Annotated in this window: 44 protein-coding genes and 1 tRNA gene; 20 read left to right on the top strand and 25 right to left on the bottom strand. The window is 67.0% G+C overall.

Annotation, left to right across the window (positions count from 1 at the left end):
* Positions 1–7: 7 nt before the first annotated feature.
* Positions 8–883 carry a dienelactone hydrolase family protein gene (locus G3N62_RS07480; protein ID WP_034185735.1) on the top strand — a complete coding sequence of 292 codons (876 nt, stop codon included), beginning with the start codon at positions 8–10 and terminating at the stop codon, positions 881–883.
* Positions 884–937: 54 nt separating this feature from the next.
* Here G3N62_RS07480 and G3N62_RS07475 read toward each other — a convergent pair whose 3' ends face one another.
* Both G3N62_RS07475 and G3N62_RS07470 read right to left on the bottom strand, forming a co-directional pair.
* Positions 938–1,807: a sulfurtransferase gene (locus tag G3N62_RS07475; protein ID WP_124668823.1), complete on the bottom strand. Its 870-nt coding sequence runs from the start codon at positions 1,805–1,807 to the stop codon at positions 938–940.
* A 117-nt stretch (positions 1,808–1,924) separates the two neighbouring features.
* Positions 1,925–3,031 (bottom strand): aromatic ring-hydroxylating dioxygenase subunit alpha, encoded by a 1,107-nt coding sequence (locus tag G3N62_RS07470; RefSeq protein ID WP_034185737.1) that lies wholly within the window; start codon positions 3,029–3,031, stop codon positions 1,925–1,927.
* Between the two features lie 270 nt (positions 3,032–3,301).
* On the opposite strand from G3N62_RS07470, the gene G3N62_RS07465 reads away from it, so the two are divergent.
* From G3N62_RS07465 to folE2, 4 genes are all read left to right on the top strand, one after another.
* Positions 3,302–3,595: an exodeoxyribonuclease VII small subunit gene (locus G3N62_RS07465; RefSeq protein ID WP_034185738.1), complete on the top strand. Its 294-nt coding sequence runs from the start codon at positions 3,302–3,304 to the stop codon at positions 3,593–3,595.
* Positions 3,592–4,476 carry a polyprenyl synthetase family protein gene (locus tag G3N62_RS07460; protein WP_034185739.1) on the top strand — a complete coding sequence of 295 codons (885 nt, stop codon included), beginning with the start codon at positions 3,592–3,594 and terminating at the stop codon, positions 4,474–4,476. Before G3N62_RS07465 ends, G3N62_RS07460 begins: the two co-directional genes overlap by 4 nt.
* Positions 4,477–4,557: 81 nt before the next feature.
* Entirely contained in the window at positions 4,558–6,462 is a 1,905-nt protein-coding gene (gene dxs, locus G3N62_RS07455; RefSeq protein WP_034185740.1) for a 1-deoxy-D-xylulose-5-phosphate synthase, read from the top strand.
* Between the two features lie 154 nt (positions 6,463–6,616).
* Positions 6,617–7,426 carry a GTP cyclohydrolase FolE2 gene (folE2, locus tag G3N62_RS07450; protein ID WP_011355803.1) on the top strand — a complete coding sequence of 270 codons (810 nt, stop codon included), beginning with the start codon at positions 6,617–6,619 and terminating at the stop codon, positions 7,424–7,426.
* Positions 7,427–7,514: 88 nt separating this feature from the next.
* On the opposite strand, the gene tsaD is transcribed toward folE2, so the two are convergent.
* Positions 7,515–8,555, bottom strand: coding sequence for a tRNA (adenosine(37)-N6)-threonylcarbamoyltransferase complex transferase subunit TsaD (gene tsaD, locus G3N62_RS07445; RefSeq protein ID WP_034185741.1), 1,041 nt, complete (start codon positions 8,553–8,555; stop codon positions 7,515–7,517).
* A 130-nt stretch (positions 8,556–8,685) separates the two neighbouring features.
* Between tsaD and G3N62_RS07440 the strand changes: the two genes are divergently transcribed.
* The 6 genes from G3N62_RS07440 (at position 8,686) to G3N62_RS07415 (ending at position 15,521) form a co-directional block, all read left to right on the top strand.
* Positions 8,686–9,906 (top strand): NAD(P)/FAD-dependent oxidoreductase, encoded by a 1,221-nt coding sequence (locus tag G3N62_RS07440; RefSeq protein ID WP_059558409.1) that lies wholly within the window; start codon positions 8,686–8,688, stop codon positions 9,904–9,906.
* Positions 9,907–10,011: 105 nt separating this feature from the next.
* Positions 10,012–10,224 carry a 30S ribosomal protein S21 gene (rpsU, locus tag G3N62_RS07435; protein WP_006479415.1) on the top strand — a complete coding sequence of 71 codons (213 nt, stop codon included), beginning with the start codon at positions 10,012–10,014 and terminating at the stop codon, positions 10,222–10,224.
* A 194-nt stretch (positions 10,225–10,418) separates the two neighbouring features.
* Positions 10,419–10,865 carry a GatB/YqeY domain-containing protein gene (locus G3N62_RS07430; RefSeq protein ID WP_124668824.1) on the top strand — a complete coding sequence of 149 codons (447 nt, stop codon included), beginning with the start codon at positions 10,419–10,421 and terminating at the stop codon, positions 10,863–10,865.
* Positions 10,866–10,935: 70 nt separating this feature from the next.
* A complete protein-coding gene (dnaG, locus tag G3N62_RS07425; protein WP_034185743.1) occupies positions 10,936–12,807 on the top strand; it encodes a DNA primase in 1,872 nt (623 codons plus the stop codon).
* An 88-nt stretch (positions 12,808–12,895) separates the two neighbouring features.
* Positions 12,896–15,316 (top strand): RNA polymerase sigma factor RpoD, encoded by a 2,421-nt coding sequence (gene rpoD / locus G3N62_RS07420; RefSeq protein ID WP_080287699.1) that lies wholly within the window; start codon positions 12,896–12,898, stop codon positions 15,314–15,316.
* A gap of 129 nt (positions 15,317–15,445) precedes the next feature.
* A tRNA-Ile gene (locus G3N62_RS07415) sits at positions 15,446–15,521 on the top strand.
* A 274-nt stretch (positions 15,522–15,795) separates the two neighbouring features.
* On the opposite strand, the gene G3N62_RS07410 is transcribed toward G3N62_RS07415, so the two are convergent.
* The 5 genes from G3N62_RS07410 to G3N62_RS07390 all read right to left on the bottom strand — a co-directional run bounded on the left by G3N62_RS07410 (position 15,796) and on the right by G3N62_RS07390 (position 23,638).
* The gene (locus G3N62_RS07410; protein ID WP_124668825.1) at positions 15,796–17,970 is read right to left on the bottom strand and encodes a TonB-dependent siderophore receptor; all 2,175 of its coding nucleotides are present in this window, start codon (positions 17,968–17,970) and stop codon (positions 15,796–15,798) included.
* Positions 17,971–18,152: 182 nt separating this feature from the next.
* Positions 18,153–20,177, bottom strand: a complete 2,025-nt coding sequence (gene fhuB / locus G3N62_RS07405; RefSeq protein ID WP_241013003.1) for a Fe(3+)-hydroxamate ABC transporter permease FhuB — start codon at positions 20,175–20,177, stop codon at positions 18,153–18,155.
* Complete coding sequence (locus G3N62_RS07400) at positions 20,170–21,144, bottom strand: ABC transporter substrate-binding protein (RefSeq protein ID WP_124668826.1); 975 nt, start codon at positions 21,142–21,144, stop codon at positions 20,170–20,172. The genes fhuB and G3N62_RS07400 overlap by 8 nt, the downstream gene beginning before the upstream one ends.
* Positions 21,141–21,971: an ATP-binding cassette domain-containing protein gene (locus G3N62_RS07395; protein WP_034185747.1), complete on the bottom strand. Its 831-nt coding sequence runs from the start codon at positions 21,969–21,971 to the stop codon at positions 21,141–21,143. Before G3N62_RS07395 ends, G3N62_RS07400 begins: the two co-directional genes overlap by 4 nt.
* The gene (locus G3N62_RS07390; protein WP_346778202.1) at positions 21,968–23,638 is read right to left on the bottom strand and encodes a cyclic peptide export ABC transporter; all 1,671 of its coding nucleotides are present in this window, start codon (positions 23,636–23,638) and stop codon (positions 21,968–21,970) included. The genes G3N62_RS07395 and G3N62_RS07390 overlap by 4 nt, the downstream gene beginning before the upstream one ends.
* Positions 23,639–23,876: 238 nt before the next feature.
* Here G3N62_RS07390 and G3N62_RS07385 point away from each other — a divergent pair, with 238 nt between their 5' ends.
* The gene (locus G3N62_RS07385) at positions 23,877–24,662 is read left to right on the top strand and encodes a helix-turn-helix transcriptional regulator (RefSeq protein ID WP_034185749.1); all 786 of its coding nucleotides are present in this window, start codon (positions 23,877–23,879) and stop codon (positions 24,660–24,662) included.
* Positions 24,663–24,864: 202 nt separating this feature from the next.
* Positions 24,865–26,415, top strand: coding sequence for a phospholipase D family protein (locus tag G3N62_RS07380; RefSeq protein ID WP_124668828.1), 1,551 nt, complete (start codon positions 24,865–24,867; stop codon positions 26,413–26,415).
* A gap of 7 nt (positions 26,416–26,422) precedes the next feature.
* On the opposite strand, the gene G3N62_RS07375 is transcribed toward G3N62_RS07380, so the two are convergent.
* A complete protein-coding gene (locus G3N62_RS07375; RefSeq protein ID WP_034185751.1) occupies positions 26,423–26,794 on the bottom strand; it encodes a hypothetical protein in 372 nt (123 codons plus the stop codon).
* A gap of 42 nt (positions 26,795–26,836) precedes the next feature.
* Between G3N62_RS07375 and G3N62_RS07370 the strand changes: the two genes are divergently transcribed.
* Positions 26,837–26,992: a hypothetical protein gene (locus G3N62_RS07370; RefSeq protein ID WP_241013001.1), complete on the top strand. Its 156-nt coding sequence runs from the start codon at positions 26,837–26,839 to the stop codon at positions 26,990–26,992.
* A 51-nt stretch (positions 26,993–27,043) separates the two neighbouring features.
* Here the strand turns inward: G3N62_RS07370 and G3N62_RS07365 are convergent, their stop codons facing one another.
* The 13 genes from G3N62_RS07365 to G3N62_RS07305 all read right to left on the bottom strand — a co-directional run bounded on the left by G3N62_RS07365 (position 27,044) and on the right by G3N62_RS07305 (position 47,037).
* On the bottom strand, positions 27,044–28,738 hold the full coding sequence (locus G3N62_RS07365) for a DUF3300 domain-containing protein (RefSeq protein WP_124668829.1): 1,695 nt from the start codon (positions 28,736–28,738) through the stop codon (positions 27,044–27,046).
* A 451-nt stretch (positions 28,739–29,189) separates the two neighbouring features.
* The gene (locus G3N62_RS07360; protein ID WP_034185753.1) at positions 29,190–31,022 is read right to left on the bottom strand and encodes a S53 family peptidase; all 1,833 of its coding nucleotides are present in this window, start codon (positions 31,020–31,022) and stop codon (positions 29,190–29,192) included.
* Between the two features lie 630 nt (positions 31,023–31,652).
* Entirely contained in the window at positions 31,653–32,615 is a 963-nt protein-coding gene (locus G3N62_RS35900) for a hypothetical protein (RefSeq protein WP_241012999.1), read from the bottom strand.
* Complete coding sequence (locus tag G3N62_RS07350) at positions 32,612–33,304, bottom strand: response regulator (protein WP_124668830.1); 693 nt, start codon at positions 33,302–33,304, stop codon at positions 32,612–32,614. The genes G3N62_RS35900 and G3N62_RS07350 overlap by 4 nt, the downstream gene beginning before the upstream one ends.
* Before the next feature lie 101 nt (positions 33,305–33,405).
* Positions 33,406–34,836 (bottom strand): efflux transporter outer membrane subunit, encoded by a 1,431-nt coding sequence (locus G3N62_RS07345; RefSeq protein ID WP_124668831.1) that lies wholly within the window; start codon positions 34,834–34,836, stop codon positions 33,406–33,408.
* A gap of 4 nt (positions 34,837–34,840) precedes the next feature.
* Complete coding sequence (locus G3N62_RS07340) at positions 34,841–37,984, bottom strand: efflux RND transporter permease subunit (RefSeq protein WP_124668832.1); 3,144 nt, start codon at positions 37,982–37,984, stop codon at positions 34,841–34,843.
* 20 nt (positions 37,985–38,004) lie between these two features.
* Positions 38,005–39,162 (bottom strand): efflux RND transporter periplasmic adaptor subunit, encoded by a 1,158-nt coding sequence (locus G3N62_RS07335; protein WP_124668833.1) that lies wholly within the window; start codon positions 39,160–39,162, stop codon positions 38,005–38,007.
* A gap of 656 nt (positions 39,163–39,818) precedes the next feature.
* The gene (locus G3N62_RS07330; protein ID WP_049034301.1) at positions 39,819–40,289 is read right to left on the bottom strand and encodes a VirK family protein; all 471 of its coding nucleotides are present in this window, start codon (positions 40,287–40,289) and stop codon (positions 39,819–39,821) included.
* An 80-nt stretch (positions 40,290–40,369) separates the two neighbouring features.
* Positions 40,370–40,981: an ankyrin repeat domain-containing protein gene (locus G3N62_RS07325; protein ID WP_124668834.1), complete on the bottom strand. Its 612-nt coding sequence runs from the start codon at positions 40,979–40,981 to the stop codon at positions 40,370–40,372.
* 78 nt (positions 40,982–41,059) lie between these two features.
* On the bottom strand, positions 41,060–42,595 hold the full coding sequence (locus tag G3N62_RS07320; protein ID WP_059558385.1) for a catalase: 1,536 nt from the start codon (positions 42,593–42,595) through the stop codon (positions 41,060–41,062).
* A gap of 225 nt (positions 42,596–42,820) precedes the next feature.
* The gene (locus tag G3N62_RS07315; RefSeq protein WP_034185761.1) at positions 42,821–44,308 is read right to left on the bottom strand and encodes an efflux transporter outer membrane subunit; all 1,488 of its coding nucleotides are present in this window, start codon (positions 44,306–44,308) and stop codon (positions 42,821–42,823) included.
* 13 nt (positions 44,309–44,321) lie between these two features.
* Positions 44,322–45,908 carry an MDR family MFS transporter gene (locus tag G3N62_RS07310; RefSeq protein ID WP_034185762.1) on the bottom strand — a complete coding sequence of 529 codons (1,587 nt, stop codon included), beginning with the start codon at positions 45,906–45,908 and terminating at the stop codon, positions 44,322–44,324.
* Complete coding sequence (locus G3N62_RS07305; RefSeq protein WP_124668835.1) at positions 45,901–47,037, bottom strand: HlyD family secretion protein; 1,137 nt, start codon at positions 47,035–47,037, stop codon at positions 45,901–45,903. The genes G3N62_RS07310 and G3N62_RS07305 overlap by 8 nt, the downstream gene beginning before the upstream one ends.
* A 91-nt stretch (positions 47,038–47,128) precedes the next feature.
* On the opposite strand from G3N62_RS07305, the gene G3N62_RS07300 reads away from it, so the two are divergent.
* Positions 47,129–47,965 (top strand): CerR family C-terminal domain-containing protein, encoded by an 837-nt coding sequence (locus tag G3N62_RS07300; protein WP_049032077.1) that lies wholly within the window; start codon positions 47,129–47,131, stop codon positions 47,963–47,965.
* A gap of 27 nt (positions 47,966–47,992) precedes the next feature.
* Here the strand turns inward: G3N62_RS07300 and G3N62_RS07295 are convergent, their stop codons facing one another.
* Positions 47,993–50,449, bottom strand: coding sequence for a mechanosensitive ion channel domain-containing protein (locus tag G3N62_RS07295; RefSeq protein WP_241012997.1), 2,457 nt, complete (start codon positions 50,447–50,449; stop codon positions 47,993–47,995).
* Positions 50,450–50,776: 327 nt separating this feature from the next.
* Positions 50,777–51,736: an LLM class oxidoreductase gene (locus tag G3N62_RS07290; RefSeq protein WP_124668836.1), complete on the bottom strand. Its 960-nt coding sequence runs from the start codon at positions 51,734–51,736 to the stop codon at positions 50,777–50,779.
* Between the two features lie 1,134 nt (positions 51,737–52,870).
* On the opposite strand from G3N62_RS07290, the gene G3N62_RS07285 reads away from it, so the two are divergent.
* The 4 genes from G3N62_RS07285 (at position 52,871) to G3N62_RS07270 (ending at position 56,457) form a co-directional block, all read left to right on the top strand.
* Positions 52,871–53,767, top strand: coding sequence for an NAD-dependent protein deacetylase (locus G3N62_RS07285; RefSeq protein WP_034185767.1), 897 nt, complete (start codon positions 52,871–52,873; stop codon positions 53,765–53,767).
* Positions 53,764–54,405 (top strand): DUF938 domain-containing protein, encoded by a 642-nt coding sequence (locus G3N62_RS07280; RefSeq protein WP_124668838.1) that lies wholly within the window; start codon positions 53,764–53,766, stop codon positions 54,403–54,405. The genes G3N62_RS07285 and G3N62_RS07280 overlap by 4 nt, the downstream gene beginning before the upstream one ends.
* 97 nt (positions 54,406–54,502) lie before the next feature.
* Positions 54,503–55,915 carry an NADP-dependent phosphogluconate dehydrogenase gene (gene gndA / locus G3N62_RS07275; RefSeq protein WP_124668839.1) on the top strand — a complete coding sequence of 471 codons (1,413 nt, stop codon included), beginning with the start codon at positions 54,503–54,505 and terminating at the stop codon, positions 55,913–55,915.
* Positions 55,916–56,115: 200 nt separating this feature from the next.
* Positions 56,116–56,457, top strand: a complete 342-nt coding sequence (locus G3N62_RS07270; RefSeq protein ID WP_034185770.1) for a DUF4148 domain-containing protein — start codon at positions 56,116–56,118, stop codon at positions 56,455–56,457.
* A gap of 112 nt (positions 56,458–56,569) precedes the next feature.
* Here G3N62_RS07270 and G3N62_RS07265 read toward each other — a convergent pair whose 3' ends face one another.
* Complete coding sequence (locus tag G3N62_RS07265) at positions 56,570–56,890, bottom strand: hypothetical protein (RefSeq protein WP_034185771.1); 321 nt, start codon at positions 56,888–56,890, stop codon at positions 56,570–56,572.
* A gap of 444 nt (positions 56,891–57,334) precedes the next feature.
* Here G3N62_RS07265 and G3N62_RS07260 point away from each other — a divergent pair.
* Positions 57,335–57,671: LysM domain-containing protein (locus G3N62_RS07260; protein ID WP_206141216.1), on the top strand; the 337-nt coding region annotated here is incomplete at its 3' end.

Raw genomic sequence — 57,671 nt, 5'->3', positions numbered from 1 at the left:
TGCATTCATGTTGAAACCCGAAGTCGACAGCCTGGTCCCCCACGTTCCGTTCTCGCGCCGCAAGTTCATGCAGGCCGCGCTGGGCGGCACCTTCGCGGCGGCCGTGCTGCCCGTTTCGGCGCAGACGGTCACGACCGACAGCGCCGGGCTGGACGTCGACACCGTCGAGATCCGCTCGGGCGACGCGAGCGTGCCGGCTTATCGCGCGCAACCGGCCGACAAGACGAACCTGCCGGTCGTGATCGTGATCCACGAGATCTTCGGCGTGCACGCGCATATCGCCGACGTCTGCCGCCGTTTCGCGAAGCTCGGTTATCTTGCGATCGCGCCCGACCTGTTCGCGCGGCAGGGCAATGCGGCGAAGTATCCGACGATGAAGGAGCTGTACGACCACATCATCAGCAAGGTGCCGGACCGCCAGGTCACCGAGGATCTCGATGCGACGGTGGCGTGGGCCGGCAAGAACGGCGGCGACCTGACGCGTCTCGGCGTGACGGGCTTCTGCTGGGGCGGGCGCCAGGCGTGGCTCTATGCCGAGCACGATCCGCACGTGCGCGCGGCCGTTGCATGGTATGGCTTCGTCGAGGGCAAGACCGACGAGATGACGCCGTTCAACCCGGTCGATCATGCGTCGTCGCTGAAGGTGCCGGTACTCGGTCTGTACGGCGAGAAGGATACGAACATCACGCAGGCGTCGCTCGCGGACATGCGCAAGGCGATCCAGGCGAGCGACTCGAAGCTCGCGCGCGAATCGGAGATCGTCGTGTATCCGGATGCCGGTCACGCGTTCTTCGCCGACTACCGGCCGAGCTACGTCAAGGGCGATGCCGAGGACGGCTGGAAGCGCGCGATCGCGTGGTTCCACAAGTACGGCGTGATGTAAACGAGCAGCGGCGGCCCATGCCGCCGCTTCGTCACTGCTGCGTGACGCTGGTGCTTACGGCGTCGGGCCGGTGGCGATCGGCCGCGACGGATCGGCGCTCCATTCGCTCCACGAGCCCGGGTACAGCGATGCGCCGTGCAGCCCCGCCACCTCCATCGCCAGCGCGTTGTGGCACGCGGTCACGCCGGAGCCGCATTGCAGGATCACGCGGTTCGGCTCGGTGCCGGCCAGTACGGTCGAGAACGCTTCGCGCAATTCATGGCCGGTCTTGAAGCGGCCGTCGGCATTCAGGTTGTCCTTGAAGAAGCGGTTGCGCGCGCCGGGGATGTGGCCGCCGACACGATCGATCGTTTCGTTTTCGCCGCGGTAGCGGTCCGGTGCGCGCGCATCGATCACGACGCGCGTGGGCGACGTCACGTTCGCGAGCACGGCTGCCGCGTCGACCGTCGATTCGAGCGGCGCTGCCGCGCGGAAATCGCCGGCGGCCGGTTGCGGCACGTCGGCCGTCAGCGGCTGGCCCGCTGCTTCCCAGGCCTGCAGGCCGCCGTCGAGCACGGCGACCGAATCGTGGCCGAGCCAGCGTAGCAGCCACCACAGGCGCGCCGCATACGCGCCGCCTTGCGCGTCGTATGCGACTACCTGCTGGCCTTGCTTGACGCCGTGGCTGGCGAGCAGCGTGGCGAATGCGTCGCGGGTCGGCAGCGGATGGCGGCCGTTGGTGCCGGTCTTGCGGCCCGACAGGTCGCGGTCGAGATGAAGGTAGTGTGCGCCGGGGAGGTGGCCGGCCGCATAGGCCGCTTCGCCTGCGCCGGGATCGGCGAGATCGAAGCGGCAGTCGAACAGGACGACGCTGCCGGGCGCCGCGGCCAGGCGCTCGGCGAGGTTGGCGGCGGAGATGAGCGTGGTGTAGTGAGTGTGTGGCATGACGACTCCCTGGAGTGCAATTGGCCTGACACTCCAAGTCTAAACAAAAAAAGACGGGCCGAAGCCCGTCTTTTCGTCTGCCGGATACCATGCGGCGTCAAGGCGCCGCACCGGCCGTCAGAGGTCGCCGAGGTGGCGGCGCAGGAATTCGTGGAAGTGCTGCATGCCGTCTTCCATCGGGCTCTGGTACGGGCCGACCTGCGACTCGCCGCGTGCCATCAGCGCACGGCGGCCTGCGTCCATCCGCATGGCGATCTCGTCGTCCTCGACGGCCGTTTCCATATAGGCGGCGCGCTCGGCCTCGACGAATTCGCGTTCGAACAGCGCGATTTCCTCGGGGTAATAGAACTCGACGATGTTGGTCGTCTTCTGCGGGCCGCGCGGGATCAGCCACGACACGACGAGCACGTGCGGGTACCACTCGATCATTAGGCCCGGGTAGTAGACCATCCAGATCGCGCCGAACTCCGGCGGCACGCCGTTGCGGAACTTCAGCACCTGCTCGTGCCATTTCTGGTAAGTCGCGCTGCCCGGTTTCGCGAGCGCGTTGTGCACGCCGACCGTCTGCACGCTGTACCAGTCGCCGAACTCCCACTTGAGGTCGTCGCACGACACGAAGCTGCCGAGACCCGGGTGGAACGGGACGACGTGGTAATCCTCGAGGTAGACCTCGATGAACGTCTTCCAGTTGTAATCGCACTCGTGCACTTCGACGTGATCGAAGTGGTACTCGGAGAAGTCGAAGTGATGCTTGGTGCCGAGGTGGGCAAGATCGCGCGCGACGTTGCGGCCTTCGGCCTCGAACAGCAGCCCCTGCCAGTTTTGCAGCGGGCTCTTGCCGAGGTTCAGGCACGGCTTGTCGGGGAAGTGCGGTGCGCCGAGCAACTCGCCTTCCAGGTCGTACGTCCAGCGGTGCAGCGGGCACACGATGTTCTGCGTGCGGCCGCGCCCGTTGAGCATGATCGCCTGACGGTGGCGGCAGACGTTCGACAGCAGTTCGATCTGGTTCGTCTGGTTGCGGACCAGCACGCGGCCTTCCTGCTCGGACGGCAGCGCGAAATAATCCCCCGCCTCGGGCACCATCAATTCGTGCCCGACGTAACGAGGTCCTTTCTTGAAGAGGGTTTCGATCTCGCGCTCGAGTAGCGCCTCATCGAAATATGCAGTGACTGGAAGCTGGCTGTGGGCCGACTTCAACTGAAGCGCATCGCTCAGATTGGACATTCCCACTCCCGGTGTTAGCGTGAAAGCAGTGAACAACCCAACCATCGAAAAATCGATTTAGGGAAACGGAGAATTATACCCGGTTCGCCTCGCAAGGCTAGGATTAAGTGCCTGATTTGTGTCAATTTTTTGTCGGGCGACCCGCGGGAGGCGCACAATGTGCGTCGGAGATGGGGCCGGAATATGTACCGGGGTGCCCACGACGGCAGGTCGGAAAATTCTCTTTTGCCGTAGAATGTCCGACTTGTTTTGAAATTTGACACCTCGTCCATGGCGAAAACCGCATCCCCAGGCGCCACGCCGCCCGGCAATGGCACCGAACCGTTGCCGGACAATTACGAGATGGCGCTCGCGGAACTCGAGACGCTGGTTGCCCGGATGGAAGGCGGCGCGTTGAGCCTCGAGGATTCACTGACGGCATACCGCCGCGGTGCGGCCCTCGTTGCGTTTTGCCAACAGCAGCTCGAGAAAGTGGAGCAGCAGGTTCGCGTGCTCGACGGCGCGACGCTGAAGCCGCTTTCGTCCGGAACGGCCGCCACGGACGGCGAAGACGACGATCTATGACATTCGAACAATGGATGCGGTCCGTGCTTGACCGTGTCGAGAACGCACTCGGCCACTATCTGCCCGCCGATACCGCGATGCCCGCGAAACTTCACGAGGCGATGCGCTACGCGGTCCTCGGTGGCGGCAAGCGGGTTCGTCCGCTGCTGTGCCATGCAGCAGGCGAACTGACCGGCGCGACGGAAGCGGCACGCAATGCGGCGGCGGCGGCGCTGGAGATGATCCACGTCTATTCGCTCGTGCACGACGACATGCCGTGCATGGACGACGATGCGTTGCGCCGCGGCAAGCCGACCGTGCACGTGCAGTACGACGAGCCGACGGCCCTGCTGGTCGGCGACGCGCTGCAGTCGCAGGCGTTCGTCGCGCTGACCGACGCCGAGGCGCTGTCGCCGGTGCAGCAGGCCGCGCTCGTGCGTGAACTGGCGCTTGCGAGCGGCTCGATCGGCATGGCGGGCGGGCAGGCGATCGACCTGGCGAGCGTCGGCCTCAAGCTGACGCGCGAACAGCTCGAAACGATGCACCGGATGAAGACCGGCGCACTGCTGCGCGCGGCCGTGCGGATGGGCGCGCTGGCCGGCGAGACGCCGTCGGCGGAAACGATGGCCGCGCTCGACGTCTATGCGGGGGCCGTGGGTCTGGCCTTCCAGGTCGTCGACGACATTCTCGACGTCACGACCGATTCGGCGACGCTCGGCAAGACGGCCGGCAAGGACGCGGCGAACGACAAGCCGACCTACGTATCGATCCTCGGCCTCGAGGCGTCGCGCGAGCTGGCAGCGCAGCTGCGCGCCGAAGCGCACGACGCGCTGAAACCGTTCGGCGCACGCGCACAGCGTCTCGCCGAACTTGCCGACCTGGTAGTGAACCGGGTCAGCTGACGCGAAAGCCCGCCGCCGCGCACACGCTACGGTGCGTGCAATAGAATGCGGGCGCGTTTGATTTCCTACAATGGAACGACGATGTACGACTTGCTGAAAACCATCGACGACCCGGCGGATTTGCGCCGCCTCGATCGTCGCCAACTGCAACCGCTCGCGGATGAACTGCGTGCGTTCGTGCTCGACAGCGTGTCGAAGACGGGCGGCCATTTGTCGTCCAACCTCGGGACGGTCGAGCTGACGATCGCGTTGCACTACGTGTTCAACACGCCGAACGATCGCATCGTCTGGGACGTGGGCCACCAGACCTACCCGCACAAGATCCTGACGGGCCGCCGCGACCAGATGCATTCGCTGCGTCAGCAGGACGGCATCTCGGGCTTCCCGCGCCGCAGCGAATCCGAATACGACACGTTCGGCACCGCGCACTCGAGCACGTCGATCTCGGCCGCGCTGGGCATGGCGATCGGCAGCCAGCTGAACGGCGACGACCGCTTCTCGATCGCCGTGATCGGCGACGGCGCGATGACGGCCGGCATGGCGTTCGAGGCGATGAACAACGCGGGCGTGTCGGAAGACGCGAAGGTGCTCGTGATCCTGAACGACAACGACATGTCGATCTCGCCGCCGGTCGGCGCGCTGAATCGTCATCTCGCCCGCCTGATGTCGGGCCGCTTCTATGCGGCCGCGCGTGCCGGTGTCGAGCGCGTGCTGAGCGTGGCGCCGCCGGTGCTCGAACTCGCGCGCAAGCTCGAGGAGCACGCGAAGGGCATGGTCGTGCCGGCCACGCTGTTCGAGGAGTTCGGCTTCAACTACATCGGCCCGATCGACGGTCACGATCTCGATTCGCTGATCCCGACGCTGCAGAACATCCGCGAACTGCGCGGCCCGCAGTTCCTGCACGTGGTGACGAAGAAAGGCCAGGGGTACAAGCTCGCCGAAGCCGATCCCGTGCTCTATCACGGTCCCGGCAAGTTCAACCCGGCCGAAGGCATCAAGCCGTCGACCACGCCCGCGAAGAAGACCTACACGCAGGTGTTCGGCGAATGGCTGTGCGATGAAGCCGAGCGCGATACGCGCGTCGTCGGCATCACGCCCGCGATGCGCGAAGGCTCGGGCATGGTCGAGTTCGAGAAGCGTTTCAAGGATCGCTACTACGACGTCGGCATCGCCGAGCAGCACGCGGTGACGTTCGCGGGCGGCCTCGCAACCGAAGGGCTGAAGCCGGTCGTCGCGATCTATTCGACGTTCCTGCAACGGGCATACGACCAGCTGATTCACGACGTCGCGCTGCAGAACCTGCCGGTCGTGTTCGCGATCGACCGCGCGGGCCTCGTCGGCGCGGACGGCGCGACGCACGCGGGTGCGTACGATCTCGCGTTCATGCGCTGCATCCCGAACATGACGATCATGGCGGCATCCGACGAGAACGAATGCCGCCAGATGCTGCACACGGCGCTGCAGCAGCCGAACCCGACCGCGGTGCGTTATCCGCGCGGCGCGGGCACCGGGGTGGCGACGGTGAAGGAGTTCACCGAGATCCCGGTCGGCAAGGGCGAAGTGCGTCGCCGCACGTCGCAGCCGGAAGGCAAGCGCGTCGCGATCCTCGCATTCGGCACGATGGTCGCACCGTCGCTGGCGGCGGGCGAGGAGCTCGACGCAACGGTCGCGAACATGCGCTTCGTGAAGCCGGTCGACGCGGCGCTCGTGCGCGAGCTCGCCGAAACGCACGACTACCTCGTCACGGTCGAGGAAGGTTGCGTGATGGGGGGCGCGGGCTCGGCCTGCGTGGAAGCCCTGATGGAGAGTGGGGTTATCCGACCCGTACTACAATTGGGCCTCCCTGACCTGTTCATCGATCACGGCGATCCCGCGAAGCTGCTGTCGCAATGCGGCCTCGACGGCGCGGGCATCGCGAAATCGATTCGCGAACGCTTTCTGAGCCCGGCGGCCGATGTCGCCGGTCAGGCGAAGCGCGTCGCATAAGCTGGCGCCGCCCGTGGGCGGTGCCGGTGCGACTGGCGCAACCGGTCTTCATTGATGCGGAAAACATGGGCCTGCGGGCCCATGTTGCTTTTCCGGCTGCCGCATGACGCGGCGTGCGCGTCGTCGGACGCGCGGCTTACAAGGATTGAACAAGATGAACCAGATGAATCCCGCCTTCGTGATGCCCGACGTGCAGAGCACGGTGGATACCCGTCAGATCCCGATTCAGCGCGTGGGCGTGAAGGCGGTCCGGCATCCGTTGACGGTGTGCACCGAAAGCGGCGACGTGCAGCCGACCGTCGGTGTCTGGAACCTCGACGTCCGCCTGCCTGCCGACCAGAAAGGCACGCACATGTCGCGCTTCGTCGCGCTGCTCGAAGAGAACCGCGCGCCGCTGACGGTCGAGCGTTTCCGCGCGATGCTCGCGTCGATGCTCGAGAAGCTCGAAGCCGAAGCCGGCCGCATCGAGGTCACGTTCCCGTACTTCGTGAACAAGACGGCGCCGGTGTCGGGCGTGCAGAGCCTGCTCGATTACGAAGTGACGCTCGCGGGCGAAAGCCGCAACGGCGACACGCGCCTGTTCCTGAAGGTGCTCGTGCCGGTGACGAGCCTGTGCCCGTGCTCGAAGAAGATCTCGCAGTACGGCGCGCACAACCAGCGCTCGCATGTGACGATCGATGCGGAGCTTGCAGCCGACCTGCCGGTCGAGGCGCTGATCCGTATCGCGGAAGAAGAGGCGTCGTGCGAACTGTGGGGCCTGTTGAAGCGTCCGGACGAGAAGTTCGTCACCGAGCGCGCCTACGAGAATCCGAAGTTCGTCGAGGATCTCGTGCGCGACGTCGCGCAGCGTCTCGATGCGGACGAGCGCGTGGCCGCCTACGTGCTCGAGGCCGAGAACTTCGAGTCGATCCACAATCACAGCGCGTACGCGCTGATCGAGCGCGACAAACGTCAGGCTGCATGACGCCGCGTCTTTTTGTCTCGCCATGAAGAAGGCCGCTCGAACGAGCGGCCTTTTTGCTGTGTTGCGTGCGGTGTCGCGTTGCGGGGAGTCAGCGGGCGAGCGACGCGAGATCCCAGCGCGGCTTCACCGTGAATGCGTAGTCCGCATTCGCCTGCTCGGGCCAGCGGCCGAGCCGCAGTGCGCCCGCGAGCGCGATCATCGCGCCGTTGTCGGTGCAGAGCGCGAGATCGGGGTAGTGCACGTCGAAGCCGCGCTTGGCCGCGGCGGCCGACAATGCCGCACGCAACTGGCGGTTCGCGCCGACGCCGCCCGCGACCACGAGGCGCTTGAGTCGGGTCTGCTTCAGCGCGGCGAGCGACTTCGCAACGAGCACGTCGACGGCCGCGTCGACGAAGCCGCGCGCAAGATCGGCTTTCGCGCGCTCGAGTGCTTCGCCTTCCAGCTTTGCCGCCTCGAACTTCTTCATCTGCGTGAGCACGGCCGTCTTCAGGCCGCTGAAGCTGAAGTCGAGATCGCCCGAATGCAGCATCGGGCGCGGCAGCACGACCGCGCCCGGCGTGCCCGTCTCGGCGAGCTTCGACACTTCCGGGCCGCCCGGGTAGCCGAGGCCGATCAGCTTCGCCGTCTTGTCGAACGCTTCGCCGGCCGCGTCGTCGAGCGTTTCGCCGAGCGTCTCGTACACGCCGACGTCGGTCACGCGCATCAGCTGCGTGTGGCCGCCGGATACCAGCAGCGCGATGAACGGAAACGGCGGCGGCGCGTCGACGAGCAGCGGCGACAGCAGGTGGCCTTCGAGGTGATGGATGCCGACGGTCGGCTTGTTCCATGCGAGGGCGAGCGCATTCGCGATGCTCGCGCCGACCAGCAGCGCGCCGGCGAGGCCGGGGCCCTGCGTGAACGCGATCGCGTCGATGTCGTCGCGGCGCGTGCCGCTTTGCGCCATCACTTCCTCGAGCAGCGGCAGCGCGCGGCGGATGTGGTCGCGCGACGCGAGCTCGGGCACGACGCCGCCGTAGTCGCGGTGCATCGCGATCTGCGAATGGAGCGCGTGCGCGAGCAGGCCGCGCTGCGTGTCGTAGAGCGCGAGGCCGGTTTCGTCGCAGGAGCTTTCGATGCCGAGAACGAGCATGGGTGCGGGCAGGGCGCGCGGTGTCGGGCGCGCCGCGGGAAGGTCAACGTAACCGGAAAGTATAGCAGGCGAGGGCCGGCCGGCGCAGGCGGCGGCCCGGGCCCGATGCCGGGCAGGTACAATCCGCGCCATGGAAACCTATGACATCGCCGTGATCGGCGCGGGCGCCGCCGGGATGATGAGCGCCGCGGTCGCCGGGCAGCTCGGCCGCCGCGTCGTGCTGATCGATCACGCGCCGCGGCTCGCCGAGAAGATCCGCATCTCGGGCGGCGGCCGCTGCAACTTCACGAACCTGTACGCCGGCCCCGACAACTATCTGTCGTCGAATCCGCATTTCGCGCGCTCGGCGCTGGCGCGCTATACGCCGCGCGACTTCCTCGGGCTGCTCAAGCGCCATCACGTGACCTGGCACGAAAAGCACAAGGGCCAGCTCTTCTGCGACCACGGCAGCGACGCGATCATCGACGTGCTGAAGCACGAGTGCGACGCGGGCGGCATCGCGTGGCGCCGGCCCGTCGTCGTCGATGCGGTGCGCCACGCGCCGGCCGACGGCTTCGTGCTCGACACGCAGCAGGCCGGCGCGATCGGTGCGCGCGCCCTGATCGTCGCGACGGGCGGCCTGTCGATTCCGAAGATCGGCGCGACCGACTTCGGCTACCGGCTGGCGAAGCAGTTCGGCCACAAGCTCGTCGATACGCGGCCCGCGCTCGTGCCGCTGACGTTCGCGCCGCAGGACTGGGAGCCGTTCGCGGCGCTGTCGGGCGTGTCGCTCGAGGTACGCGTGTCGACCGGCGACAGGAAGCGCGGCGGCGAATTCGTCGAGGATCTGCTGTTGACCCATCGCGGCCTGTCCGGGCCCGGCATCCTGCAGATCTCGAGCTACTGGCAGCCCGGCGACCCGATCCGCGTCGACCTGCTGCCGCAGCGCGACTCGGTGGCCGACCTGCTCGACGCGAAGCGCACGTCGAAGCGCCAGATCGGTTCGCTGCTCGCCGACTGGGTGCCGTCGCGTCTCGCCCATGCGTGGCTCGATACGCATCGCGTCGCGGCCGACGCTCGGCTCGCGGACCTGCCCGACCGGACGCTGCGCCAGATCGGCGAGGCGCTGTCCGGCTGGACGCTGACGCCGAACGGCACTGAGGGCTACAAGAAGGCCGAAGTGACGAAGGGCGGGGTCGATACGCGCGAGCTGTCGTCGGCGACGATGATGAGCGCGCGCGTGCCGGGGCTGTATTTCGTCGGCGAGGCGGTGGACGTGACGGGCTGGCTCGGCGGCTACAACTTCCAGTGGGCATGGGCGTCCGGCACGGCGGCCGGGCAAGCGGCGGCGGAGTATTCGCGCGCCGCCTGACGGGCCGCGGCGGCCCGTTCAAGCGGGACCAGGCCCCGTGCCTTTAGGCAATCGCTCTGCTATACTCGGTAGTCTTTCCCTGCAAACCTTTATTCGTGTCGGATCATGACGATCATTCGCGTTAAAGAGAACGAGCCGTTCGAAGTTGCAATGCGTCGCTTCAAGCGCACGATCGAGAAGAATGGTCTGCTGACCGAGCTTCGCGCGCGCGAGTTTTACGAGAAGCCGACCGCGGAGCGCAAGCGCAAGAAGGCCGCTGCGGTGAAGCGTCATTACAAGCGGATTCGCAGCCAGACGCTGCCGAAGAAGCTGTACTGAACGATTGGGCGCCGCGCGGTTCGCTGAGCGGCGCACCGGCGACTCCGTGCGATCGGGTGCGATCGCACAGCCGATCAGGCGGCGAGTCGCCGATGCCGGATTCGAGCAACCCGCTTGAGACACTGTCCCAAGCGGGTTTTTGTGTTGACGCCCGTTCACGGGCGTCGGATTCACGTTTCCATCCCGGGTGAAAGATGAGTTTGAAAGAGCAGATCAGCGAAGACATGAAGGCCGCGATGCGCGCGAAGGAAAGCGAGCGCCTGGCGACGATTCGCCTGCTGATGGCCGCGATCAAGCAGCGTGAGGTCGATGATCGCGTGACGCTCGACGACGCGGGCATCACGGCCGTGATCGACAAGATGATCAAGCAGCGCAAGGATTCGATCAGCCAGTTCCAGTCCGCCGGCCGCGACGACCTCGTCGCGAAGGAGCAGGCCGAGCTGACCGTGCTGGGCGGTTACATGCCCGCGCAACTGTCGGACGCCGAAGTGGCGGCCGAAGTCCAGGCGGCGGTCGCGCAAACCGGCGCAGCCGGTCCGCAGGACATGGGCAAGGTGATGGGCGTGCTGAAAGGCAAGCTCGCCGGTCGTGCCGACATGACGGCCGTTTCCGCGCAGGTCAAGGCCGCGCTCACGAAGTAAAACCCGTTCCCGGCGCGCCCAGCGATGCGTGCGCCGGGCGTCGTATTGTCTTTTTTCGTTCGATCCCACGGTGATTCCGCATTCGTTCCTGCAGGACTTGCTGAACCGCGTCGATATCGTCGACGTGGTGGGTCGGTACGTGCAGCTCAAGAAGGGCGGCGCCAACTTCATGGGGTTGTGCCCGTTCCATAACGAGAAGAGCCCGTCGTTTACCGTCAGCCCGACCAAGCAGTTCTATCACTGCTTCGGTTGCGGCGCGCACGGCACGGCAATCGGCTTCCTGATGGAGCACGCGGGGCTCACGTTCCCGGAAGCCGTGCAGGAACTCGCGCAGTCCGTCGGGCTGACCGTGCCGCACGAGCCGTCGATGCGCGGCGGAGGCGGGGGCGGTGGCGGCGACTATCCGGCGCCGGTGTCGAAATCGGTCGCGACCGCGCTGTCCGATGCGATGACGGCCGCGTGCGACTACTACCGCAAGCAGTTGCGCGGTGCGACCGTCGCGATCCAGTACCTGAAGAACCGGGGCCTGACCGGCGAGATCGCCGCGCGTTTCGGCCTCGGCTACGCGCCGGACGGCTGGCAGAACCTCGAAGCCGCGTTCCCGGACTATCGCGACGAGTCGCTCGTCGAGTCGGGGCTCGTGATCGTCAGCGAGAAGACCGACGCGCAGGGCGTCGCGCGCCGCTACGACCGGTTCCGCGAGCGGATCATGTTCCCGATCCGCAACGTGAAGGGACAGGTGATCGGCTTCGGCGGCCGCGTGCTCGGCAGCGGCGAACCGAAATACCTGAACTCCCCCGAAACGCCGCTGTTCAACAAGGGCAGCGAACTGTACGGGTTGTTCGAGGCGCGGCTCGCGATTCGCGAGCGCAAGTACGTGCTGGTCGTCGAAGGCTACATGGACGTCGTCGCGCTCGCGCAGCTCGGGTTCCCGAACGCGGTCGCGACGCTCGGCACCGCGTGCACGCCGATTCACGTGCAGAAGCTGCTGCGCCAGACCGACACGGTCATTTTCAGTTTCGACGGCGATTCGGCCGGGCGGCGGGCGGCGCGGCGCGCGCTCGAGGCCTGCCTGCCGCATGCGGGCGACAACCGCACGATCCGGTTCCTTTTTCTGCCGACCGAGCACGATCCGGACAGCTATGTGCGCGAGTTCGGCGCCGAAGCGTTCTCCGAGCAGGTCGAGCGCGCGATGCCGCTGTCACAATTTCTGTTGAACGAAGCAATTTCGGGCAAGGCGCTCGATCAGCCGGAAGGCCGCGCGAAGGCGCTGTTCGATGCGAAGCCGCTGCTGCAGGCGCTTCCCGCGAACGCATTGCGCGCGCAGATCATGCACATGTTCGCGGACCGCCTCGATATTCCGTTCGAAGAGGTCGCGGCGCTGTCCGACGTCGATACGCGGATCGCGGCGCCGCCGCGCCAGGCGCCCGCGCGCAGCGAGCGGCGCCGCGTGACGGACAGCGAAAAGCGCGCACTGCGCACGCTGGTGATGCATCCGCGCATCGCGTCGCAGCTCGACGACGAGCAGATTGCGACCCTGCGCACCTTGCCGCGCATCGGCGAGCTGTTCGCGGAAGTCGTCGACCATGCGCGCGCGCTGGGCGACGGCGCGGAGTTCCGGTTGCTGTCGGATGTCCTGCGGACGTCCTCGAACGGGGCGACTTACGAGGAAATCTTCCGCGAAATTCTGGACTATGATGAAAACGTCCGCGATTTGCTGTTACAGAATCCGGCAGACGAGACGGTGCCCGAGCGGCAGCGTGAGCAGGAACGGATCGCGGGGGAGGAGCTGCAGGCGGCGGTGCTCAAGATGCGTTATGACGCCTGCTGCGACCGGCTTGACCGGCTGGCGCGGCAATCCACCTTCACACCCGAGGAGTTGGCCGAATTGACGGAATTGAACCAGCAGCGAACCGACATGAAACGTCGGCTCGGGCTGTAGGCGGCCGGGGCGCTTAGAGAGGGCTCCCCAGCGTGCTATAATATAAGGTTTCCAGCGGTTTGTTTTCCAAGCAAAGGCGAGATTCGCGATGGCAAAGACGACAGGCGGAAAGAAAGCAACAGGCAAGGGCTCGACGGAGCCGACCAAGAAGGTCACAGCGGCCAAGTCTGCTTCTTCCTCCAGGACAACGTCTTCAGCCACGTCAGCCCCAGCAGGAAAGAAAACCGCGGCCGGCACTGCTCAGGCTGCGCCGGCACCGGCAGCCAGAACACGGGCTGCCGCGAGACCCGACTCCGGGCCGGCCAAGCCGGCGGCGAAGCGGGCAAGTGCGAAAAGCGCAAGGGACACGACTGCCGACGCGGACGAAACGGCAGTACGTACTACTCATGCACCCACGGTTCAACCGGCTGTCGTCCAGCAGCCGCGAGTCGATATAGCCGGTACGGCGAACTCCATGACCAAAAAGCTGAACGAAGTATCCGTCGAAGACGACGCAAATCAGAGCGACGAGCAGCCCGCCGCAGCCGCGGCTGCTCCGGGCAAATCCAAGGTGCGCGATCGTCGCGCCAAGGAAAAGGCGCTGCTGAAGGAAGCGTTCGCGACGAGCACGCCGGGCACGGCCGAGGAGCTCGAAGAGCGCCGCGTGAAACTGCGCGCGCTGATCAAGCTCGGCAAGGAGCGCGGCTTCCTGACGTACGCCGAAATCAACGACCACCTGCCGGACAACTTCACCGAGACCGAAGCCCTCGAAGGCATCATCGGCACGTTCAACGACATGGGCGTGGCGGTTTACGAGCAGGCGCCGGACGCGGAAACGCTGCTCCTGAACGACAACGCACCCGCTGCGTCGTCGGACGATGAAGTCGAGGAGGAAGCGGAAGTCGCGCTGTCCACCGTCGATTCGGAATTCGGCCGCACGACCGATCCGGTCCGGATGTACATGCGCGAAATGGGCACGGTCGAGCTGCTCACGCGCGAAGGCGAAATCGAGATCGCGAAGCGGATCGAGGACGGCCTGCGCCACATGGTGATGGCCATCTCCGCGTGCCCGACGACGATCGCCGACATCCTCGCGATGGCCGAACGCGTCGCGAACGAAGAGATCCGCGTCGACGAGCTCGTCGACGGCCTGCTCGATCCGAATGCGTCGGACTCCGCCGATACCGACGGTTTCTCCGCGAAGGAAGCGGAAGCGATCGAGAACGAGGACGAGGAAGCCGAAGAGGAAGAGGAAGAAGAGGAAGAGGAGGAAGACGACGGTGCCGCGCAGGCATCGGCGAACGCCGCCCAGCTCGAAGCCCTCAAGCGCGCATCGCTCGAGAAGTTCTCGCAGATCAGCGAGTGGTTCGACAAGATGCGCCGCGCGTTCGAAAAGGAAGGCTACAAGTCGAAGGCCTACCTGAAGGCGCAGGAAACGATCCAGACCGAACTGATGACGATCCGTTTCACCGCGCGTACCGTCGAGCGCCTGTGCGACACGCTGCGTGCGCAGGTGGACGAAGTGCGTCAGGTCGAACGTCAGATCCTGCACATCGTCGTCGACAAGTGCGGCATGCCGCGCTCGGAATTCATCGCACGCTTCCCGGGCAACGAGACCGATCTCGACTGGGCCGAGAAGATCACCGCCGAAGGCCATTCGTACAGCGCGGTGCTGTCGCGTAACGTCCCGGCGATCCGCGAACAGCAGCAGCGCCTGCTCGACCTGCAGGCGCGTGTCGTGCTGCCGCTGAAGGACCTGAAGGAAACCAACCGCCAGATGGCGGCCGGCGAACTGAAGGCGCGCCAGGCGAAGCGCGAAATGACCGAGGCGAACCTGCGTCTCGTGATCTCGATCGCGAAGAAGTACACGAACCGCGGCCTGCAGTTCCTCGACCTGATCCAGGAAGGCAACATCGGCCTGATGAAGGCGGTGGACAAGTTCGAATACCGTCGTGGCTACAAGTTCTCGACTTACGCGACGTGGTGGATCCGTCAGGCCATCACGCGTTCGATCGCGGACCAGGCGCGCACGATCCGTATTCCGGTTCACATGATCGAAACGATCAACAAGATGAACCGCATCTCGCGGCAGATCCTGCAGGAAACCGGTCTCGAGCCGGATCCGGCAACGCTCGCCGAGAAGATGGAGATGCCGGAAGACAAGATCCGCAAGATCATGAAGATCGCGAAGGAGCCGATCTCGATGGAAACGCCGATCGGCGACGACGACGATTCCCATCTCGGCGACTTCATCGAGGACAACAACACGGTCGCGCCGGCGGATGCAGCGCTGCATGCCAGCATGCGCGACGTCGTGAAGGATGTGCTCGATTCGCTGACGCCGCGCGAGGCGAAGGTGCTGCGGATGCGTTTCGGTATCGAGATGAGCACCGACCACACGCTCGAGGAAGTCGGCAAGCAGTTCGACGTCACCCGCGAGCGGATCCGTCAGATCGAGGCCAAGGCGCTGCGCAAGCTGCGTCACCCGAGCCGTTCCGACAAGCTGAAGTCGTTCCTCGAAGGGAACTGATTTCCAGCGTCTCTCCTGCGAACGCCGCCGGCATCCGCGTGATGCCGGTGGCGTTTGTCTCCTTTGTTGTTACAATGCCGGCCCGGCTTCGTTGCCGGGGTCGCGTGTAGCACGCGTCGTCATTCACCGGGGCTTGTAGCTCAGCGGTTAGAGCAGTCGACTCATAATCGATTGGTCGCGGGTTCGAACCCCGCCGGGCCCACCAGATTCGCTTCCAACGTTGTCCGAGGAAGTCTCGAAACCCGCGATGCCATAAGGCTTCGCGGGTTTTTTGTTTCCTGCGGTGTCCAGGGGATTCCATGGACAGTGACAGGGCAAGCGAGGGCGGCCGGTGGACTTTTCCCGTTATCTGTTGCCCCCGGACCTGTGCCAGCTTCGCGAATCGCCGTGAGTCCGGTGCGGCCATGCTCGGCGCCCGAGCGACGGCTATCGGACGATAGGGCCGTCCGTGGCGTGACGGATTGGCCCCGAGGCGGCGCCTAGAAATCCGAGCGCACCGTCAACATCACGTTGCGCGCGTCGCCGAATACGCTGTAATAGGTGCTGGGCGGACGAATGTAGTACCTGCGATTGAACACGTTATTCAATTGCAGCGACGCCGTCACGTGCTTGTTGAAACGATATCCCGCTTGTGCGTCGAAAACCGCATAGCCACCCTGTTCGACGCCACGCGAAATACGCGTTTGCGCGAGCATGCCGCCCCCGATCGAGAATCCGCGTAACGGGCCTTGCGAGAGCGTATATCGGGTCCACAGCTTGAACAGATGCTTCGGATCCGTGCCGTCGGTGAGATCGGGCGAGTCGTTCTCGTAGTGGGCGTTCAGATACGTGTAGCCAGCATAGAGATTCCAGTCCGGCGTCGGCTGGCCGGTGAGTTCGAGTTCGATACCCTGATTGCGTGCCTTGCCTGCGGATACGTAATAGAACTGATGGGCAGGATCGGCAACGGCGCGGTTGTCGTCGTTGATGCGGAACAGCGCGGCGTTCGCATTCAGGCGGCCATCGAGCAGGCTGCTTTTCATGCCCACTTCATACTGCTCTCCCGAGCGCGGCGGCAGGCCCGGCCCCGAGTACGTGCCTTGCGTTTGCGCATCGAGGAAACGCGCATAGTTGGCATAGGCCGTCAGCGACGGCACGATGTCCCACAGCAAGCCGGCGGACGGCAGGAAGCGATGATTGACCTGCGCGTTGGTCGTCCAGTCCGCGACGCTCGGCAACGTCGACTGCGTGCGGTCTTGCAGGAACGCCTCGCGGCCGCCGAGCACGAGTGTCAACGGCGCGGCGAGCTTGATGCGCGCCTGCGCATAGACGCCGTATTGCACGGTGCGGTGATTGGTGCCGAACGTGTACGGTACGTCCACGGCGGGTACCGCATTGGGATCGTAGAGACTGTAGGCGCCCCCGTACGGGCCGCTCAACGCGCGGTAACCCGACTGCGCGCCCGAGGTCATCACCGCGTAGTTCGCGCCGATGGTCAGCGTGTGCGTTTGCCCCCAGAGGCGGACCGGGCCGGACACATTGGTGTCCGCGCCGAACCAGTCGTAGCTCGTGCGCTGCCGCTGGTCTCCGAAACGCGCGAGGCCGTTTGCGGTCGCGCCGGGGCCGGAGTACGCGTAGTAGGCCTTGGAGAGTTCGTGGCGGTAGAACAGCGTGGTCGAGGATTGCCACGCGCTTGCGAACCGATGCACGAGGTTGGCGTTGACCTCTTGCAACGAGGTGTACGCGTAGTTCCAGCTCGGGCTGAAGTTCCGCGTATATTCGCTCGGCACGCGCCCGGTGAGCGCGGTACGTGTGCTGTTCAGCACGCCGCCCGCACCGTAATCGATGCCGGAAATCGGCGAGACCTGATAGCCGCCCGAGAGCGACAGCGTCGTGCGCGGCGTGAGGTCCCAATCGAGCGCACCATAGGCCATCGCCTCCTTGCTGCGCGTGCGCTCGATGGATTGCATACCGGTGCTGCCCACGAGAACGGCACGTCCGCGCAGCGTGCCGTCCTTGTTCAGCGGCCCGGTGACGTCGATCATCTGGCGCACGCTGCCGAACGAATCGACCTGTGTTTCCGTGGCGAGGTGGAACTGATCCTGAGGGCGCTTGCGCACGAGATTGACGACGCCGCCCGGCTCGCCCATGCCATCGATCGAGCCTGCCGGGCCGCGCAGGATTTCGACGCGGTCGTACATCGCCAGATCGAATTGCAACTGGTACTGCAGGCCGCTCAGTGTCGGGACCCCGTCGAATTCAATGCCGAGCTGCGAGCCGCGCGCGCGGAAGTACGCGGTACCGTCGCCGTAGTCGATCGAACTGACGCCGGTCACGGAGCGCAACGCCTGCTGGATGGTCGTGACGTTCTGGTCGTCCATCCGCTCGCGCGTGAGTACCGAGACCGAGTTCGGCGTCTCCTTGATCGATTGCGCGACTTTTCCGCCGATGGTGGCCCACTTCGCAGCGTAGCTGCCGCTGCCTTCGGTGGTCGCATCGGCGTCCCTTGTGCCCACCACCGTCAAGGCGGGCAGCATGTCGCCGGCCGGGGCCGGCGTGCCTTGCGCGTGCGCCCACGAGGAGGCGAGGCACAGCGCCGAAAAGGCGAGCGGGGCACCGCTGCATCGTCCCGTCGTCGCGCGCCGTGCGCGCGGGTGGTCTATTCTCGTTGTCATGGTTGATCATCCCGATGTTGAAAAATGTCGAACTGCTTCCTCCCGCCAGCGGCGGGTTGAAAAATGGGGGGGGACGATCGTTATCGACGGGCATCTGAGATGCCTCGTCTATCTGTAAATCAATGCACTACTGAATAACTTCCGGACCGACATCGTGGTCGATCCCGCGACCCGTGACGCAATTACCGCCGCAACCCGCGCAGCATCACGAGCGCGACGAGCCACGGTCCGCCGAGCAGCGTGGCGACGAGGCCGGTCGCGATTTCCTGCGGAAAAGCGATCTGCCGCCCGAGCCAGTCCGCCGTCACCATCAGCAGCGCGCCGAGCGTTGCGGCCAGATAAAGCTGCGGCACGGGGCGGCGCGCACCGGAAAACCGAGCGATATGCGGCGCGATCAGCCCGACGAACGACAACGGCCCGACAATCACGGTAGCCGCCGCCGTTGACATGGCCGCCAGCAGCAGCAACGCGAAGCGCGCGCGACCCACGGGCACGCCGACGCTCGCCGCGACGTCGGTGCCGAGCGCAAGAGCGGCGAGCCAGCGTCCGGTCAGCGGTGCAACGGCGAGCGTCAGGAGCGCCAGTGCCGCGACGCTCCAGGCGATGTCGGGCGCGACGTAGTAGGTGGATCCGATCAGCAGATCGACGAGCACGCCCGCGCGCGGATCGCCGCTTGACATCAGCGCGCCGACTACCGCGTTGAACAGCGCACTGATCGACAGCCCGACGAGCAGCAGGCGCTCGGGCGCGAATCGCGCGCGCCGGCCGAACCAGACGAGCAGCACCAACGTCGCGAACGTGCCGGCCACGCACCCTGCCACCAGTGCGGCGGGAACAAGGTGGTGACTGAGAAACAGCACGGCAACCATGCCGAACATGCCGCCGGAACCCACGCCGAGCACGTCGGGACTTGCCATCGGATTCGCGCTCATGCGTTGCAGCAGTGTTCCCGCGACGGCGAGCAGAGCGCCCGCCGCCAGCGCCGCGACGAGGTGGGGTACGCGCCAGAACAGCAGGCTTTCGATTTGCGTGAGCGTGGCGACGCTCGCGCCGGCGGGGCCGCGAGAGACCGCCAGCGACAGCACGCATGCGAGCAGTAGCAGCATGACCCACGCCAGCGCCATCGCGCGAGGCGCGCGACGATCATGCCGGGGGGCTGCTGCAGTATGCGCATCGGGCCGCGTGCGCAAACGCGGCAGCAACCCGACGAGCAGCGGCACGCCCACGATCGCGGTCGCGCTTCCGGTCGCGATCACGTGCGCGGAAAACATGTCAGCCCGCGCGGCCGTGCGCACGATTTCATCGGTGAGCCACAGCAGCGCCGCGCCGGTGAGCGGTGACCACACGAGCCGCGCGCGCAATTGCCGCGCGCCGGCCAGGCGGGCCAGCAACGGCGCGGCCAGGCCGATGAAGCCGATGACGCCCACTTCGGCGACCACGAACGCCGTGAGCGCGACCGCGACGAACAACGCGGCGCCGCGCACCCATCCGACCGCGACACCAAGATGGCGCGCCGTCGTGTCGCCTGCGTCGAACAGACTCAGCGGACGATAGAGCAGTGCGGCGGCGCCCGCGCAGGCGGCGAGCTGCATGCCCAGATGCAGCGTCGGTTGCCAGCCGTTCTGGTCGAGCGCGCCGCCGCCCCAGATCTGCAAGCCTGCAAGCCGGTCGAAATGCACCACCGAGATCGCGAGACTGATCGCGCCGCAGTACAGGTTCACGACCATGCCGCCGAGGATCACGCCGAGCGGCGACATACGTTGCGCCCATGCCAGCGCGAACACGACGAGCATCGCGGCCGCGCCGCCCGCCAGCGCCAGCGTGCTTCGACCCATGGCCAACCAGCCGGGCATCCAGATCGTCGCGACAGACAGCGTGAGATACGCGCCGGGGAACACCCCGAGCGTCATGGGTTCCGCGAGCGGATTGCGCAGCACCTGTTGCATCAGCGCGCCCGCGAGACCGAGTGCGGCGCCGCACAGCAGGGTCATCGCGACGCGCGGCAGCAGGCTGTAGTGGACGAGCAGGGCCCCCACGTCCTGCGTGTCCGCGGTGGCCGCGAGCGCGCGCCACAAGGATGCGCTCGCCAGTGCGCGATGCACGTCCGTGGCGGTGAGGCACGCGGCGAGTACGGCCATGGCGCCGACCAGCGCCAGGCGCCGATCGCTTGTCCGCGCGATGCGTCCGGCCAGCACGAGATTACGCAAGGCCGCCTCCGCCTTGCTCCAGTGTGGCCAGTGCGATCGAGACGGCCGCGGCGAAGCGGTGCATCGACACGAGTCCGCCGAAGGCCGCGATCACCGGCAGGACTGCGACGCGTTTCTCGCGCACGGCAGGCAGCGCACGCCACAACGGGCTCTGGTTCAGCGCGGCACGCACGGCGGCGCGCAGCGGACCGATCAGCAGGATGTCCGCGTGTGGGACATCGAACAGGCGTTCCAGCGCGACGGCGGCCGAACCGGTGACGGAGGTGCGCCACGGCGTGGCGACCGTTCGGCTCGCCGCGTCGCGAGGATGGGCGGCATTGTCGACACCGATGCGCGCGAGCACGTCGTCGAACAGGCTACCCGTGCCATAGACGCGAAAATGTCGCTCGTCGAGTGCTTCGGCGACGATCACGGCTCGCGCCGGGTGAGCCCCGGTGTTCGCGATCCGGGTGGCCACCGACGCGAATTCCCGTTGCGCGGCGGCGATCAGCTCGGTGGCGCGTAGCGGCGCATCGATCGCGCGCCCCATCGCGGATGTTTCGTCGCAGAGCACCTCGAGAGGCCGTGCAGCGCTCATGTATGTGCCGAGCGTGAGCGTCGGCGCGATGCGTCGCAGCGGCGTCATCAACGCGGCATGCGCCGGCGTGACGATGATGAGATCCGGCGCGAGCGCGAGCAGCACCTCGAAATTCGGCTGATAGAGCAGGCCGACATCGGCGACGCCGGGCGGCAACGGCGGCGTCACGATGCCGCTCGCATACCAGTCGGGCAACGGAATGCCGACGGGCGCGCGCCCGAGCGCGAGCAGCGTTTCCGTGAGTTCCCAGTTGAGCACCACGATGCGATGCGGGAGCCGCGTGACCGCGGCAGCGACGCATGGCGCGGAGAACCATGGGCCTGAGCCGGCGAGCGCGGTGAGCGCGACGAGCAGTTGCCGGCGGCGCGGATTCGCAACGAGCAGGTTCATGCCGGAAACCCCAGGCGCCGCCCGCTGACCGGATCGGCACTCACGCGCATCGGCACGCCGTAGATCGATTCGAGGTGCACCGGGTTCATGATGTCGGCGGCGCGCTCGCGCATCAGAAGACGGCCCTCGCGCAGCGCCACGATACGGTCGCAGAACCGCGCGGCCATGTTCACGTCGTGCAGAACGACGACGGCGCTCATCGCCCTCGTCGCGCAGAGCGTGCGCACGAGTTCGAGCACGGAGAGCTGATGGTTGAGGTCGAGCGCCGACGTCGGTTCGTCGAGCAGCATGCAGCGGCAGTCCTGTGCGACCAGCATCGCCAGCCATGCACGCTGACGCTCGCCGCCCGACAGGACGTCGACGGGACGATCGGCGTGACGGAGCACATCCGCTGCACGCATCGCGCGCTCGACGTGCGCGGCGTCTTCTTCCCCGAAGCGACCGAGTGCGCCATGCCACGGATAACGCCCGAGGGCGACCAGTTCGTGCACGGTCATACCGTCGGTGGGCGGCGTCTGCTGCGGTAAATACGCGACCTGACGCGCGAACTGGCGTGCGCCCCAGCCGGCGAGCGGCTTGCCCGCGTAGCGAATCGTGCCGGCAGTGGGGGCGAGCTGACGAGCGAGCAATTTGACGAGCGTGGATTTGCCCGAACCGTTGTGCCCGACCAGTCCGGTCACGCATGCGGGTTCGAGCGCGAGATCGATCGATTGCAGCAGGGGACGGCCGCTGGCGACGTACGACACGCGTTCGAGCGAGAACGTCGCGGCAGGGCCGGTGTTGCCGCATGCGGAGCGGGCTGCTTCGTCGCGCACGATTGGGCTCATGCCGCGCTCGCCATGTCGTTGCCGCCTGTACGCCGAGCATGGTCCGCGCCGGCCGTGTCGGCGGTAATCGCGGCGATTCGCCCGTTCTCGAGCTTGACGAGCCGGTCGGCAAGATCGAAGTAGCGATCGTCGTGCGTGATGACCAGCACGGTCTTGCCGTTCGCCTTCAGCGCGGGCAACAGCGTGCGATAGAACACGTCCTTGAAGGCCGGGTCCTGATCGGCCGCCCATTCGTCGAAGACATAGAACGGTCGATCCTCCAGGAATGCGACCAGCAGCGCGAGGCGTTTGCGCTGACCTTGCGAAAGGGCGAGCGTGGAGAACGTGCCGTGCTCGATGCGCACCTTGTGGTCGAGTTGCAGCGCGACGAGCAACGTACGTGCCATCCCTTCGCGTTCGCCGGTCAGGCCGAGCAGCGAATCGAACAGATGGAAATCGCTGAAGACCACCGAAAAACGCTGTCGATACGCGGCGCGCGTCGCGTCGTCCACGGCGACGCCGTCGACGAGCAGACGGCCGCGCTCGGGCGCGTAAAGGCCGACGAGCAGCTTCGCGAGCGTGGTCTTGCCGCTGCCGTTGCCGCCGACGAGATACACGAGTTCCCCCGCGTCGAAGGTCAGATCGATGGGCCCGAGCGTGAACAGGCCATCGTCGCTTTCGCGCACATAACGATGTTCGACACCCTCGAACACGATGCGCGAGAATCCCTCGGCCGGGGCCGGGGCCGGTGCGGTGGCGGAATCGGCGTGATTGCCTGGTTCGGCCGGCAGCGCCGCCTCGAGCTCGCCGATGCGCTCGAACGCAACGCGTGCCGAGTTGAGCGACGGCAGCGCCGCGAGCAGCCCTTCGACCGGCATGATCAGATAGAGGAACACGAGCGCGTAGCCCGACATGACGTGCGCGTCGGCGCCGAACAGATGCGCGAGCACGAAAGTCGTCAGGCCGACGAAGCCGAACAGCAGCAAATTTCCCCAGCTTGCCGCGAGCGCGTGCAGCACATAACCGCGCGTGCGCTGCACGCGCACCGCCTCCACGTGCGGTGCGAGCTCGCTACCGACGAACGCGTTCGCACGCGCGCGATGCAGCTTGAGTTCCTTGGCGCCGTCGAACAACGCGCGAAACCGGTTCAGCAGCTTGTCCTCGCGGTCGCGCGATGCGCGCAGATGACGCAGCGCGCGGGTGCTCACCAGCTGCGTGCCGAGCGTGCCTGCCCCGAGCACGCCCAATGCGACCGCGAGGATCGGCAGCGACAGCATGCCGAGGTACGCGAGACACCCGACGATCACGGCGCCCTGCATCGCCATGGAGGGCAGGCTCACGAAGAACACGACGATGCTGTCGAGATCCTGGGTCAGCGCGCCCATCGCGCGGGCCGCGCCGCAGCGCTCCAGATCGCGGAACGACGCGGCGGTAATGCGGCCGATCGTCTGCATGCGAAGTTGCGCCTTGACGCGTTGACCGAGATACATGAATAGCGCCTGCGAGCCGATGCGCGTCACGAGTACCAGCGCGGCGAGCAGCACGAAGCGCATGCCCAGGTGCATCAGTTGTGCGCCCGACGCTTGCAACGCCTGATTGATGAGGGCCACGAGCGCCGCGTTCGCGAAGCCGCTCGCGAGACTCGCGAGCAACGCGACCGGCAGCAGCCAGCGTGAGTAGCGGATCAATGAGGCAATCAGAGGCATAAGTGGCGGAAGGTTCGTGCGGACGTGCAAGCTGCATGTGTCGTGTCTCATACATGAGAATGAGACGTATTAAATATGTCGGACGGGATTTGGCCGTGACCATTGATGGATAAGGAGATTAATGCCTCAAGCCGCCGAAAGGTAGACACTCGATATCGATTTTTTGACAAAATTTGGTGAATTTGAAATATCATGGCTCACCTCCTTTCGACCGTCTCCGATGAAGGCCTTCCTGCTCAAGCGCTATCCGCTGGCGCGGGTGCCGCTGCCGCGCGAAGTGGCCGCCACCCTCGTGAATTACCGTCAAGGCGAACGCGTTGCCTGGCATCAGCATCGTCATGGCCAGCTCGTCTTTGCAGCCAAGGGCGTCGTCCGCGTGCTCACACCGGCCCGCACATGGACACTCCCGCCGTCGCGGGCGGTGTGGCTGCCGTCGGACGTCGATCACGAACTGCACGCCGTGGGCGACACCGCGCTATGCAGCGTCTATGTGGAGCCCGAGGTGTTTCCGTGGTCCTGGGAAGAACCGGCGGTCATCGCCGTGTCGGTGTTGCTGCGGGAGCTCGCGCTCACGGTGGTCGACGGGGCGGATACTTATACGGCCACGAGCCGCGCCGGGCTGGCCGCGTCGTTGCTGATGAAAGTGCTCGCGGAAACGCCGAGCCTCGCCGAGCCTGGTGTGCCCTTGCCACGCGACGAACGCCTGCTCAAGCTGTGCGAGCACATGATGAACGATCCCGCAAGCGATCTCACGCTGGACTTCTGGGGCGAGCAATTCGGCGCCAGCGGCCGTACGCTCGCGCGCCGGCTGCATGCCGAGACGGGGCTGACGTTCGTGGCCTGGCGGCAGCAGATGCGTGTCGCGGAAGCGATCACGCGCCTCGCGCTCGGCCAGTCGGTTGCGCAGGTGGCGAAGGATCTCGGGTATCGCAGCGCGAGCGCGTTCATCGTCATGTTCCGGCGGATCACCGGCGAATCGCCGCAGCGATATCTCGCGGCAGGTTGAGCGGCATGATTCGGACGGTCGGCGGTTCGGCGACATGACCGGCGGAAAACACGGAAATGGTGCAGTACCGATCGCAATCGAAGTATGCTGTGGCGCGGCACGGCCCGTGCGCGATACGCGTCGCGCAACGGACGGCCGACCCGCGCCGTGAGTCATCCGGCGACCAGAAAAACAGACTTCGCCGGGAGTGGGGACGGTCATCATGACCATGCTGCGTTCGTGGGGTGCGATTCTTTCGTTGCTGGCGCTCGTTGCGTGCGCCAGCCTTCCGCCGCAGGCCGATCGCGCGCCGACGCATGCGTTCACCGATACGGAACACACCCGCCTGGGCGCGGCGTTCCAGCAGCAGGCCAGCGCCCATCCCGGGCAGGATGCGTTCCATCTGCTGACCGATCCGGTCGATGCGCTGGATGCGCGCGTGCTGCTGGCCGACCGGGCCGACCGGTCGCTGGATCTTCAGTACTACATCTGGCACGACGACCTGACCGGACATGAACTGGCCGATGCGGTCATTCGCGCGGCCGATCGTGGCGTGCGCGTGCGCGCGCTGCTCGACGATCTCGGCACGAACGCGGACGACCGCAAGCTGCTCGAGATCAGTTCGCATCCGAACATCGAGATCCGGTTGTTCAATCCGGTGGCCACGCGCCGGTTCAAGAAAATCGGCACGGTGTTCGAGTTCGCGCGCGTCAACCGGCGCATGCACAACAAGGCGATGATCGCGGACAACCAGGTGGCGATCGTCGGTGGCCGCAATATCGGCGACGAGTACTTCGGCGCATCGTCGATGCTGGAGTTCGGCGATCTCGACGTCGTCGTCCACGGTCCGGCCGTGAAGGACATCTCGACCGAATTCGATACGTTCTGGAATTCTCCGTACGCGTATCCGATCGATGCGCTGGTCGGGCACGATGCGGCGCCGGGCGGGCTCGATCGCGAGCGCGAACGGCTGCGCGACTACCTGCGGGCGATGGAGGACAATCCGTACGTGCTCGAGGCCCGGCAGCGGCTCGACCAGATCGTGCATGGGCAGGGCACGGAACTGTCGTGGGGGCACGCGACGGTGCTGTACGACGATCCGTCGAAGATCGCGCATGCGCCGAAGGACGCCGACGGACACCTGATGCCGCAGCTGCGTGCGCTTGCATTGCAGCCTCGGCACGACCTGCTGATCGTGTCGCCGTATTTCGTGCCGGGCAAGGAGGCCGTCGAACGATTGCGGGCGCTCACGGCGCGCGGCGTGCGCGTGACGGTGCTGACCAACTCGCTTGCGTCGACCGACGTGGCGGCCGTGCATGCCGGCTACCGGCATTATCGAAGCGATCTGGTGAAGGCCGGCGTGCGGCTCTACGAGCGGCGGCCGTCGGGCGACAAGAGCATTTCGAAGCAGGTCATCATCGGCTCGTCGCGCGCGTCGCTGCACGCAAAGACCTACGTGTTCGATCACACGAGCATTTTCATCGGATCGATGAATCTCGATCCGCGCTCGTTGAACCTCAATACGGAGATCGGCGTTTACTGCGAGAGCCCGGCGATTGCGTCCCAGGTGGCGAACGATCTCGAAGCGCGACTCGACCGGATCGCGTGGCGTGTCGAGTCGCGCACCGATGCGGCCGGGCAGGGGCGGCTCAAGTGGATCCAGACCGATGCGGACGGGAAGGTCACCGAGATCGATCACGAGCCGGAGGTTTCAGCGGCGCGACGAATGGAAGTCTGGTTTCTGGGGTTGTTTCCGATCGAATCGCAACTGTGAGCGCCGCTCAGCGGCGCGGGCGGCCGAATCGTTCGATGACGGCCGCGAACTGCGTCGTCGCCGTTTCGATCGTCGCGTCGTCCAGCCCGGAATAGCCGAGCACGAAGCCGTTGTACGCGCGGCCCTCGCCGACGCGATAGCTGCTCAGCGGCTGCAGCAGCAGGCCATGCGCGGAGGCGGCGCGCGCGACTTCGGCGTCGTGCAGCGGCGCCGCGAGATCCGCCGACAGATGCATGCCGCCCGGGCTGTCACGCACGCTCAACACGGTGCCGAGGTGGCGCGCGAGGGCCGACTCGAGGCGGCTGCGCCGGTCGGCATAACGCGACTTCATCGTGCGCAGATGCCGTGCAAAGAGGCCGGTGTCGATGAATTCGGCCATCGCGAGCTGATCGGCCGAATGACCGCGATGGACGAAGCGGCGGTGAAAATCAGCGATTCGCTGCCGTCCGACAAGGACGAGGATCTGGCGCTTGCGGTGTGGACCGGAATACTGCCGCTGAAGATGGCGCGCGGCACACCGGTGCATGCGGACGGCGGCGTGCCCGTGCCGGACTACGTGCGGAGCTGGGCCGATTGATCGGCGGATCGCCCGACGGCAGCGCGGCATTCGCGCTACCGTCGGCGGGACTTACCCCGGATGATGCTCGTGCGACTCATGCTGCGGGTGGGATTCGGGCGGGTGCGGATGCGGCGCCGCCGCGTGCTCGGTTGCCGGTTGCCGAGGGCGCGGTGCCGCGTGTTCCTGCAGCGGCGCTTCGGCGTGCGGCTGCATCTCTTTGCGTTGCTGCTGCTGAGCCTCGTTGCGTCGCTGGGCATCCGCGCGTTGCTGCTGCGCTTCGTTGCGTTGCTGGGCGTCCGCGTGTTGTTGCTGCGCTTCGTTACGTTGCTGGGCCTGCGCGCGCTCCTGTTGTTGCGCTTCGTTGCGTTGCTGCAGCGCTTCGCGTTGCTGCGCCGCGTTATGCTGTTGCATTTCCTCGCGTTGTTGTTGCTGTGCTGCCGCATGATTTTCCTGCGCGGCTGCACGCTCCTGTTGCATCGCCTGCTGCCGCTTGTCGTGCGTCGTGCCGGACGGATGCTGCGCCGGTGCCACGGCATGTGGCGCATTCGCACGGTTCTGCGCGAATGCTTCTGGCGCGGGTCGCGTGCCGGGGCGCGCGTCGTTCGCGCCGAAGTGCGGCATCGTCATCGGCGCTGCGCCCGCGCGCGGCGCCATGGCCTGTCCGTGCATCGGTTCGGCACCCGGCTGTGCGGCATTGCGTTCGATCGTCGTGTTGTTGGTGGTGACGTTGCCGCCGTAGTTGTTCGTGATGCGCGTGTTGCGGATGTTGGTGATGTTGTTGATCACGGTGGTCGACTTCGTCACGTACGTGGTGTGGTTGTACACCACGGCCGGGCGCTGCCACCCGCCGTTCCACCTCGGGCCTTCCGGATGCGGTGCCCCCCAGTTCACGCCCCACGCATGCCAGCCCCAGTCGTGGTGTCCGAAGATCGCGGCGCCGACGGCGATGCCGACGCCGAACGTGATCACGCTGGCCGCCACGACTTCGCCGGTGCTGTATGCGGGCGGCCGGTAAACGTAGCCGGGGTAGGCCGATACCGGCTCGCCGTAGACGACGGTCGGGTTGTACGACGGCACGTACACGACATCCGGCTGCGCGGGCTCGATCTCGATCGCCTGCCCGGGCGGCGGCACGATCGCCGGCCCGGCGTACCCCACGGGCGCGTCGGTGGCCGGCGTATAGCCGGTCGGCGCGGCCCGCGCGACTTGCGTGACGCGTATCTGGCCGCCCGAGCGGAGATGGCCGGACGTCTGGGCGCGCTGGCGCATCACCTGGATCGCGTTCATCACGTCGGTCGGATCGTTGTAGTACGCCTGGCCGAGCGACGTGGTCCAGACCGGGTTCGACGCCATCTGCGACAGCACCGCGGGGAAGGCGGTCAGCGCCTTGACGGACGGGTCCCACGGCTGCGCATCGGCGGCGGCCGCGAGTGCCTGCCCCTTCAATGCCGGATTCTGCGTGACCCAATTGTTCGCGGCGCTCACCTGGTCCGGATACGTCGCACCCGCCAGCACCAGCGCGACGAGCTTGTCTGGGAACAGCGCGATCGGCGCGACCATCTGGTAGAGCTGGTCGGCGCTCGGCGGCGTGTAGGCAACGGGTGTCGAGGCCGGCTGCGCGGCCGCGGCCGCGCTTGCGTCGCTCGCCGGTGCGGCGGGGCTGCCGTCGCCGTTCTTGTTGCAGGCCGACAGGCCGAGCAGCGACACGATGAGGGACGAAGCGATCAACGTCCTGACGGGGCGGTGTGCACGTGTGTTGTTCATGTTGTTGTCCGTTCGGTGTGGAGGCAGCGTTGGCAGGCACGCGGGCTGCGCGATCGGCTTGAGCACCGTCCCGCGATCGTCCGCGCCTGCGCCGGCGGCAGCGGCCGGTGCAGGCGGCAAGATCGTGTTCGCATGATGGAAGTCCCGCGACGAATCGTCATATTCGGTTAAACGCACGACACCCGCGGAAGTTGTCGCAGCGTTGTGTAACAGTGTGTACCTTGCGGTCCGTAAGCGGGCGGGCACCCGGCGGGTAAGGAACCTGAAAGTTGCTGGCGCAACGATTGCAAGGTCGGCGCGCGTATCGTCCCGCCCGATGCTGCTTCGCGAGCTGACGCGGAATGCAGAAAACCCGCGACGGCTTGCACCTGTCGCGGGCTTTTACGCGGTTGCGTGCGGTCCCGGGCGCGCGCAACGACGCGCACGCGGAACCGCGTCGGTCATCGGCGCATCAGCGTGCGAAGTCCGACGTGCTCTGGATGAATGTATTCAGCTTCGAGATGTTCACGCTGCCGAAGCCCGTCGTCGCGTCCCAGCCGGCCTTCGCCTTGTAGCCGTACGTGCCGCTGCCGTTGTTGCCGGACGTGACGTCGTGCAGCAACGCCGCGTTGGACGGGAAGTACTTGTAGATGCTCGACGCGGGGAAGCCGAGCGCATTGTTGTTGGCCGACTGCAGCCGCGCCCAGATGCCCGTGAAGATCGGCGCGGCGAGGCTCGTGCCGCCTTCGTTGTTCAGGTAGCCCGAGCCCCACAGCGTGTCGGAGGTCTGGCCGTTCACGACGAGAATCGCGCCGGTGCGCAGGTCGGCGTCGAAGCCGACGTCGGGCAGCGCGCGCTTGGTCGAGCCGGTCAGGGTCGACGACTGCCACGTCGGCGCGGCCTCGTACTTGCTGTACCCGCCGCCCGTCGACCACACCGTGCCCGGCTGCCAGCTCGGATCGTTCCAGACGATCTCGCTGTTGTACGCGTTGGTCGACGTATTCGTGAACAGCGTCGTGCCGCCTACGGCGATCACGTACGGCGACGTGGCCGGTTCGCTCACCGTGTAGGTCGAGCGCGACGGCGTGCCGCTCGCGCATTCGTACGCGCCGTGGTCGCCGGCCGACACGGAGAAGGTCTGCCCCTGCGCGACCGCCTGTTTGAAGATGGTGTCGTCGGTGGCCTGCGAGCCCGTGCTGTTGGCGGACGATTCGCACACGCCGAGCGACACGTTGATCACCTTCGCGACGTTGTCGGTCACGGCCTTGTTGTAGGCGGCGGTGATCGCGGTGAGCGTCATCGACGGCGCCACGTAGAACACGACCTGCTTCACGGCACCGCCTGCCGAGCCGACGATCGACTGGCTGTCGAGGTTCCATTCGACGGTGCCGTCGGTGTCGGTGTACGAACTGCCGGACGGGCCGGTCTTCACGATGGCGCTTGCGATCGTGCCGAGGCCGTTGTTCGCCGCGAACGTATTGAGGTCGCTCACCGTCTGCGACAGGTCGCCTTCGGAGATGACGCCGACGGTGGTTTGCGACGCGTTCGGCACGCCGTCGCCGCCGTAGATCGACGAGAACTCGGTCGGGTTGTGCGGCACCGCCGACGCGCCGGCCGGAATCGTCAGGTTGCTGGTGTTGCCTTGCGGCTTGCTGCCCGCACCGGTATGCATCAGCTCGACGTTCTGCAGCCCGAGCACCGCACCCACGATGTTGCCGATCGCGTTCGGCACTTGCGCGGCATCGGTATTCGCATAGACGCTGCGGCCGTTGCGCGTGAAGCGCTTGAGCGTCGTGCGGAATGCGGACTTGACGGTCGCCGCGGTGCCGGACGCGGATACCAGCAGGCGGTTCGGCGCGACCACGATGTTCACGAAACCTTCCTTGCGCAGGTGCGCGACGACGGACGCGACCTGCTGGTCGGTCGGCGCATATTGCGCGGCGAACTGCGCCGGCGTGAGGAACTGCCTGTAGTGCGGCGAGCCGGGCGTATGCAGATCGCGCAGGTACTGGTCGAGTTGCGCCTCGTTGCGCAGGTTCAAGCCGAGCACGATGTCGACCGATTCGCCGGGCGCCATCTCGATGGCCGAGGCGGCAGCGGCGGCCGTGCTCGCGGCGGGCGCGCCGGCGGTACCGGCTTCGCTCTGCTGCACGAGCGGCAGGAATCCCTTGGTGCGGGTTTCCGTCCAGCCTGCCGCCGGTGCGGCATGGGCGGTCGCCATGCCGAACGAAGCGAATGCCGCGGCGGCGAGTGCGAGCTTGACGATGCGAATGTGCTTGTGTTTCTTGTCTGCAACCTGATTCATTTGAATTACCCCTCCGGTTGAACATCGAACGGCACGAACAACAACGGTCGACAGCGGTGCGGATCGTGCACCGCCGCTTGCTGCCGCATGCGTGCGGATGGCACGGACGCGACAGGGCCTTTCACCCGATCCGGAGAGATGGGTTTGCTCCGGGGGCGAAATACGGAAAACGCGATAACGGGAGGGCTGCGTCGCGCTGCGAGGCAGCCGCGCCGGACTGGATGCGGGCGGGATTGCTAGAGCAACAGTTTCGTTGTCCTGCTCATTTGATTCGATCCTTCGGCCCGCTGCCGGATGACAGCCGTCCAATGAGATGCATCGGGATATTGCATGCGCCGGTGTGCGAGAAAATCAGCCGGCGGCGAGCACTGCGGTGCGGCGGAAGCGAAAAAACGTAGAGCGGAATCGATTGCGTGGTGAGCAATCCGTCAGATTGCTTGCATCGGAAGTTATCAAGAACGAAAGCGCAGTGTCAAACTTTTTTTGATTATATGAAACAAAATTAAATCGAATAAAGCGCAATGATTTTGAAAAGATCGACGGCATTTTGTAATGATCGAAGTCGACAAGAAAGGTAATGCCGGAATCGATTCGTCGATCATTTCCGATTCGTTTCGTAATGGCCGGTTGCTATCGAGGAAATGCTCGAATGGCCGGCGGGTGTCGCGGGAGGTCGAATTCGAGAACGGCATTGCCGCGGGGCGAGGCGAGATGGCGCGACTGCCCGCCGTGCGCCTGGACGATCGCGCGCGCGACGAACACGCCGAGCCCGGATTCGACGAATCGTCGCGAACCTTCGTCTTCGATCCGGACGACGGCGCCCGCGGCGCGATCTTCGACGAAGAGCTTCAGCGTGGCCGGCGCGGAATGGCACCGCATGTCGTCGAGCAGCGCGAGAACGGCCTGCCGGATGCGCGCGCCGTCGCAGGTCACGACGGTTGCGTCGGTCGTCAGGTCGATGACGAACCCCGTTTCACGAAACGCTTCGCGGACCGAATCGATGGCACCGGCGATTTCGCGGTCGAGCGCCGTCGAGCACAGATCGAGCGTCAACCCCTCCGGCCGTTCGGCAACCTGAAGGTCGTCGACGAACCGGAACAGGTCGTCGACATGGTGAAGCAGCGCGTCGCTTGACGATGCGTCGGCTTCGTCGACGAGCCCCTTGATGGCTTCGAGCCGGGTTTCGAGTGCCCGGAGATGTTTCAGTTGATGGGTCATCGCATTGAAGTCCTCGATGAAGCGCGACAGGCCGGACATGCAGCCGTCGCGGGAAATCGCACGCGCCGACCGGTCGCCGGCGGCGATGCGGGCGGTGTCGGCGGCCATCGCGTCGAGTGCCGCGAGCGTACGGCGCATCTGCCGGAACAGGTCGAACGCGGCGGCCAGCAGGCACACGAACAGCACCGTCGCGAGCATCAGGTAAGTGGACGCGCTGCCGATCATCGTGCCGGCCGCTGCATCGTGCGGAAATGCCGCCGGGTGACGCGACGCGTAAAGCAGGAAGGCAACGGTGCAGGCGGTCAGCACGGCGACGATTGCGCCCAGGCCGATCGCCTGTCCGATTTGCCGGCCGGGCTTCGCCGGCAACGTCACTGCAGGCCCCGCAGCCGGTAGCCGACACCGCGCATCACTTCGGGCATGCCCGGTGCGCCGGCCTGTTCGAGCTTCTTGCGCAGCCGGCAGATGTGGCTGTCGACCGTGCGCTCCAGCGCGCTCACGTCGGCCATGCACGCCTCGAGCAGTTCGCCGCGTGTGAACACGCGGCTCGGCGATCGCGCCATGTGAGCGAGCAGCCGGAATTCCGTCAGCGTCAGCGTGATCGGTATCTCGGCGGAATCCGTCCGCACGCGGGCCAGATAGCTGTCGGTGTCGATCTCCAGGTCGCCGACGCGCAACATGAGCGCCGCCGGTGGCGCGGCCGACCGGCGCAGGATCGCGCGCAGCCGCGCGACGACTTCGGCCGGGTTGAACGGCTTGACGATGTAGTCGTCCGCGCCGGCGTGCAGCGCCTGCAGCCGGTCGAGGTCGCGGTCGAACGCGGTGAGGACGACGACGGGCGTGTTGCCGCGCCGCCGCAGCTCGGTGAGCACGTTCCAGCCGTTTTCCCGCGGCATCTTCACGTCGAGCAGGATCAGGTCGGGCTTCAGGTGCGGCTGTACGTCGAGCACCGCTTGCCCGTCGGCGACGCGGTAGGTGCGAAAGCCGTCGTGCGTCAGGTATGCATCGAGGATGTCGGAGATATCGGGTTCGTCTTCTGCAATCAGTATCAGGGAATTCGTCATGGGGTTCGCCGTGCGATGTCGAACAATCGGGGCAGCCCGTTGCCGGGCCGGATCGCGCCGTTCCGTCCCGCTGCCGCGCGGGATGGAGCGGCGCCGTTCGTTCAGTTCTGCACCACGCTCGCCGACGGTGCGACGTCCTTGTCCGTCAGGCCGCCGCCGAGCGCCTTGTACAGTGCAACGGCGTTGCCGAGCTCGCTGCGACGCAGGTCGAGCAGCGCCTGCCGTGCCGAGTAGAGCTGCCGCTGCGAATCGAGCAGTTCCAGCCGCCCCTCGACACCCGCGCGATAGCGCAGGTTCGACAGGTCGGTGCGGCGCTCGGCCGAGCCGACCACGCGCGTCTGCGCGTCGATCTGCCGTCCGAAGGTCTCGCGCCCGGCGATACCGTCGGCTACTTCGCGGAACGCGGTCTGGATCGAGCGTTCGTACTCGGCGACGGCACTCGACTTGCGCACTTCCGCGAGACGCAGCTCGGCGCGCAGGCGCCCGCCCTGGAAGATCGGCACCGTGACCTGCGGCGCGAAGTTCCACGTGCGTTGTCCGCCGTCGAACAGGCCGCCCATCGCCGGGCTGAGGAAGCCGATCGACGACGTCAGCGACAGGCGCGGGAAGAACGCTGCGCGTGCGGCGCCGATATCGGCATTGGCGGCGACGAGATTCTGTTCGGCCTGCTGGATATCAGGACGACGGAACAGCAGTTCGGACGGCAGACCGGCCGGCAGTTGCGTCATCACCGGTTGCTGCTGAAGCGGCACCGGCTCCGGCAGATCCTTCGGCAGATCGGTGCCGACCAGCAGGCGCAATGCGTTGCGTGCCTGCTCGACGGCGCGCGTGCGCGCTTCGAGATCGGCCGTGGCGCTCGCGACCTGGCCTTCGGCCTGTGCGATGTCGACGCCGCTCGCCTGATGCGCATCCTTCAGGCGGCGCGCGAGGTCGAGCGACTGTCGCCAGTCGGCGAGGGTGCGCTCGGACAATTGGCGTTGCTCCTGCGCGAGGCGTTCCGCGAAGTACGCGTCCGCGACGCCGCCGACCAGCGAGATCTGCACCGCGCGGCGGCCATGATCGGTTGCGAGGTAGCGCGCAAACGCCGCATCCGACTGCGACTTCACGCGACCGAACAGGTCGATCTCGAACGCGCTGATGCCGACGTTCACGCCGTACTGGTTCTGCGTCGTGCCGAACAGCGGCGGACTCGACTGCGTGTCGTCCGACGTACGCTGGCGCGTGAAGCTCGCGCCGGCGCCGATCGACGGCAGGCGCGCGGAACGCTGGACGCCGTACTGCGCTTCGGCGGCCTCGACGTTCAGCGCCGCGACGCGCAGGTCGCGGTTGTTCTCGAGCGCGAGCTCGATCAGGCGCTGCAGGCGGCGATCGCCGAACATCGTGCGCCAGCCGAGATCGGCGGCGTTGGCCTGGAGGTCGGCGGCCGCGGCGGCCGTGTAGGCCGTCGGCACCGGCATCGAGGGCTTGACCAGCGTCGGTGCGAGCGAGCAGGCCGACAGGGCGAGGACGAGGGGGAGAATGAGCAATCGCATGGCATCAACCTTCCTGTCCGTGAGTCGGGGCGGCCGGCTGCTTGCGGGAAGCCCGCCATGCGCCGATGCGCTCCTGGATGCTCGTCACGAACACAAAGAAAACAGGGACGAAGAAAATGGCCAGCACCGTGGCGGTCACCATGCCGCCGAACACACCGGTACCGATCGCGTGCTGCGTTTCGGCGCTGGCGCCGGTCGCGATCATCAGCGGCACGACACCGAGGCCGAACGCGAGCGAGGTCATCAGGATCGGGCGCAGGCGCAGCTTCGACGCCTGCACGGCCGCTTCGACGAGCCCCTTGCCTTCCTCGCGCAGCTGCTTCGCGAATTCGACGATCAGGATGGCGTTCTTCGCGGACAAGCCGATCACGGTGATCATCCCGACCTTGAAGAACACGTCGTTCGGCAGGCCGCGCAGCAGCACCGCCCCGATCGCGCCGATCAGGCCGAGCGGCACCACCAGCATCACCGACAGCGGGATCGACCAGCTTTCGTACAGCGCGGCGAGCACGAGGAACACGACGATCATCGACAGCACCATCAGCATCGGCGCCTGCGACGCCGACTGGCTTTCCTGCAGCGATTGGCCGGTCCACTCGACCGCGAAGCCCGGCGGCAGTTGCGCGGCGAGACGCTCCATCTCGGCCATGGCCGCGCCGCTCGACTGGCCCGGTGCGGCGTTGCCCGAGATCCGCGCGGACGGGTAGCCCTTGAAGCGCACCATCTGCAGCGGCGTCTCGGCCCATACCGGGCGAACCACTTCGGACAGCGGCACCATGCCGCCGGCCGCGTTGCGCACGTACAGCTTCATCACGTTGTCGATCTGCATGCGCGCCGGCGCGTCGGCCTGGATGATCACCTGCTGCATGCGGCCCGCGTTCGGGAAGTCGTTCACGTAGGTCGAACCCATCGCGGTCGACAGCGTGTCGCTGAGCGTCGTGAACGACACGCCGAGCGCTTGCGCCTTCGCACGGTCGATTTCGAGGCGGATGCTCGTGCCGGCAGGAAGGCTGTCCGGGTACACGCCCGCCACGACCTTGCTTTGCGCGGCGAGTTCGAGCAGCTTGACTTCCGCCGCCTTGAGCGCCGCCGCGCCCTGGTTGGCACGGTCTTCCAGACGCATCGAGAAGCCGGAGCTGTTGCCGAGTTCGTCGATCGCCGGCGGCAGCAGGCTCATCACCGTGCCTTCGGTCACGCCGGCCATCGCTTGCTGCGCGAGCATGCCTTCCTCGAGGGTCGACGCGCCGCCCCGGTTCTTCCAGTCCTTCATCACGGACCAGTTGATCGCCGCGTTCGGACCTTGCCCCGAGAAGCCGTAGCCGATCACGGAAATGCTCGACTGGATTGCCGGACGCGAGGCAAGATGCTTCTCCAGCGTCTCGACCACGTCGTGCGTACGTTCGGCGGTAGCGTCCGCGGGCAGCAGAAAGCTGGTGATGAAGTAACCCTGGTCCTCGTCCGGCAGGAACGACGACGGCAGGCTGCGGAAGCCGAACACCAGGGCGCCGGAGATCGCGACGAACACCAGCATCACCCGGCCCGTGCGGCCGACCAGGCGGCCGACGCGCGTCTCGTACCATTTCGTCAGGCGATCGAAGCGGCGGTTGAACCAGCCGAAGAAGCCGCGTTTCTCGTGATGGCCCGGTTCGAGCGGCTTGAGCATCGTCGCGCACAGGGCCGGCGTGAGCGTCAGCGCCAGCAGCGCCGAGAACAGGATCGACACGGCCATCGACATCGTGAACTGCTGGTAGATCACGCCGACCGAGCCGCTCGCCATCGCCATCGGCAGGAACACCGCGGTCAGCACCAGCGTGACGCCGATGATCGCGCCGGTGATTTCCTTCATCGCCTTCGAGGTCGCGTCCTTCGGCGACAATCCTTCCTCGGCCATCAGGCGCTCGACGTTCTCGACGACGACGATCGCATCGTCGACGATGATGCCGATCGCGAGCACCATGCCGAACATCGTCAGCACGTTGATCGAGAAGCCGGTCATCAGCATCACCGTGAACGTGCCGAGCATCGCGACCGGCGCGACGATGGCCGGAATCAGCGTATAGCGCACGTTCTGCAGGAACAGGTACATCACGAGGAACACGAGCACCATCGCTTCGAGCAGCGTGTGCAGCACCTTCTCGATCGAGATCTTCACGAACGGCGACGTGTCGAGCGGAATCGAGTAGGTCATGCCGGACGGCATCGACTTGCTCAGTTCGGCCATGCGCGCACGGATCGCGTCCGCGGTCTTCACCGCGTTGGCGCCCGGTGCGAGCTGCACGCCGGCGAGGGTGGCCGGCTTGTTGTTCTCGCGGCTCACGAACGTGTAGTTCTGCGAGCCGAGTTCGATGCGTGCGACGTCGCCGAGCACGACTTTCGAGCCGTCCGCGTTCGCGCGCAGCACGACCTTCGCGAACTCCTCCGGCGTCGTGAGCTGGCCCTGCGCGATGAGCGGCACGGTCACGCGCTGGCCCGGCAGCGCGGGCAGCGCACCGAGGCTGCCCGGCGCGATCTGCACGTTCTGCTGGCCGATCGCGGTCGTCAGGTCGCTCATCGACAGGCCGAAATTGATCAGCTTCTGCGGATCGACCCAGATGCGCATCGCGCGTTCGGAGCCGAACTGCAGCACCCGCCCGACGCCGTCGATTCGCCGCAGTTCCTCGGACACGCTGCGCGCCATGTAGTCGGCGAGCGCTCCTTCGTCGAAGCGGCCGTTGTCGGAGCGCAGGCCGATCAGCATCAGGAAGCCGGACGACGCCGATTCGACGATCAGCCCGTTCTGGCGCACGGCCGCCGGCAGGCGCGGCTCGACCGACTTGATCTTGTTCTGCACGTCGACCTGCGCCATCTCCGGGTTGGTACCGGGCTTGAACGTCACGGTGATCTGCGCGGAGCCGGACGTATCGGCCGACGATTCGAAGTAGAGCAGGTTCCTGACGCCGGACAGTTCGCGTTCGATGAGGCTCAGCACGCCGTCGTTCATCGTCTGCGGCGTGGCGCCCGGGTAGTTCGCGGTGATCGTGACGGACGGCGGCGCGACCGACGGGTAGCGCGCGACCGGCAGTTGCGGGATCGCGATCAGCCCCGTCAGGATGATGAAGAGCGCGATCACCCACGCAAACACCGGGCGTCGGATAAAGAATTCAGCCATGACTGTTGGCTCCTCGTGACTCAGCGCGCGGACGCGGTGGTGGCCGCGTCGGGCGACTTCCAGTCGGTCGCGGCGGCCGGCGCGCCGTCGATCAGGCGTTCCATGCCTTCGACGACGATCTTCTGGCCGGCCTGCAGGCCCGACTTGATGCGGTAGCTGCGGTTCGTCAGCTCGCCGACCTCGACGGCCTTCAGATGCGCGGTGCCCTTCGCGTCGAGCACCCACACCTGCGGCTTGCCGCCCGCGCGCACGACCGCCTGTTGCGGCACCATCACCGCGCTGGCGTAGTGCGCGCGCGGAATGCGGGCACGCACGTACATGCCCGGCAGCAGCTGGCGTTTCGGGTTGTCGACCAGCACGCGCAGCAGCACGTCGCCGGTGCCCGGATCGACGTTGACGCCCGAGAACAGCATGCGTCCCTTCACGTCGAAGCGCGTGTCGTCGTCGCGCAGCACGTCGACCGGCAGGCCGTTGCCGGTCGCGCCCGGCTGCGCGGCAAGCGCGCCGCGCAGCGATTCGAGCGACGCGGCCGGCTGGCGCACGTCGACGTAGACCTGGTCGATCTGCTGGATGCGCGCCATCGGCTGGCTGTCGGTGCTCGACACCAGCGCGCCTTCGGTCACGAGCGCCTGGTCGATGCGGCCGGCGATCGGCGCCTCCACGGCGGCGAATTTCAGGTCGAGCTGGCGGCGCGCGAGCGTCGCGCGGGCCTGCGCGACGTCGGCGGCGGCCTGGTCGCGTTGCGACACGGCGTCGTCGTACACCTGGCGGCTGATCGCATCGGCCTCGACGAGCGGCTTGAAGCGCGCGGTCTGCACCTTCGCGCGTTCGAGCGCGGCCTGCGCGCGCTGCAGCGACGCGGCGGCCGTGTCCATGTCGGCCTTGAACGGCGCCGGATTGATCTGGAACAGCGGCTGGCCCGCGCGCACCTCGGTGCCTTGTTCGAACAGCCGGCGCTGGACGATGCCGCTGACCTGCGGGCGGATCTCGGCGATCCGCACGGCCGCGACGCGGCCCGGCAGGTCTTCGCTCACGTCGAGGGGCGCGGCCGCGAGCGTCATCGCCGCAACCGGGATGGCCGGTGCGGCGGCCTGCTGATCGGCGGGTCCGCACCCCGCCAGTACTGCCGCCGCCAGCGCGCATACCGCGCTGTAGCAGCATCGTTTCTGATTCTTCATGGCGACTCCAGGAAATGCAGGCAGTCCATTGCCTGCTTTGACGGAGCGGAGTGTGCGTGGATTAGTTGGCGTCTTTTATGCGGAAAGATGGAGATTCGATGGAGCCGGCGAAAGGAACCGAAAAGAGGGGGCGTGCGTCGCGACGGTCGAACGAATGGGGGCGGGGCGGTATCCTGCGTGCGGTGGTGCCGGCAATCCGCACGTTGACGCAGTCAACGAGGAGCGATCGCGGCCTGGCGAGCTACGCTGGCCGTCAGCCGAAAGACACGGCAGTCTGACGGCCAGTCGGACGCCGCGGTGTTCGGGCTCGATGCGCGCGATGGCTTGCGCCGGTTCGTGAAGACCGAACCGGCGGGGGCGCTGGGCGAATGGAGTGGCGAGGAGGTGCGGCTGCACCGGCTCGCGACGACAAGGCTGCCGCGCCCACGGCGGCTGGATGTCGCGCAGGCGGCGGGGCGCGAGCGGATGCTGCTGAATGCGGTGCGCGGCGACAACCTCGAACTGGCGCGACTCGCGCCGGCCGCGAAGATGACGATCGTTATCGACGTGTTGAAAGGCCGCGCACGAATCGCTCCTCCTATCCGTGCGCTATCCATATTTCGTAGTACTCCTGCTGTTTTTACACGAATTCTCGCATTTGCTACGCATTCCCCGCGTCAGTCGCGATCCCGCCAGGCATTGGCGAAACGAAGGCCGTCGCCGAGCGTGCACTGGAACACCTGGGCCGGCGCGACGGGCTGGTACGTCGTGGGCGAAAGCGAGCGCACCGTTACCGTCGCGCTTTCGTCCTGCATCACGCGATACTGGATCAGCTCGAGCACCGTCGCGCCGCTCGGCTGGACGGTCAGGTGCTGGTTGGCGAACGCGAGCGTATTGCCGCCGATTTCCATGAAATCGCGTATCGCGAAACCGCCTGATACGGTGGGTACGGGTGCCCGGGTTGCGGCTTGCTGCGCGTTCTGGCACTGGTTCGGCGAGAAGATCGCGGTGACCGTCACGCCCGCAAAGAGCCGCGTGCGCAGCTGGCGATACGAATTGGCGCTGTCCGGTTGGGGGCTCGCGGCCGTTGCCGCGAGGCTGGTTGCCGCGCCGGCGGCAACCAGAACAATGGCGAAGCGACTCAGCATTTTCCTGTCTCCGTGCGATGAAACCAACGGCACCATAGCACGGAGCGTTCGCATTGATCAGACGTTGACGCGTAGTCGCGCTACGGTCTGGCACCGGCTTTACGCAGCGCATCCGCGGCATCGGTGTTGTCGTGCGTCAGCGCGAGCTGCAGCAGCGACTGGCCGCGCCGGTCGACATGGTTCGGATTCGCGCCGTGCGCGACGAGCAGCGGAATCAGTTCGAAGCGATTGAACAGCGTCGCGAATCCCAGTGCGGTTTCGCCGGCGCCGTTCGTCTGGTCGATCGGGCAGCGCGTGTCGATCAGGCGGCGGGCGATGTCGGGTTCGTTCTTGAAGAGCGCACCCATCAGCGCCGTATTGCCGTGTCGATCGCCGATGCACGCGTTGGCGCCGGCCGACAACAGGTAGTCGAGTGCGGCGGGCTGGCCGTCGTACGACGCGAGTATCACGGCCGTAAAGCCGCGGCTGTCGGTGGTGTCGACGGGATACCCGGCGTCGTGCAACGCGCGCAGGATGTCGACGCGGCCGACGCGGGCGGCGTCGAACCAGTCGCCGTCGTAGCGGCGCAGTGCGGCGGGATCGGCCTTGCCGTACGCCGGCCGGTCGGGCAGGTGCGCGCAGCCGGCGATCGCGGCCAGCGCCAGCGCCGTCGCCGCCACGCGAACCGCATGGATGAAGCGTGTTGATCGCATGAGGATGTCCTGATGAAGAAGTCGGGCCGGCGTGCGCGGCACCACCGCGCACGCCAGGCTGCGACCGGCGTCGCGGGATCAGTTGTCGCTCAGTTTCGCCGCAAGCGACTGCACCTGCTGAACGTTCGCGTGAACGGCCTGCGCGAGCCGCGTGCCGTAGTCGGCATCGGCCTTGTAGAAGTACGACAGCATCGCGTACTGGTTATGCGCGTTCTTCACCTGGCCGAGATCGCCGGACAGCGCGGTGACGAGGTCGTCCTTGTCCTGCTGCGACAGGCTGCGGTAGTACTCGCCGGCTTGACGGAACAACAGCTTCTTGTGGATCGCTTCCTGTTGCGTCGTGCCGCTGAGCGGCGTGCGGACCGACTTGTACTGCGGATCCTGCGCAAGCTCGTTCAGCGTCGACGGCTCGTAGTTCACCTCGCCCTTGCGATCGCCGAAATTCATCTTGCCGTCCTGGTTGTTGTTGACCACCGGCACGACGGGGCGGTTGATCGGCAGGTCCATGTAGTTCGCGCCGAGACGGTACATCTGCGTGTCGGCATACGCGAACAGGCGATCCTGCAGCATCCGGTCTTCGGACGGCTCGATGCCCGGCACGAGCCGCGACGGCGCGAACGCCGATTCCTCGGTTGACTGGAAGTAGTTGTCGGGCACGCGATTGAGCGTCATCGTGCCGATCTTGCGTTCAGGTACGCCGGTCCACACCTTCGTATCGTCCAGCGCGTCGAAGTCGAAGCGGTTCAGGTCCTTCGGCGTGAGCACCTGCACGTACAGATCCCACTTCGGGAAATCGCCTTGCTTCAGCGCGCCGTACAGGTCGTTCGTCATCATGTTCCAGTCGTGCCCGATCGACGCAGCGATCTCTTGCGGACGCAGGCCGTGCACGCCTTGCTGGCTCTTCCAGTGGAACTTCACGTAGTGCACGTCGCCCTGCGCATTGACGAACTTGAACGCATGCACCGCGAAGCCGTCCATGCGGCGGTACGAATCGGGCATGCCCGCGTCCGTGTACAGCATCGTCAGCATGTGGGTCGCTTCGGGCGTATGGGCGAAGAAGTCGAACGCGAGGTTCGGGTCCTGCACGCCGGTCACGGCGCTCGGCTTGTTCGCGTGAACGAAGTCGGGGAACTTGATGCCGTCGCGAATGAAGAACACGGGCCAGTTGATGCCGACCATGTCCCAGTTGCCCTGCTGCGTATAGAACTTCACCGCGAAGCCGCGCGGATCGCGTGCCTGTTCGGGCGAGCCGCGATAACCCATCACGGTCGAGAAGCGCACGAACACCGGCGTGCGGGTGCCGGGCGTGAAGACTTTCGCTTTCGTCAGGTCGGAGATGTCGGCGCTCGGCACGAACTCGCCGAATGCCCCGGTGCCGCGCGCATGCACGACGCGTTCCGGAATGCGCTCGCGATCGAAGCGCTGCAGTTTCTCGATGAGCGCGGAGTCCTGCAGCAGCACGGGGCCGGCGGGGCCGGCCGTCTGCGAATTCTGGTTGTCGCCGACGGGCGCGCCCGTGTCGCGCGTGAGTTCGGCGGCATACGGGGAAGCGGAGAGGGCAACGCAGATCGCGGCGACTGCGTGCCGCAGCGCACGATGAGAGGATGAGGACATGACGATGGAACTCCTTGAATCCGATCGGTGGTGGGGAAGCCGACTGAATTAGAAGATATCGTCAGATGATTGGCTAATTGATATTCGATATGTTTTCGATAGCCGCGGTGTCGAAGCGGCGCGGGCCCGCTCGTTGCGGACGAACCGAACCGGTATTGTTGCGCGCGCAATGGGTTGTTGCGGCGCGCGTGATGCGGCGACCGTGCGTCACGCGCGCTGGCGCCGTCACCCTGCGTTTGCCTGCCAGCCGAGCCCAAGGCTCTTCTGCACCGACACGTAGTCCTTGATCAGTTCGGCTTGCCCGGCAATCACGTTCTGCTGCGCGGACAGCGCTTCGCGTTGCGTATCGAGCAGGTCGATCATCGACGCGACGCCCGCACGATAGCGCTCGTCCATCAGCGAGCGCGAATGCACGGCCGATGTCTGCACCTTCGTCAAGGCGACGACGTGCTCGCGCTGGTGTCCATAGCGCTGCAATGCGGTGTTGGCATCCTGTAATGCGCCGAGCACGGCCTTCTGATAATTCGCTTCCGCTTCGTCGCGCGACGCTTCGGCTGCCCGTACCGCGCCGCGCGTGCGACCGAAGTCGAGGATGTTCCATTGCAGGTACGGCGCACCGACCCACGTGAAATTCTGCTTGCGGAACAGGTGCCCCGGGTCCGCCGCGCTGAAGCCGAGATCGCCGAGCAGCGTCACCTTCGGGAAATAGTCGGCCACATGCTCGCCGATCTGCGCATTGCTCGACGCGAGCCGGCGCTCGGCCGCGCGAATGTCGGGGCGTTGCTTGAGCAGCGTGGCCGGATCGCCGATCGCGACGTTGCCGGGCAGCGTCGGCAGCGGCACATCCGCGCTCGACAGCGCGGCATCGAGCGCGCCGGGCGCGCGGCCCGTCAGGATCGCGAGCCGGTCGAGCGACTCCGTCACCTGCGCGTCGAGCGGGATCAGCGACGCGCGCGTGTTCTCGACCTGCGTCGTCAGGCGTTCGATGTCCGCATCGGCCGCGACGCCGCGCGCGCGGCGCTGCTGCGTGAGTTCGAGCATCTTCTGCTGCAACCCGGCGGTTTGCCGCGACAGCGCAAGCCGCTGCTGCTGGTCGCGCAGGTCGACGTACGCATTGGCGACTTCGGCTGCGATCGACACCTGTGTATCGGCGAGGTCGGCATCCACTGCTTCGGCCTGTGCGGACGCGGCTTCGACCGCGCGGCGCGTACCGCCGAACAGGTCGATTTCCCAGGTTGCGTCGAAGCCCGCCGAATAGAGCTGCAGCGGGCCCGAGCCGCCCAGCGACGGCGACGTGCCGCCCGACGGGTTCGAGCCGTTCGACGGCAGCAGCGAACCGAGCGCGCTGATATCGGGTTCGCGCATGCGGACGGCCGCGGCGGTGGCCGACGCTTTCGGCAACTGGGCCGCACGCTGTTGCGAGAGCTGTGCACGCGATGCACGCAAGCGTGCCTGGGCCGCGTGCAGATCGGGGTTGAAGACGAGCGCGGCGGTGATCAGCTCGTCGAGCTGGCGGTCGTTCAGCGCGCGCCACCACGCGCTCGGGGCGGGCGCGGCGGTGTCGACGCCGGCGGCAGGCGCGCGCACGAACGTCGGCGCATCGGGGGCGGCGGGTGCGCCGCGATAGTCGGGGCCGACCGTGCAGCCGGCGAGCAGGCACGCGGCCGCGCACAGCGTGAGTGCGGGGCGGCGGGGCGGGAAGAAGGGTTTCATCGCGTAAGACGGTTCAATGGCCGGACGACATCGGTTGCGGCCCGCGCGGCGTTCTCAGCAGCAGCGCGAGCGGCACGCAGGCGAGCAGCGCGAGGCCCAGCAGATAAAAGGTTTCGGAGTAGGTCATCACGACGGCCTGGATCTGGATCTGCTGCGCCAGTTGTCCGAGCGCGCGCAGGTTCGAATACGCGAGGTCGCCGGTGTGCGAGAACCAGTTGGCCGCATAGGCGGACAGCCGGTCCTGCCCGATCAGCGAGTTGGCGGTCACCGATTCGCGGAGCATGGCTGTATGGTAGGTCGTGCGCCGGTCGATCACGGTGCCGATGATCGCGAGGCCGATCGAACCGCCGAGGTTGCGCGCCATGTTGTAGAGCCCGGCCGCGTCGCCCGAATCTTCACGCGCGACGGCCGCCATCGATGCCTGGTTGAGCGGCATCATCGCGAGCATCTGCGCGACGCCGCGGATCAGTTGCGACCACACGAAGTCGTGGCCGACGCTCTGCGCGGTCAGGCTGATGTCGAGCATGCAGCTCAGGCAGAACAGCAGCAGCCCCGAGATCACGAGGATGCGGAAATCGACCTTGCCGAGCAGGCGCGGCAGGATCGGCATCACGAGAAAGGCCGGCAGCCCCGACAGCAGCATGATCGCGCCGGCCTGTTCCGCGTTGTAGCCGGCGACGATCGCGAGGAACTGCGGCAGCAGGTAGGACACCCCGTACAGCCCGGCGCCGACCGCGGACACGATCACGATCACGCTTGCGTAGCGCGGGTTGCGCATCAGCGACAGCCGCACGATCGGTCGTGTCGCGAAGCGTTGCGACAGCGCGATCAGGATCATCCCGGCCAACGACACGATGCTCAGCGTGACGATCATCTGCGATTCGAACCAGCGTTCGCGCTGGCCTTCCTCGAGCACGACGGTGAGCGAGCTCAGGCCGATCGCGAGGCCGAAGATGCCGAGCCAGTCCGCGTTGAAGAACGCGCTCCAGTGCGGGCGGTCCGACGGCAGTCCGAACACCAGCAGCGCCATCAGCAGCAGGCACACGGGCAGGTTCAGGAAGAAGCACCAGCTCCAGCTCACGTTTTCCGCGAGCCAGCCGCCGAGCACCGGGCCGAACAACGGCCCGAGCAGCACGATCAGGCCGAACAGCGTCATCCCGACCGGCAGTTGCGACAGCGGCAGCCGCGTGCGGATGATCGTCTGCGCGGTCGGGATCAGCGCGCCGCCCGTGAAGCCCTGGCCGATCCGGCCGGCGATCATCATCGGCAGCGAGTGCGACCAGCCGCACATCATCGAGAACGCGATGAACAGCGCGGAGTTCGTCAGCAGGAAATTGCGCAGCCCGAACACGCGCGTGAGCCACGCGGCGAGCGGGATCATCACGATCTCCGACATCAGGTAGCCGGTCGAGATCCAGGTGCCTTCGGTGCCGGTCGCGCCGATTTCGCCCTGGATCTGCGGCAACGCGGAGTTCGTGATCGAAATGTCGAGCGTGGCCATCAGCGCGCCGAGCGCGCCGGCCGCGACCGCGATCCAGTCGGTGACGCTTGCGCGGCCTTCGTGCGGCGGCGCGGGCATCGTGGCGGACGTATCAGCCATGGCGCTGCTCGTCGCGGGCCGAACGCGTGTCGACGTCGACCGTGACCGACAGCCCCGGCAGCAGCATGCGCTGCGCGCGGGCGTTCGAGTCCAGGCGGATGCGCACCGGCACGCGCTGGACGATCTTCGTGAAGTTGCCGGTCGCGTTTTCCGGCGGCAGCAGCGCGAACTGCGCGCCGGTGCCGGGCGCGAAGCTGTCGACGACGCCGGACAACGTGCCGTCCGGCAGTGCGTCGACATGCAGCGACACGGGCTGGCCGATGCGCATGTTGCCGATCTGCGTTTCCTTGAAGTTCGCGACGAGATAGATCGAGTCGACCGGCACGACGGTCAGTAGCCGGGTGCCGGGCTGCACGTACTGGCCGACGCGTACCGTGCGATCGCCGACGCGGCCGGCGAGCGTGCTGCGCACGATCGTGTTGTCGAGATCGAGCTGCGATTGCGCGGCGCTGGCCTGCGCGGCCTCGAGCTGCGCGCGCGCCTGCTGGAGTTGCGCGGTGAACGACGCGATCTGCGTGCGCGCGGCAGCGATCGACGCGTTGTTCGCGGCCAGCGTCGCGGCGGCCTGGTCGCGTGTGCTCTTCAGGTCGGCGACGCGTTCGTGCGTTTCGGCGCCGGTTGCCGCGAGTGGCGCATAGCGCGTGTATTCGTCGCTGGCGTGCTGGGCATTGATGCGGGACACCTTCGCCTGCGCGTCGGCCTGCTCGAGATTCGCACGCTGCTGGCTGATGTCGGCTTCGGCGCGCGCGATGTCCGCACGGCGGGCGTCGACGGTGGCCAGCGCCTGCGCGAGCGCGACCTGGTACTGGCGGACATCGAGCCGCACGAGCGGATCGCCGGCCTTCACGGCCTGGTTGTCGCGCACGTAGACGTCGGTCACGTAGCCCGCGACTTTCGGCGCGGCGGTCATGCTGTCCGCCTGCAGGTACGCATCGTTGGTGCTTTCGATGAAGCGGCCGACCGTCCACCAGCGGCCGAGCCAGACGGCGCCGCCGATGGCGACGAGCACGGCGACGGCGAGCAGGATGCGCCGCTTCGATCCGCCGTTTCCGTTGCGCGGCGTTGTTCCGTTTTCCTGACGATCTGCTTTCTGTGGCGGGTGCTGGGGCGGGTCTTGCGGCGTCGACATGCGGGATCCAATTTATTCCAAGTGGAATAATTATTCCAGTTGATAAAATTGTGTCAAGTAGAATATCGATCGATCGAACGACGAGGAAGGCATGAATGAAGCGAAGAAGCTGCGCCGCACGTCGGCAGGCGGCTACGCGCGCGGGGACGAAACGCGGCAGCGGATCATCGAGGCGGCAATCGAACTGTTCGGCGAACGCGGGTTCGCGGGCGCGTCGACGCGCGAGATCGCCGCGATGGCGGGCGTGAACGCGCCGGCGCTGCAGTACTACTTCGAGAACAAGGAAGGCGTGTACCGCGCGTGCGTGGAGACGATCGCGGAGACCGGCTGGCAGGTGTTCGCGCCCGCGGTCGGCCATGCATGGGCGATGCTCGATGCGCACGCGGAGATCGACGTGCTGATCGATGCGTTCATCGGGTTGCTGCGCGCCCTGTCGGACCGGATGTTCACCGCGCCGAAGACGATGAATCAGCGCATGTTCTTTGCGCGCGAGCAGGGCGGCCAGGAGCCGGCGAGCGCGAGCGAAATCCTGATGTCGCGCATGCGCAAGCCGCTGAACGACGTGAGCGCCGCGCTGATCGGCCGCATTTCGGGGCGGCCGGCCGACGATCCCGTCACGCGGTTGCGCGCGCTGAGCCTGTTCGGGCAGCTCACGGTATTCCACATCGCGCAGCGTTCGGCGCTGCAGTTGCTCGAGTGGGACGCGTTCGAGGGCGAGCGTGCGGCGCTGCTGATCGAGACGATCGCCGACCAGACGCGCGTGCTGCTCGAGCAATGGCATGTGCAGCGCGACGCGCCGGCGGCCGGCCCGGAAAGCGCCGCGAAGCGCGCGCCGGGTGCCGCCGCGTCGAAACGCGCGGCGAAACCGGGAACGGCACGCCCTGCGGCGAAAAAGACGGCGCGCGTGAAGAAACCCGCCGCGCGTTGAGCGCGGCGCGTCACACGCGTTGAGCGATCAACCGGGCTTGCGCCCCCCGTTGCCGGGCGACGGCGGCCGGGGCGGCGTGTCGGGCGCGGTGATGTCGTCGGTGGCGTGGTCGCCTTCATCGCTGCCGGCAGGCCGCGTTCCGTCCGCATAGGCAACCAGGCTGCGCTGCGGATTGGCGATCTGGATCCCGCGCTCGCGGAAGGTCTCCGCGATCCGCCGGTTGAATTCGCGCTGCACGCTCCAGCGCGCCGAGTCCGTGCACTGCATCTGTCCGGCCAGCGCGAGCGCCGCACCGTCGACCTGGTCGATACCCCAGTAGCTGAAGTCCGACAGGATGCCGTCGCGGTACGTCGGATCGTCGCGCAACGCGGCGCCGATTTCCTTCAGCGTCGCGATCGCGCGATCGATGTCCTCGCCGTACGCGATGCTGACCTTGACGGCCGCGTTGCCGAGCCCGCGATTCGTATTGTTGACGGTCGTCACCGAGCTGAACGGGATCGTATACAGCGACCCGTCGCCCGCGCGCAGCCGCACGGTGCGGATCGACAGGTATTCGACCGTGCCCGACACGCCGGCGAGCGTGACCCAGTCGCCGACCTGCATCGCGTTTTCCATCAGCAGGAAGATCCCGGTGATGAAATCCTGCACGAGCTTTTGCGAACCGAAGCCGAGCGCGACGCCGAAGATGCTCGCCCCGGCCAGCAGCGGGCCGATGTTCACGCCGAGTTCGCTGAGGCCCGTCAGCACGACGACGAGCGCGATCATCACGAACAGCAGCGAGCGCAGCATCGGCAGCAGCGTGCGCAGCCGCGCCGCCCGCACCAGGTTGCCTTCGCGCGTCCAGCGCTGCAGGCGGCGCTCGATCGTGATGTTCGCGGCTTCCCAGACGACGAGCGCGACGATCGCCGCGATCGCGATCGTCACCAGCGCCGACGCGAGGCGGTGGCCGATGGTGCCCGTCCCGAACGCGCGGAAGACCGGCACGCCCCAGATCTGCAGCAACAGCACGAGGGTCACGACGCCGATCGCGCCCGATACGATCTGGCGCAGCAGCGGGTAATAGCGGTACGCGTGCAGATGGACGAGCGTGCGGTCCTCGTCGCGGCGCTGGAACAGCCGCGCGAGCGCGCCGAACACGACGATCGACACCATCCGCATGCCGATCATCACGGCGATCGAGCGGCCGCCGAGCGTGATCAGCACGCGGTAGCCGTTGTGGACGTCGAGCGCCCACACGAACCACAGCGCCATCACGACGAAGACCGACACGGGGGCCCAGGCGTCCGCGAGCGCATTGGCGACCACGGCGAAGGTCGGGCGGTCGGCGCCGGCCGTGCGGATCCTTGCTGCGACCGGCCGGCGGCACTGCAGGATCAGCACCGAGATCATCACGTGCCCGGCGAGCGCGACGGCTTTCAGCAGCGCGACGTGGCCGGCTTCGCTGAGGCCGAAGCTTGCGGCGATCTCGACCGCGGCCGTGCAGGCGCCGACCACGATCACGATCCGCGCGATCGAGCGCTGCGCGAAATCGGCCCATGCGTCGCTGATATGCAGCAGCCGCAGCTGTCGCGCGTCGGGCTGGAAGAACAGCCGGCTGACGATCGTGACGAGCCGGCAGATCACGTAGGTGTCGATCAGCGCTTCGAGCGCGGATTCGATCGGCGCGCCCGTATCGCCGAGCAGCGACATCGCCAGGCTCGCGACGCCGACGAACACGAGCAGCGGCACCGCGCGCAGCCCCAGGCTGACGAGCGCGCGCGGCATCCGGTGCAGCAGCGTGGTGTGACGCCGCGCATCGCCTTGACCGTGGGATGAAGGCGGCGCGGCTTCGGCAGCGTCGGTGGCATCGGGTGGGGCGGATGAGTCCGGCGGTGCGTCGTCGTCGGGCGGGACGGAATCGGGCGCGGCGGTACGCGATGGGCCGGCGCGCCGCGCCGCGACCGCAGCCAGCGCACGCCGCAGCAACCGCCTCGCGAGCCATTCGACGAAGAGCGCGGGCACGAGCACGGCGAGGATGGTCCAGGCCGCGTGCGTGAGCTCGGCGCGCGCGTCGGCGCGCACCAGCCTGTCATGCCACCAGTTGCCGACCGAGCCGACATCGAGCAGTGAGTGCAACGATTCCTTCAGCGCGCTGCCGATTTCGGTGGTCCAGTGCGCCCCCTGGCGAACGAGCATCGACGCGAGCCCGTTCGACGTGAGCGCGGTCGGGACCGCGGCGGCCGATGCGCTGCTCGCCGCGGCCGCATTGCTGGCGGTGGCCGCGGGCGCACTCAGTACGCCGACGGCTGCGATCGCGCGCAGCGTCGTTTCGACCTGCGCGCGATCGCGGGGGTTTTCGAGCACATTGAGTGCCTGCTGGGCCTGTTGCGGCGTCAGCGCGGGCGCGGTGCCGGAAGCGGCCGAAGCGGCGGCCGGAGCGGGGGCGGCCGCATGGGCGGCCGACACGACGGCGGCAAGCAGCCAGCCGAGGAGGAAATGTCGCATGGAGTGGGCATGCGGGTGCGCATCGGGGCGCGGCCCGCCGGGCTGAACGATGGACGGAAGTTAACATGATCGCGGCCGGACGCGAATAGTTCCGTCGACGACGATTCGAATCGGGCATCCCCAAGGCGGCGCGGGCGTTTGCAGTGCGCTCGCGCAGGCAAATCTCCGGTGCCGGCTCCAGATGGTCCGGCAATCGGGCGGGCACGGCTTGCCGAATCGCAAGATGCCTGTCACGCCCGTTTGCCGTCGGGCACGGGCAATCCCCTGCCACGTGCGCATTCGCCCGATCATGTGCGACGCATCGGATAAATTCGGTTTCCTGATGAATCAGGCATGTTCGTCGTGAAAGACCGGCAGCACGTGTTCGGCGATTTCCTCGATGACCTCGCGCACGGGTCGGTCCGATCCCGGGTTCAGCGTGACATGATGCGTGCCCGCCGCACGCATGTCCTGCAGGATGTCGACCAGCGCACGGCGCCCGGTTGCGTAGCCGAGCGACAGCGCGGTGGCCGGCGCATCGGGGTCCGCGGCGAGGTCGAGCCGCATCGACACGCCGAACGCGCGAAATTCCGGCGCGGGAAGCCGGTCGACCGCCGCGCGCCACATCGAATGGCGGGCGCGCTGCGTGTCCGGATCGCGGTGGTACGTCATCCAGCCGATCGCGTGTCGCGCGATCCAGTCGACGCTTTGTCCGCCCGAGCCGACCGCGAGCATCGGCACCGCATCGTCGCCGCTCGGCAGCAGCGTGAATTCGGGGGCGTCGGGCGGCGCCTGGTCGGGCAGCACGCGTGACGGTATGCCCAGCGCGGCCGCGACGACCTCCCAGTGTGCGCGGTAGCGGTCGCGACGCGTTTCCGCGTCGATGCCGAACGCCGCGTATTCGGGCGGCCGGTCGCCGGAGCCGAGCCCGAGGATGAAACGTCCGCCCGACAGCGTCGCGACCGACAGCGCGCCTTTCGCGATGTGCAGCGGATGTCGCAGCGGCAGTACGATCGCGCCGCTTGCCAGTGCGATCCGCCGCGTGCGCGATGCCAGTGCACCGAGCAGCACCCACGGGTCGAGATGGCCGACCGGGTCCGGGTAGTCGGCGCTGTTCAACGGCACGTCGCGAATCCACAGTGCGCGAAAGCCGAGTGTATCGGCCAGCTCGGCGAGTTCGAGCTGCTCGTTGAAGTCGGCGACGATACGGCCGCTGCGGAGCAGCGGCAGCGTGAGGCCGATCGATAACCGTCCGTCCGAAAAGACGCGACGAGCGACGTCGGGGCGGGCAGGGGCGGGCGTGGTCATGGCGGATCCTCGAGGGCGATGCAAAAGCGGACGCGCGGCGTTCCGTGTCCGAATGCTAGCGTGTTTGCGCAACGCGCGAGCCGTGCGGCATGCGGCATGCGGCATGCGGCGTGCGGCGTGCGGCGTGCGGCGTGCGGCGTCCGCGGCGCTACGCGATTCGCAGCGTCACGCCGCGTCGAGCGAGGCCGGGGCGCGACGATGGTAGGACGATTGTCCGCGGCGCGCGGACGCAACGCGCCGGTCCCCGCCCGGGTGCCCGCTGCAGCGCGACCACGCGCAAGGCCGGCCATCGCCCCGTGCCGGCGGGCGTTTCAGTTTCGAAACGTTCGCGCTTCCTGACGGTGCGCGATCCTTTCGGACCGCCTTGCAGGTGCCCGCGCGGCCTTGCCGCGCGAAGCATGGTGCGCTCCTTGCATATCTGTAGGGGCCGTGAGTGTGATCGCGGGGGCGTAGTCGGCCCGGCGATCGCTTCAGTAGGTCGGACGCATCGGAGACGGGGACAAGAGAATGAAAAGAGACCGAATCGCAACGTGGCGTGTTGCAAACATGAATCGCCGACCTGCCAGGGTATTCGCTTCGCCGTTACGTGCGGCGACGTGAGCGCGCGGCTTTCCGTTCCATCCGAGCAATCGGGTTCGTTCTGAACGACGACGTGCACGCGGGATGCACGAGGCCGACCGGAGACGGTCGGCCGTCGGGGATGAGCCCCGAATGCATGCGGATGGCCCCGGCCTGGATCCCGGACCGTCATGCCGTCGCGCAACGCAAGTCGTCGCGTGGCGGATGCGTTCGCGCGCCGCGCGTTGCGGTATGGCGGACCTGACCCGGACCGCACGGAAGCGCCGGTGGCGCGACGCGGCGCAGCATCGTGGAACACGCGTAGTCCAGGGGAAGCGTTCGCCGGTGGCTGCATGGCGGACGTCGCAACTTTGTGCTGTCAGTTGATCCACTACCCCGATGGATCAATTGTTGAAGCGCCCATCGCCGAGCGGCGAATGGGCGTCTTTTTTTGTGCGCCGGTTTTGCGCCCGGGGCCGCCGGCCGGATCGGGCGGCGTTATGTATCATGTGTTGGCGCGCGGGCCGCTCGTGCGGTCGCACGGCCGGCCCGCGCGCCCGATCACGCGTTGCCAACATGAACGACACAGCCTTGCACGACTCCTCAACCGCCGGCGTCGACCCGGCCGCGCTCGACGCGCTGCACGCGTTCGTCGAGCGGCATCCGCGCCTGCTCGTGCTGACCGGCGCGGGCATCAGCACCGATTCCGGCATTCCCGGCTATCGCGACCGCAATGGCCAGTGGATGCGCTCGCCGCCGATCCAGCTTCACGAATTCCTCGGTTCCGATGCCGCGCGGCGGCGTTACTGGGCGCGCAGCATGATCGGCTGGCCCGTCGTCGGCCGCGCGCAACCGAACGGGTCGCACGCCGCGCTGGCGCGGCTCGGCGGCGCGGGCCGGATCGAGCGCCTCGTCACGCAGAACGTCGACGGCCTGCATCAGCGCGCGGGCAGCGACGACGTGATCGAACTGCACGGCGGGATCCACGGCGTGACCTGTCTCGAATGCGGCGCACACCATGCGCGTGCGACGATCCAGACGGTGCTCGAGGCCGACAATCCCGACCTGCTGGGCGCGCAGGCCGAGCCGGCCGCGGACGGCGACGCGCACCTCGAATGGGCCGCGCTCGACACGTTCCGGGTGCCCGCCTGTCCCGCATGCGGCGGCTTGCTGAAGCCGGCGGTCGTATTCTTCGGCGAGAACGTGCCGCGCGAACGCGTGGCGCTGGCGTCGCAGGCGCTTGACGCGGCCGATGCGCTGCTCGTCGTCGGTTCGTCGCTGATGGTGTATTCCGGCTACCGCTTCTGCGTGTGGGCGCAGGCGCGGCACAAGCCGGTCGCCGCGCTCAATCTCGGCCATACGCGCGCCGATCCGATCCTGACGCTGAAGGTCGAGGCGCGTTGCGCGCCGGCGCTCGACGCACTGACGGCCCGTCTGGGGCTTGGCGGCAACCCCGTGGAGCATGCATCGTGACCGGCGCCCCGTCTTCGCCCGATCCCGCCGCGCGGTTGCTGGCGCCCGCGGCCGAACGCAACCGCGGGCCGATCCTCGACGTATTGCGCCGCGTGCTGCCGGCGAGCGGCAGCGTGCTCGAAATCGCGAGCGGCACCGGCCAGCATGTCGTCCACTTCGCACAGGCGTTGCCGGGCCTGCGCTGGCAGCCGAGCGACCCCGACGAACAGGCGCGGCACTCGATCGCCGCGTGGATCGCGCATGCGGGCCTCGCGAACGTCGCCAGGCCGCTGGCGTTCGACGTGCGCGAGGCATCGTGGCCGGTCGCGATGCTCGACGCGATCGTCTGCATCAACATGATTCACATTTCTCCGTGGGCCTGCACGGAAGCGCTGTTCGCGGGCGCGGCGCGGCTGCTGCGGCCGGGCGGCGTGCTGTTCCTGTACGGTCCGTACCGCCGCGAAGGCCGGCACACGGCGCCGTCGAACGAGGCATTCGACCTGCAGCTGCGCAGCCGCGACCCGTCGTGGGGCGTGCGCGATCTCGAGACCGTCGTCGCGCTCGGCCTCGATCGCGGGCTCGACTGTATCGAGGTCGTCGAGATGCCGGCGAACAACCTGAGCGTCGTGTTCCGCCGGTTGCCGCACGCGGAGCAATGACACGCCGGCGCGCATCGACGCCGGGTTTCCACTATCCTTTCGCCTGTGCGCGCGGCCCGGTTCGGGTCGCGCCCCGTTTTTTCCGGAGAATTGACTAATGGGCAAACAAGCAATCGGTGTGATCGGACTTGCGGTGATGGGCCGCAATCTCGCACTCAATATCGAGAGCCGCGGTTACGCGGTGTCGGTGTACAACCGCAGCCGCGAGAAAACCGACGAACTGATCGCCGAATTCCCCGGCCGCAACCTGGTGCCGACCTATACGCTCGAAGAATTCGTCGCGTCGCTGGAAACGCCGCGCCGGATCCTGATGATGGTGAAAGCCGGCGAGGCGACCGATGCGACGATCGCGTCGCTCAAGCCGCTGCTCGAGAAGGGCGACGTGCTGATCGACGGCGGCAATACGCACTTCACCGACACGATCCGCCGCAACCAGGAACTCGCGCAGTCGGGCCTGCACTTCATCGGCACCGGCGTGTCGGGCGGCGAGGAGGGCGCGCTGCGCGGCCCGTCGATCATGCCCGGCGGCCAGCGCGACGCGTACGACCTCGTCGAGCCGATCCTCAAGCAGATCGCCGCGAAGGCGCCGTCGGACGGCGAGCCGTGCGTCGCGTACATGGGCCCGGACGGTGCGGGCCACTACGTGAAGATGGTCCACAACGGTATCGAATACGGCGACATGCAGCTGATCGCCGAAAGCTACTCGGTGCTGAAGGACGTCGCGGGCCTGACCAACGACGAACTCGGCGCGGTGTACACCGAATGGAACCAGGGCGAACTCGACAGCTACCTGATCGAGATCACGTCGAAGATCTTCGGCAAGAAGGACGAGGAGACCGGCAAGCACCTCGTCGACGTGATCCTCGATCGCGCCGCGCAGAAGGGCACCGGCAAGTGGACGAGCCAGAACGCGCTGGATCTCGGCGTGCCGCTGCCGCTCATCACCGAGTCGGTGTTCGCGCGCGTGCTGTCGTCGCTGAAGACCGAGCGCGTCGCGGCCAGCAAGATCCTGTCGGGCCCGGCCGCCGCGCCGTTCGACGGCGATCGCGCCGCGTTCGTCGAAGCGGTGCGCCGCGCGCTGTACCTGAGCAAGGTGATCTCGTACGCGCAGGGCTTCGCGCAACTGCGCACGGCGTCGGGAGAGTACGGCTGGAACCTCGATCTCGGGACGATCGCGAAGATTTTCCGCGCGGGCTGCATCATCCGCGCGCGCTTCCTGCAGAAGATCACCGACGCCTACGCGAAGGATCCGGCGCTCGCGAACCTGTTGCTCGACCCGTACTTCAAGGACATCGCCGCGAACTATCAGACGGCGCTGCGCGACGTCGTGGTCGCCGCGGTCAAGGCCGGCGTGCCGGTCCCGGCGTTCGCGTCGGCGGTCGCATACTTCGACAGCTACCGTTCCGAGCGGCTGCCGGCGAACCTCGTGCAGGCGCAGCGCGACTTCTTCGGCGCGCATACGTTCGAGCGTACCGACCAGCCGGGCAGCTTCCACGCGAACTGGTCGTAACCGGCGCGTGGGGGCGGCATTGTTGCGAAAATCTATTCTTTGAATAGGGTTTTTCTATCCCGGATGCCGACATTGTTGGCTCCGGGGAAACAGTGTTTTCGTTCTTTCATGGTTTTCCCTAGGTGCTGCCGGGACTAAACTCTGTTCCATCGCTGCAGACATGGTGTGTGCGGCGGAGCAAAAAAATCCCGGAGGTAATCATGAAATCGCTGATCGCAACGTTCGCCGCAGCTGCTGTCCTCGCCGTTCCCGCCGTCTCGTTTGCCCAAAACGCGCCCGTCACCCGTGCACAGGTGAAGGCCGATCTCGTCGCCGTCCAGCAGGCCGGCTACAAGCTGGGCAGCGACCGCACGAACTACCCGGAAGGCATCCAGGCTGCCGAAGCACGTCTGAACCCGCAACAAAACGTTGCCGCTGCCGACACGACCGGCTACGGCGCGCAACCGGCCGCCGCGCAAGAATCGGGCGCTCCGGCTGCTGCAAAGACCGGCTGGCAAGTCAAGCGTATCGCTGACGGCGCACCGGTCTACAAGGGTCGTTAATGGTGCGACCGCCCCGGCGGCCGGATCCGACCCTCTGTAGTACAAACAGCCCGTCGTTCCGTCATGCGGAACGGCGGGCTGTTTTCATTGGCGGCGCGTGACGCGCCGGCGCTCAATGCAGCGGGCGGCGGCCGCGCCCGATATCGCGGAACAGCGCTTCGGCCGGTTCCAGCACCTGCAGCCACGTTTCATCGTAGCCGCTCAGCGTGTCGAGTGCGTCGCGCAGCCGTTCGATCGCGAGGATCGGCAGCTCGACGCTGTGGCGCGTGGCGCCCGTCATGTGCGCGACGCTCGCCAGCTGGACGAGCGCATCGGCCGCTTCGGCGACATCGGTCGCGAACAGCAGGTGCCGGTTGAGCAGTTCGACCAGGCCGCTGGAGCCGGCGAAATCGTCGGCGTCGAGCTGCACGGAAAGAAACGTCGCGTTGTTCATTGTCATGCTCCTCGTTGTCATTGGATCGCGCTGCATCACCGAGTATAGGCGGCGATCGAAGCGGGGAATGTGACGGCGACGGGATGGGCTGCGCATGCGGCGGCGCGGGTGGAAAACCCGCCCGAAGCCCGCTTGAAGCCCGCCGGACGGCCCGCCCGGCGCGGCTCGCAGGCCGCCGCCACGCCCGCGCGGCGCTGCAAGATTGTTGCCGGAACCGGCAGCCGACGCGGTCCTGACCGCGACAAATGGTATCTTTGCCGGTCGGGACGACACTGGAAAGTGCGAAAAAGGGGCCGGTGAGCCCCTTCGCGCGGACGTTCCGCTGTGGAAACTGACGGCCGCGCGAGCGGTCGGATACTGATTGGTCCGGCCGTCCGGCCGGACATCGTGCGTCGCGCACCGGGGGGCGGTGGGCGGCGTCGCGACGCAAATCCGGGAGGACCCTTGAGAGAAACTATTCCCATCCACGATGCGCTGACGCGCTGGTTGCCGCAGGCGGCGCTCGTCGCTGCCGCCGTCGCGCTGTCGGGCTGTACGCTGACGCCGTGGACCGACAACTGGCAACCGGCGCGCCAGTCGACCCCGATGTCGGCTGCGACGCCGGGCGTGATCGCCGGCTATTACCGCGTGAACCCGGGCGATACGCTCGCGGGCATCGCGAGTGCCTACGGGCAACGCGTGCAGGACGTGGCCAGCTGGAATCACATGGCGCCGACCGACGCCGTGTCGCCCGGCCAGGTGCTGCGCGTGGCGCCGCCGTCCGCCGCGCCGTCGCCCGGGC

Origin of the sequence: Burkholderia sp. Tr-20355, assembly GCF_017104685.1 — a bacterium.
Lineage (GTDB): Bacteria > Pseudomonadota > Gammaproteobacteria > Burkholderiales > Burkholderiaceae > Burkholderia > Burkholderia seminalis.
The sequence above is the reverse complement of the archived record's forward strand: the minus strand, read 5'-3'. Positions and strand labels throughout refer to the sequence as shown.

Excerpts from the sequence above, each read along its gene's own strand:
- G3N62_RS07480 (WP_034185735.1), top strand. The coding sequence starts at position 8 with ATGTTGAAACCCGAAGTCGACAGCCTGGTCCCCCACGTTCCGTTCTCG.
- G3N62_RS07475 (WP_124668823.1), bottom strand. The coding sequence starts at position 1,807 with ATGCCACACACTCACTACACCACGCTCATCTCCGCCGCCAACCTCGCC.
- G3N62_RS07470 (WP_034185737.1), bottom strand. The coding sequence starts at position 3,031 with ATGTCCAATCTGAGCGATGCGCTTCAGTTGAAGTCGGCCCACAGCCAG.
- G3N62_RS07465 (WP_034185738.1), top strand. The coding sequence starts at position 3,302 with ATGGCGAAAACCGCATCCCCAGGCGCCACGCCGCCCGGCAATGGCACC.
- G3N62_RS07460 (WP_034185739.1), top strand. The coding sequence starts at position 3,592 with ATGACATTCGAACAATGGATGCGGTCCGTGCTTGACCGTGTCGAGAAC.
- dxs (WP_034185740.1), top strand. The coding sequence starts at position 4,558 with ATGTACGACTTGCTGAAAACCATCGACGACCCGGCGGATTTGCGCCGC.
- folE2 (WP_011355803.1), top strand. The coding sequence starts at position 6,617 with ATGAACCAGATGAATCCCGCCTTCGTGATGCCCGACGTGCAGAGCACG.
- tsaD (WP_034185741.1), bottom strand. The coding sequence starts at position 8,555 with ATGCTCGTTCTCGGCATCGAAAGCTCCTGCGACGAAACCGGCCTCGCG.
- G3N62_RS07440 (WP_059558409.1), top strand. The coding sequence starts at position 8,686 with ATGGAAACCTATGACATCGCCGTGATCGGCGCGGGCGCCGCCGGGATG.
- rpsU (WP_006479415.1), top strand. The coding sequence starts at position 10,012 with ATGACGATCATTCGCGTTAAAGAGAACGAGCCGTTCGAAGTTGCAATG.
- G3N62_RS07430 (WP_124668824.1), top strand. The coding sequence starts at position 10,419 with ATGAGTTTGAAAGAGCAGATCAGCGAAGACATGAAGGCCGCGATGCGC.
- rpoD (WP_080287699.1), top strand. The coding sequence starts at position 12,896 with ATGGCAAAGACGACAGGCGGAAAGAAAGCAACAGGCAAGGGCTCGACG.
- G3N62_RS07410 (WP_124668825.1), bottom strand. The coding sequence starts at position 17,970 with ATGACAACGAGAATAGACCACCCGCGCGCACGGCGCGCGACGACGGGA.
- G3N62_RS07400 (WP_124668826.1), bottom strand. The coding sequence starts at position 21,144 with ATGAACCTGCTCGTTGCGAATCCGCGCCGCCGGCAACTGCTCGTCGCG.
- G3N62_RS07395 (WP_034185747.1), bottom strand. The coding sequence starts at position 21,971 with ATGAGCCCAATCGTGCGCGACGAAGCAGCCCGCTCCGCATGCGGCAAC.
- G3N62_RS07385 (WP_034185749.1), top strand. The coding sequence starts at position 23,877 with ATGAAGGCCTTCCTGCTCAAGCGCTATCCGCTGGCGCGGGTGCCGCTG.
- G3N62_RS07380 (WP_124668828.1), top strand. The coding sequence starts at position 24,865 with ATGACCATGCTGCGTTCGTGGGGTGCGATTCTTTCGTTGCTGGCGCTC.
- G3N62_RS07375 (WP_034185751.1), bottom strand. The coding sequence starts at position 26,794 with ATGGCCGAATTCATCGACACCGGCCTCTTTGCACGGCATCTGCGCACG.
- G3N62_RS07365 (WP_124668829.1), bottom strand. The coding sequence starts at position 28,738 with ATGAACAACACACGTGCACACCGCCCCGTCAGGACGTTGATCGCTTCG.
- G3N62_RS07360 (WP_034185753.1), bottom strand. The coding sequence starts at position 31,022 with ATGAATCAGGTTGCAGACAAGAAACACAAGCACATTCGCATCGTCAAG.
- G3N62_RS07350 (WP_124668830.1), bottom strand. The coding sequence starts at position 33,304 with ATGACGAATTCCCTGATACTGATTGCAGAAGACGAACCCGATATCTCC.
- G3N62_RS07345 (WP_124668831.1), bottom strand. The coding sequence starts at position 34,836 with ATGCGATTGCTCATTCTCCCCCTCGTCCTCGCCCTGTCGGCCTGCTCG.
- G3N62_RS07340 (WP_124668832.1), bottom strand. The coding sequence starts at position 37,984 with ATGGCTGAATTCTTTATCCGACGCCCGGTGTTTGCGTGGGTGATCGCG.
- G3N62_RS07335 (WP_124668833.1), bottom strand. The coding sequence starts at position 39,162 with ATGAAGAATCAGAAACGATGCTGCTACAGCGCGGTATGCGCGCTGGCG.
- G3N62_RS07330 (WP_049034301.1), bottom strand. The coding sequence starts at position 40,289 with ATGCTGAGTCGCTTCGCCATTGTTCTGGTTGCCGCCGGCGCGGCAACC.
- G3N62_RS07325 (WP_124668834.1), bottom strand. The coding sequence starts at position 40,981 with ATGCGATCAACACGCTTCATCCATGCGGTTCGCGTGGCGGCGACGGCG.
- G3N62_RS07320 (WP_059558385.1), bottom strand. The coding sequence starts at position 42,595 with ATGTCCTCATCCTCTCATCGTGCGCTGCGGCACGCAGTCGCCGCGATC.
- G3N62_RS07315 (WP_034185761.1), bottom strand. The coding sequence starts at position 44,308 with ATGAAACCCTTCTTCCCGCCCCGCCGCCCCGCACTCACGCTGTGCGCG.
- G3N62_RS07310 (WP_034185762.1), bottom strand. The coding sequence starts at position 45,908 with ATGGCTGATACGTCCGCCACGATGCCCGCGCCGCCGCACGAAGGCCGC.
- G3N62_RS07305 (WP_124668835.1), bottom strand. The coding sequence starts at position 47,037 with ATGTCGACGCCGCAAGACCCGCCCCAGCACCCGCCACAGAAAGCAGAT.
- G3N62_RS07300 (WP_049032077.1), top strand. The coding sequence starts at position 47,129 with ATGAATGAAGCGAAGAAGCTGCGCCGCACGTCGGCAGGCGGCTACGCG.
- G3N62_RS07295 (WP_241012997.1), bottom strand. The coding sequence starts at position 50,449 with ATGCGACATTTCCTCCTCGGCTGGCTGCTTGCCGCCGTCGTGTCGGCC.
- G3N62_RS07290 (WP_124668836.1), bottom strand. The coding sequence starts at position 51,736 with ATGACCACGCCCGCCCCTGCCCGCCCCGACGTCGCTCGTCGCGTCTTT.
- G3N62_RS07285 (WP_034185767.1), top strand. The coding sequence starts at position 52,871 with ATGAACGACACAGCCTTGCACGACTCCTCAACCGCCGGCGTCGACCCG.
- gndA (WP_124668839.1), top strand. The coding sequence starts at position 54,503 with ATGGGCAAACAAGCAATCGGTGTGATCGGACTTGCGGTGATGGGCCGC.
- G3N62_RS07270 (WP_034185770.1), top strand. The coding sequence starts at position 56,116 with ATGAAATCGCTGATCGCAACGTTCGCCGCAGCTGCTGTCCTCGCCGTT.
- G3N62_RS07265 (WP_034185771.1), bottom strand. The coding sequence starts at position 56,890 with ATGAACAACGCGACGTTTCTTTCCGTGCAGCTCGACGCCGACGATTTC.